Origin of the sequence: Sphingobacterium paucimobilis HER1398 (assembly GCF_000416985.1) — a bacterium.
Lineage (GTDB): Bacteria > Bacteroidota > Bacteroidia > Sphingobacteriales > Sphingobacteriaceae > Sphingobacterium > Sphingobacterium paucimobilis.
Window position 1 is genome coordinate 519043 of the sequence record NZ_ATDL01000015.1, and the last position, 57671, is coordinate 576713.

Genomic DNA, 57671 nt, shown 5'->3' on the forward strand with positions numbered 1-57671 from the left:
TCATGGGTATGGGCGGTATCACTTGGAACCGGATTGACAGGGCTTTGGTTGAGCATACGCTACAAAACGCCCATCATTACCGCATGGTCAACCCCAGGAGCGGCATTCCTTATCACGGCACTGGCTACAGTACCTTATTCCGAAGCCATTGGTGCCTATGTCGTATCAGGTGCTGCTTTTCTTATACTTGGCCTTTCCGGAATGTTCGACCGCGTGATCAAACTAATCCCACAAGGGATTGCTGCAGGATTATTGGCTGGTATCCTCTTCCCTTTCGGGATCAATGCTTTCAAAGAAATATCCGTAGACCCAGTATTGGTCTGTCTTCTGTTTGTCGCATTTATATTTCTAAAACGCCTTACGTCAAGATATGCCATATTAGGGGTTTTGGTCATCGGACTTTCCTACCTCCTGATTACTGATAGTATCACTTTTAGCACACTCGAATGGAGTCTATCCAAACCTGTATTTACTGCGCCTGTATTCTCGGCCAATGCTCTATTGAGTGTTGCTTTACCCCTCTTTATAATCACATTGACAGGGCAATACATGCCCGGTATGCTCGTCCTCCAAAATGATGGTTACAAGGACATGAGTGCCAATCCGATACTGACTGTTACAGGCTTAGGGTCTATGGTATTTGCTGTCTTTGGCTCGTCTCCATTTAACATTGCAGCCATTACAGCAGCAATAGCTACAGGAACAGATACACACGAAAATCCAAAAAAAAGATATATTGCCGGCATAACATGTGGCATCCTGTATTCCTTGGTAGGCATTTTCGGGGTGACCTTTGTAGCACTATTCATGGCATTTCCCTCTTCCTTCATCGCGATGTTGGCGGGCTTGGCATTATTAGGTACCATTGCAGGCAGTATATCCAGTGCCATGGCAGATGTAAAGACTAGAGAAGTAGCACTGATCACATTTTTAGTCTCTGCTGCAAATATTAGTCTATTTGATATCGGTGGAGCTTTTTGGGGGCTAGTAGCCGGCCTCCTGGCTTATATGGTGATCAATGGTAAGTTCAAATGGTTCAATAAAAACAAAAAAAATAGCATTAAAAATAAAGAATTCGTCAATCTTTCCTAAAGATAAATATCCACCTTATTAAATTGGAGTACCAGCTTCGGTGATCGCCTGAATACTACGCTCAAGAATAACAGATAACTTCATATCAGGAGATCCCGGAGTCTTTTTACCCAACCCTAAATCGTAAAATGAAAACAAAATATATTGATCTAATCGACCAGACATTTGTATTCCCGCAGCCGGAATTTACACTCGACTCAAGTAATCAGCTACTTTTTCACGGTGTCGACCTCATGCAACTCGTTGCAGCGCATGGTACCCCGCTTAAATTCACCTACCTACCACGCATATCACAGAATATCCAACGTTCGAAGTCTTGGTTCCAAAAAGCAATGAAAAAAATCAGCTATCAGGGCGAATATCACTATTGCTACTGTACAAAAAGCTCGCATTTTAGTTTTGTATTAGAAGAAGTGCTCAAGAATAATGTTCATATCGAAACCTCATCTGCTTTTGATATAAACATAGTAGAAAAACTAATCAGTGAAAATAAAATAAGTAACAGTACCTCCATATTATGTAATGGCTTTAAGAACGCAGCATATCTAGATAATATAATAAGGTTGAACAAGGCTAGAGAAAACAATGTAATTGTCATCCTGGATAATTATGAAGAGCTGAACTTACTATTGGCCAAATGTGACAAAAAAATCAACGTAGGCATCAGGATCGCCTCAGAGGAAAGTCCCAAATTTGAATTCTATACCTCGCGGCTAGGTATTGGCTATAAGAACATTCTTACCTACTACCGCAACGAGATAAAAAACAATGATCAGGTCGAACTGAAAATGCTTCATTTTTTTATTAATTCAGGCATTCGTGACACCTCTTATTATTGGAACGAACTATTGAAGTGTATAAAGATATACGTAGAGCTGAAAAAAGAATGTCCCAGTCTTGACAGTTTGGATATAGGAGGTGGTTTCCCCATTAAAAACTCCTTGGCATTCGAATATGACTATGAATATATGGTGGAGGAAATTCTCAGCCAGATCAAGAATGCATGTAGCGAAGCTCATATCCCGGACCCTAAGATTTTCACGGAGTTCGGATCATTTACAGTAGGAGAAAGTGCCGGCGCAATTTATAAAGTAGCTTATCAGAAGAAACAGAATGATCGCGAACGGTGGAATATGATCGATTCCTCTTTTATCACTACCCTCCCCGATTCTTGGGCTATCAATAGTCGTTTTATTCTTCTTGCATTAAATCGTTGGAACGAGAACTATGAACGCGTACTCTTAGGGGGTGTCACCTGCGACAGTGAAGACTACTACAACTCCGAACAGCATCTTAATGCCATATATCTTCCAAAATTCAACAAAGACAAACCTCTTTACATTGGCTTCTTCAATACAGGAGCCTATCAGGAAAGTATAGGGGGATTTGGTGGAATTCACCACTGTCTTATTCCACATCCAAAACATATACTGATTGACCGCGATGAGCAAGGTGAAATCAAGGTAGATGTTTTTTCAGAGCAACAAAATGAAGATCAGGTATTGGATATCCTTGGATACAATAGAAAAGATAAATAACAGAAATATGTGGAGAATACCCCTAATTTCAAAAATTGGCTAAACGCCACTCACAAGTAAAATATACTAATATCCGATAACGAATGTTAACCAGTTACCAGATGTTATGAACCTTCTATTTTATTTCCTTTAAATACCCCAGTTTTACATCGGTCAAATACCAAAACAAATATGGAAACACACTTGATATACTACCACAGTCCTGAGACTGCTCTAAACGAAACACAGATTCTTGATTATGGCACGGATGATAATGGATTCTTTATCATACCTCAGGAATCCTGCTATTTTCCAGGTGGAGGGGGACAAGAAAGCGACACTGCAGAAATAACCATTGGCAATACTACCAGCCCAATAATAAAAGGGACTTTTAATGCTAATAGTCTAAAAATCTACATCGATAGACAGGAAATAGAAGACAATGCAATTATTACCCTTAGAATTGATCCCATCAAGAGAGCGGTAAACTCCCAACTACACACCGCTGGACATCTTATCACCTCTATAATATATGAAGAGCTTAAACTCAATCTTACCCCTATAAACGGTTCACACTATCCTAGTAATAGCGCAATAGAGTTTGACACAGCGAATACAGTCCAAAACATTACTATAGAAGCCATCAACAGCATCTTAGATACCCTTATCCTCCAAAAGCTCCCAATTCATTCCAAGGTAGTTTCAACAAGTTCTTCCGATTACAAAGACTCATTTAGAATTTCTCACTTCACCCCAAAAGCCGATACAAGCATTAGACTTGTAAAAATAGGCAAGTACCTGAATTATGCATGCGGGGGCACTCACGTTGCTGATACAGCAGAGCTTCAGGGGATAAGAGTTTTAAAAGTAAACACAAAGAAGAATATCCTTAAAGTAAAGTACGGCTTCTAAAATCCAAGCCAACAAAGATAGGACAGAATTAAAAAACAACGGTAGACCAGGGACGAATAGAGCAATGCCTCTTGATATAGTTAGGAATCCTAACTACTTTTGAATAAGGCAATATTGCCTCAGGAACAGATTAAAATTTTAGTGAACATGTCAAAATCAGTTTTTTACCATGCTGGATGTCCCGTATGCATTAGCGCAGAACACGACATCGTCAACCTTGTAGGAACCGACAACGTAGAAGTCGTACATATCGGTGAAGTCAGAGAACGGATAGAAGAAGCAGAGAAAGCTGGCGTAAAGTCCGTACCCGCTTTAGTAACACCACAAGGCAATGTGCTACACATCAACTTTGGTGCATCGATTGCAGATGTAAAAGGTTAAATGTTTGCCCCACTTGGATAGGATAGCTATCTTTGTGGGGCATTTTTCGTATTAAAATAGAATCAAACAATCATTAAAATCAATAAAAATGCAAGTAGCTGTTTGGGATACCTACGTAACAAAAAAAGATGGGACGATTATGCACTTTGACATTATTGTCCCCGCAGAAATAACAGATGCCACTATAATTTACGATTATGGAAGAGACTATCTGAAAAGTAAGAATCAAGAAGGGCAGCCACTGACTGCCCACGAGTGCCAATTCTGCCATGTAGAACAGGTCAGAACCGAATGGCAAAATGAAATAAAAGAAAAAGGAGTTTTCATCTATGAAATGGAAAACTGTAAGTAAGCAGCATATACCATGAACAGATCCGATTTTGATCTGGAACAACAGAACAGCAATATAGAAAGCAAAATTGTAGCTTCATTGGAAAGAATAACTCAGTCTTTTCGTGTGCTACTATGGCGTCAGAGTAAAGAATTTCCTCTGACGCCTACTCAAATACAACTCTTGATTTTTCTACTTCACCACGATGCCGAAAATCGGAAGGTAAGTTACCTCGCTCAAGAATTCAACATGACCAAGGCCACGATCAGTGAGACTGTCAAAACATTGGAACAAAAAGAATTTATTGTCAAGGAATATGAGGAACAGGATACAAGAAGCTACACCATCCACCTAACAGACAAAGGAAGAGAAATTGCTCGACAGACCTCCTTATTTACAGAAGAAATAAGAACACCTATCGATAAATTAAACGATACGAGCAAAGAAACACTATTATCCAGTCTTCTAGAAATCGTCACCCATCTCAATCAATCCGGAATAATAAGTGTTCAGAGAATGTGTATCAACTGTTCCTATTATCAATCTTCGGATAATGGAACACTTCATTATTGCCGATTGCTAAATCAAACTTTAGCCAGCACAGATCTTCGGATAGACTGCCCGGAACATCAAACAAAATCGCTCTAGATGAAAAGATAGTTAACACCTTTTTTTGCTAGCGACTATCTTAAATCTGATATCCGACATCTAACTTCTAAATACTATCTTTGCAACTTATTTTAACATAGGCGTATCGTGATCAACGTAAATAATGTCTCCGTATCATTTGGAGGGACAACTCTTTTTAGCGATGTATCTTTTTCTATCAATGAAAATGATAAAATAGCCCTTATGGGCAAGAATGGTGCTGGCAAGTCCACTCTATTAAAAATCATTGCCGGTGCTGGCAAACCCACAAACGGCAACGTATCAGGACCGAAAGATGCTGTCATCGCCTACTTGCCACAACATTTATTAACGCAGGACAATATGACCGTCTTCGAAGAGACCTCAAAAGCCTTTGAAGAAGTCTATCAGATGCGTGATGAATTAGAAGCACTGAATGAACAGCTAAACGTACGCACGGATTATGAAACGGACGATTACATGAAGCTAATCGAACGTGTGTCCGAACTCAGTGAAAAGTTCTACTCTATTGAAGAGACCAATTACGACGCTGAAGTTGAAAAAGTACTCAAAGGATTAGGCTTCGAGCGTACAGATTTTACACGTCAGACCTCAGAGTTCTCTGGAGGATGGCGCATGCGAATCGAACTGGCCAAAATTTTGTTAAAAAAACCAGACTTAATCCTTCTCGATGAACCGACCAACCATATGGATATCGAGAGTATTCAATGGTTAGAGGATTTTTTAATCAATTCGGCCAAAGCTGTCATTGTAATCTCCCACGATAGAGCGTTCGTCGACAACATCACCAACCGTACCATCGAAGTAACAATGGGACGTATCTACGATTACAAAGCAAAATACAGTCATTACCTAGAGCTTCGTAAAGATCGTCGTTTGCATCAGTTGAAAGCATACGAAGAACAGCAAAGGTTCATAGCGGACAACCAAGAATTTATCGACCGTTTTAGAGGGACTTATTCCAAAACCTTACAAGTACAGTCCCGGGTTAAAATGTTGGAAAAACTAGAAATAATCGAGATAGACGAAGTCGATACGTCAGCCTTACGTTTAAAATTTCCACCTTCGCCCCGTTCGGGTCAATACCCTGTAATGGTAGAAGAACTCACTAAAAAGTATGGCGACCATGTGGTATTTGAAAAAGCAGCCATGGTCATAGAACGTGGAGAGAAAGTTGCCTTTGTCGGTAAGAATGGTGAAGGTAAATCAACCATGATTAAAGCCATCATGGGAGAAATAGACTTCGAAGGGAGCCTAAAAGTAGGTCATAACGCCAAAATAGGTTATTTCGCACAAAACCAAGCAGCCCTACTCGATGAGGAATTAACCGTATTTGAAACCATTGATCAGATTGCTGTAGGTGATGTACGTGTCAAGATCAAAGATATGTTGGGTGCTTTTATGTTTAGTGGAGACGACACCACTAAAAAAGTGAAAGTCTTATCAGGCGGTGAAAAAACCAGATTAGCGATGATTAAACTCCTTTTGGAACCCGTCAACGTATTGATTCTCGATGAGCCTACCAACCATTTGGATATGAAGACCAAAGACATTATCAAAGACGCACTTCAGGATTTTGATGGTACTCTTATTTTAGTGTCCCACGATAGGGATTTCCTCGACGGACTGGCAACCAAAGTATTTGAATTTGGAAATAAACGTGTCCGTGAGCACTTTGAAGATATAAAAGGATTCTTAGAATATAAAAAAATGAACAGTTTAAAGGATATCGAACGTTAAGCCTATTTCCGTTCATCCTTCATATTTGACCACTTATCAATACGTTTGATACAGTGGTCAAGTTTTTTTTGGCGATATACGACCCCATTAAACGTCTCTTTCACCCAATTTACGCTCTAATTTTTCAACCTTATGGTACAACTGTTTGATTAGCTTATACTGTTCCTGTTGGGTATCGTACAGGCCCTTAATTTGCTCTTCAAGTAAAATATCGATCTTTTGATGAAGACTACGTATTTCCAGTTCAGCTTTTAGATTCACCAAGTAGTCATTTTCACCTCGCATTCGATCCTTTTCCTCTTGCCTATTCTGGCTCATCATAATAATTGGTGCTTGCAAAGCCGCGACACAGGAAAGTACAAGATTCATCAGAATAAAGGGATAAGGATCAAACTGTTCACCTTTCAGGGCCAGCGTATTAAAAGCGATCCACACCAGTAGAATAACGATAAAAATAATTATAAAACGCCAACTTCCACCAAACTGCGCAACCCTATCTGATATACGTTGTCCCCTACTCAAAATCTCTTTAGGTGGATGGACCAATCGATCTACAATAAGCTCTTCTTCCTCCATAGTCCGCCTGACGATCTCATGGAGCTTACGTATATTATCATTATTCTTCTCAACGATTTCATCAATTTGCCTACGATTACTCATGGATAGCTTTAAATAGTTTTGAATTAAAGTTAGGGATTTAGCCTCAACTAACATAATAAAAAAATCGGGTAGCGCTTCAATTACACTACCCGATTTTTTAACCTATACTATGCAGTTAAGCAAATGCCTTATCCCCCTTTTTGTATGGGAACTCGCCATCATATCGACCAGGGACTTTCACATAACGGAGTGCTTTCGTACAGCCCAGTTCCGAATTAAAGAATCCAGTAAGCGTCAATTGCTTGAACATCGTAAACCAATGTGAAGGATCGTTCTCTTCCGAATGATAAAGCTCATTTTGTTTCACTTTATTTTTCTCACGGATTTCTTTTTGCTCTTCAGCCTGTTTCTTATTGAACTCTCTAGCTTCTTTATCGAGTACTGCAGCTATTGCCGTACGGTCTTCAATAGAAAGCTCACCAAAAGGTTTACCTTTTACCTCTTTCGCTTTTGCATCCAGGGAGGCAAAACCTTCCAAAAATACCTTCTGCTGTTTCTCTGTGTAGCAATCTCTTACCATCACTGGAATAAAACTGCCCACACCAGCCTCTTTAGCCCCGGGTGTTGCTGTAGGAGGCAAAATAGCATCAGCCAGATCACCTAATCGTTCAATGATATCTTTCTCAAATAACCCTGCAACGTCTTTAGACGCAGGTCGTGTACAACCTTCCAAAAATAAGTTAGCACCAATTACGGAACCACCCAAAATCATGGCCACACGTTGTATTGCTTCTCTTCTATTCATCTTTATCTATTTAAAATGTATAGTTTACTTCCCAACCTGGTCTGTAAGTACGTTTGACAAACTGATTTGCTTCATCAAAGTTTGTTACACGCATATTATCGTTATCCCAAAGTAATTTTAGGCTCCGACCAGGATATTTATTATCAATTTTTAAATCAGCTCCACGAATGGCCAAGTTTGCCATCAATAGCGCTTCTGTTAGAGGTCCTGCGATTTCAAACGGCGAAGACATTTCCATATTACCATAGCCAGCCAAACAACCTTCCACCCACTGCGCCCAATGTCCATTAGCGCCACCCGGTACTCTTTGATATTTCTCTGCAACCTTCTTATACTGCTTAGTAGTTGGAAGCAGACGAGGATTTGCAGCATAGGTATCCGCTAATACCTTTCCCTTTGAACCTATAATAAGAATACCATTTCCACCGTCACCAAATTTCTCATTCGCTCCTAATTCATCTGGACGAGGTGGCTGTATACCGCCATCCATCCAATGTACTTTAACATCACCTTTTGTCTTTGCTGTTTTTGGGAAAGTCATTGTTACTGAACTTGATGGAGGACAAGATTCCGGAAAATATCCGCGTTTGAACTCGTCCACATACACAGAGCCTACACTGGCCTGCACATCTTTCACATATTGCAATCCATAGATACTAAAGGGAGCTTCTAAGTTATGACAGCCCATGTCTCCTAGCGCACCTGTACCGTAAGGCCACCAGCCTCGCCAATTGAAGGGTACCAGTTTATCAAAATATTCCGTATAAGGAGCCGTACCTAACCATTTGTCCCAATCCAAAGTCGATGGTATCGTAGCTTTCTGAGCAGGCCAAGCAATGCCTTGAGGCCATACGGGTCTATCCGTCCAAGCATAAACCTCTACTAAATCACCAATCAGCCCTGCATCAATCCATTCCCGCATCTGACGTACCCCATCACCTGAAGCACCTTGATTTCCCATTTGGGTCACAACTTTATACTTCTTAGCTGCATGCGTCAACGCCCGTGCTTCCCATACATCGTGAGCCAATGGTTTTTGTACATAGACATGTTTACCTAATTCCATTGCTGCCAATGTCTGTATAGCATGATTATGATCTGGTGTAGATATAGACACCGCATCAATATGTTGTGCCTCTTTATCTAGCATTTCTCTAAAATCAGTATAAAACTTAGCCTTAGGAAATTTCTCTACCGAATTCTTAGCTCTCGCCTTATCCACATCACAGAGATAAGCGATATTCGCTTTATTACTCTGAAAAATCTTGTTTACATCCGAACCTCCCATACCACCTACACCGATAGAAGCAACTTGCAACATATCACTAGGAGCACGAAATCCAGGTCCGCCAAGCACATGTCGGGGCACAATAGTAACGCCGGCAGCTGCTATTGCTGCCTTTTTAATAAAATCTCTTCTACTTTCGTTGTTCATAACAGAGTCCTATTAATATTATAAATTTCCTTTCTTAAGTTCGCTCACAGCAAAATCTACTGCACGTGCTGTCAAAGCCATATAAGTCAAAGATGGATTCACACAACCTGCAGATGTCATAGCCGCACCATCTGTAACAAATACATTCTGCGCATCCCACACTTGATTATTTCCGTTCAATACCGATGTCTTAGGATCTCTCCCCATACGGGCAGTCCCCATTTCATGAATCCCCTGACCTAGACCATATACATTATCATAGGTTTTCACATCTTTAACACCAATGCTCTCCAACATTTCCTTCATCTCGTTCTGCATATCTCCTCGCATCTTGATTTCATTGTCTTTGATCTCCGCATCAATCGCCAGTACAGGTAATCCCCACTTATCTTTCTTATCCTTATCCAGTTTAATATGATTTTCGTGATAAGGAAGCATCTCACCGAAAGCACCAAAACCTACAGACCAATTTCCAGGTTCACAGATAGCGTCTTTCCATGCCCCTCCTACACTCATCTCTGCAATCTCTCCAGACCAACGTCCACGGCTAGCTGCACCTTGATAACCGAAGCCACGGACATATTCCCGTTGCTTATTGTCCCCATCCACGTTAACAAACCGAGGTACATAAAGACCTGTAGGGCGTCTTCCAAAAATATATTTATCTTCATAACCTTCTACTTTTCCTCCAGCACCACAACGGAAATGGTGATCCATCAAATTGTGTCCCAATTCACCACTACTGCTACCAAGACCACCTTCCCACACATCTGTCGCAGAGTTCATCAATACCCAAGTCGAATTCATTGCAGAAGCACATACAAAAACAATTTTCGCATAGTATTCATACGTTTGATTGGTCTCCGCATCTAATATTTCGACCCCTTTAGCTTTTTTCGTGTCCTTATCGTATATGATCTTAGTAACAATCGAAAAAGGTCTTAACGTGAGATTCCCGGTTTTAACAGCTGCAGGTAAAGTAGCCGATTGTGTACTAAAATAAGCGCCAAAGTTACATCCCAACCAACATTGGTTTTGATATTGACAGTTGACACGCCCTTCATGTGGGACAGTAATATTTGCAGTACGTCCCATCAGAAAATGACGCTTACCACCATATTCCTTTTGCAAACGAGCTGCTAAATCTTTTTCAACAATATTGAAAGGCATTGCGGGCATATAATCACCATCAGGAAGAGAGGCCACCCCATCCCGATTTCCAGATATACCAGCAAACTTCTCTGCATAACTATACCAAGGAGCAATATCCTTATAACGGATCGGCCAATCTACACCATGTCCATCCTTCAAATTCGCCTCAAAATCCAAATCACCAAGACGGTAAGACTGTCTACCCCACATCAACGAACGTCCGCCCACATGATAACCTCTATACCAATCAAAACGCTTGATCTCAGTGTAAGGACTCTCCTTTTCATTAACCCAATAATCAAGATTCTTCTCATTCAAAGGATAATCACGCTTTAACACCGGATAATCAGCAATCATTTCTTGCGTTCTACCACCTGCATGCGGAAACTCCCAAGGGTGTTTATTAGGTGAGGTATAATCCTTGATGTGTTCGATATTACGACCACGTTCCAGCATAATTGTCTTCAATCCTTTCTCTGTCAATTCCTTTGCAGCCCAACCTCCACTTATGCCTGAACCTATTACAATTGCATCATATGTATTGTTTTCTACCATGACTTTAAATATTTTTTATTTAACAAACTCTCTCTTTTATTTAACTAAACTTTAGCTGCTGTTCCGACTTTCTCATCTTTAAAGAGCAGCATAAAAATAACCATCACCACCAATGCGATTCCCGCAGGAATAATCCAGGTTTGCTGCCAAAATGCAGCAACATTTGACTCTTGTAGGTCTTTATACATTTCGCCAACATATCCAGCGACCCAAAAACCGATCAGCTGTCCTACACCATAAGTAGCCAAGGTAATCAAACCTTGCGCAGCACTTTTATATTTTTCTCCAGCCTTACTATCCGTATAGATCTGTCCTGAAACAAAAAAGAAATCATAACAGATACCGTGCAATGCAATACCTAGAATCAACATAAACGAAAGATCTCCGGCATTTCCATAGGCAAAAAGCAAGTAGCGAACCGCCCACGCCAACATCCCCACCAAAATGGTTTTCTTAAAGCCAAAACGAGTAAAGAACAACGGTAAAAGCAAAAGAAATCCCACTTCCGAGATTTGACCAATGGTCATTTTCCCTGTTGGATTTTCCAAACCGATTTGATCTAAAAAGGGATTTGCATTTTGATAATAAAAAGCAAGAGGAATACAAATCAAGATCGAGGAGATAAAGAAAATCAAGAAATTCTTATCTTTCAACAACTTAATCGCGTCTAATCCGATAATTGAAGCAAATGAAGGCTTTTCCTCTGCAGACGCTTTAACTGGAGGTGTTTTAGGCAGAACAAACGAAAACAATCCGAGCACCAAAGAAGCAACACCAGCCATCAAAAATGTATTTTTCAAAGCACCTTGTGCAGAAGCCTCAGCACCATCCCACTTAAACAAATAACTTATTGATAATCCAGCAACAATCCAACCAATAGTACCCCAGATCCGAATTCCAGAAAACTCCTTCTCCGGATTAACCAGCTGCCGGAAAGACACCGAATTCACCAACGACAAAGTAGGCATATACAGAATCATATAGGACAATACATAAGGGTAAAATACCGTCACATCAGGTGCTTGATACATTTGATACATCAAAATAGCACCTACTAAATGTAAAACACCCAATATACGTTCTGCGTTAAAATAACGATCCGCGATCATTCCGATAATAAATGGAGCAATAATAGCCCCAAGCGATTGCGTTGAAAACACATTGGCAATCTCAAATTGACCTGCACTTAAGTTTTTGATAAGGAATGTACCCAAGGTAACAAACCAAGACCCCCAAATAAAAAATTCGAGGAACATCATAAACGATAGTTTAACTTTCGTAGTTGAATTCATAAGTTTAAATTGATTAGAAATTATCGACTTCTCTATAAGCCTTTACTAAAGCCTCTTCCCCCTCCTTACCTCCTTTGGACATACCATGCTCCATTCCCACTACTCCCTTATACCCTTTATTATAAAGCCATTTAAATATGTTCTTAAAATTGACCTCACCAGTTGTAGGTTCTTTACGACCAGGGTTATCACCAACTTGGACATAAGCAATCTCACTCCAACATTGATTCATAAAATTGATCAGATTACCCTCATTTTTCTGCTGATGATAGGCATCGTACAAAATCTTACACGATGGACTATTCACCGCTTTACAGATTTCATAAGCCTGATCCGTAAATCGCAAAAATAAATCGGGCGTATCACTTAGCGGTTCCAAAACCATAGTGATATCATGAGGCTCTAACAACTCCGCACCGCGCTTCAATGCCTCAATTACATTTGCCGTCTGTACACCGATTGGAAGACGTCGTTCATAATCTCCTGGAACCACCGTAATCCACTTGGCATTCACTCGTTTTGCGACTTCGATCGAGTCTCGACAACCTTTTAAAAAGATATCTACATGATCTGGCTTACCAGCAGCCAGCGTATTCGCTCCGTTGCCGCCTTTAGGAACCACAAACACGCCCATACGCATTCCCAACTTCGCAAGAAGTTCGCCTACCTTCGTTTGCTCTTCTATTGTTCTTCCCGGCATACCGTTGTCCTCTATACTGCGAAAGCCCAAATCATACATATATTTTATTTCATCAAGAAAATTTTTACCTGCACTAGTGCTAAACATTCCCTGATGAGGTGCATAATCAAGTTGAAAAGTAGGACCAGTCCCGAGAATCCCACCACCACTAACCGAAGCTTGCGATAGTCCGGGAGCAAATAAACTACCACCAAATAGCAATCCCGAGTTTCTTATAAAATCAGATCTTTTCATTACATTATCAAATAGGTTTACACGTTGATTACATTAATAAATATAGTTATTAAATCCCGAGCTTTGCAATTCTTTAAAAGTATTCCCCTCAGAACAAACAAGGTATACCTCCACATCCTTGCGTTTATTAGCAAACTGAATAGCCTCTTCGGGAGTTAAACTCATAAAATAATTATCTAAAGCATCTGCTTCCATCGCTGTTTTAGCAATTACTGTAACACTCACAATCGTACTCTCTAGCGGTTGGCCCGTCAACGGATTCATATGGTGAGATACAATCCGACCACCTACGTTACGCTGTTGCTCATAGACACCCGAACTGGTAATAGCGTTGTTTACCATCCGAACTCGGAGCAACCGTCCCTGAGCGATATACTCAGGTCTATAGAGTTCCACTAAAAATGGTCCCTCCGGTTTACTGCCGAGTGAACGAATCTCCCCACCTAACTCAACCAAGTAATCCTCAACCCCTTTGCTCTTCAGATAATCAGCTAACACATCCACAGAATACCCCTGTGCAATACCATTCAAATCGATAGAAACATGGTTAACACGCTTGATCAGGCGGTTTCCCTTGACACGCAACTTCTCCATTCCTATAATACGCCGCACACTGTCCACTTCATCCTTTCGTGGCAATGATCTAGGGCCTTCTGCTCCAAATCCCCACAATTTCACCAAAGGATACACCGTAATATCAAAATATCCTCGTGTATCTTTATAAGCCTTTTGACTAGCTTTAACAACACGAGTCATATGCGCGTCCATAAGCACCTCGGACACCAATGGATCGTTGAACTTACAGATAATAGATCCTTTATCGTACAGAGACATAGACCGATCAAGAACCTTTAATACACTGTCAATTTGACACTTAGAGACCCGTTCCTCCCCATAATACTTAATTTGGTAAGTCGTCCCCTGCGCCCTTCCCGACAGCAAATGAGATCCCTGTCCATAGACATAGCCGCATACCGCGAAGACACACCACAATAGAAAAAAAACATATCTACCCACTCCCATTGACAGCAAAGGGTGAAAATTCATTCGATGGATAGCGCTGGTAAACATATTTTAAAATTAGATATATAAGTCCGTATTCATACCAGGTACCGCTACAGGATAAAGCCCATCTTCTCCAGGCAAAGGACGAGGCAAAGCATCCCAGGCATAGCGCTCAGGCATGAGACTAATATTCGACTGAATCGCCTTTTCCCATTTGACGACATTACCAGTATAGCACGCTATCCGACCTATGATTCCCGTCAATGTACTATAGGCGCCATATTCCGCATTGTCAAATTTGTATTCGCCCTTAGCAATAGCCGCAAATAGCTCTACATGCTCTTGACGATAAGGATTGGGATTGCCTTTGGCATCGTGTCGATAGATTTCCTTACCATTTGCATCCCACAATACTGCTTGATTACCGGCAGACAAATAAACCCTACCCTTTGTAGCCTGAAAAGTTTCCTCTACGCGATTATGTGTTCCTTCAAAATGACGACACTGACTATAGACCACAGAACCATCATCATAAGTCATTTCTATCGCAAAATTATCATAGATTTCACCATAGTCCTTCCCCGTACGATGTGCACGCGACCCCGTACCTTCAATAGAGACTGGATATTTACCTTTTACCCAGTTAGCTAAATCAATGTTATGCACATGTTGCTCGACAATATGGTCACCACACAGCCAATTAAAGTAATACCAATTGCGCATCTGATACTCCATCTCTGTCTGTCCAGGCTTGCGTGGACGCACCCATACCCCACCGCTATTCCAATAGACCTGTCCAGACACCACATCACCAATAGCACCATCCTGTATACGGGAGATAGCCTCCCGATAATTCGTCTGATAACGTCGCTGAAGCCCCACAACAACATTCAGCTTTTTTCGCTTCGCTTCTGCAGCGACTTCCAGCACTTTGCGAATCCCCGGAATATCTACCGCAACCGGCTTCTCCATAAATACATGTTTGCCGGCACGGATTGCCTCTTCAAAATGTATAGGACGAAATCCTGGGGGTGTCGTCAGAATAACGACATCGGCATCCTTAATAGCAGCCTTATAAGCATCAAAACCGACATAACGCCGGCTATCCGGAATATCCAACTTATCCGAATATTTTTTAGAAAGATTGGTGTACGCCTTATCCAGGTTATCCGCAAACGCATCCGCTAAAGCTACAATCTTGATATTTTGTCCAGATTCCAAGGCATCAACAGCTGCCCCCGTTCCACGGCCTCCACAGCCAATTACTGCTACTCGAATAGCATCGGTTCCCGCTGCAAAGACAGCCGACAAAGGCGAGCCCGCAACTAAAGCACTGCCAGCTATAATTGAAGTAGATTTCAGGAAGTCTCTCCTATTAAAAAGGTTCATAATTCGGTCGTTATAGTGGGTAATAAGGTTTAAAAATCTTCTATAGGGGCCTTATCATAATAAGCCATAGCTTCTTGAGGAGATGGCGCTTTCAGAGGACGTACTAATCGCATTCCGACAAAAGGAGCCTCCGGAAACCACCAATTCGATTTAGGCATCTGTGGATCCAATTGCTTCCAGACCGGATCCGATCCAGATCTCGCCGACGAGCGCAACATCTTGGCAGCGCTGTCAAACGAACCGCCACGTATCACATGCGCGTACAACTCCGTCGGTTCTGCTACAGGATTTTCCGCAACTTTACCTTCAAATTGACTATAAAAATCAGGTATATACTGATCAAAAGTCCATTCAGAGACATTACCCAGCATATCATATAAACCATAAGCATTCGGCTTCTTCTCACCCACTTTATGTGTATGTTTATCACTATTGGCGCCATACCAAGCATAATCGCCCAATGCATCCGCATTCTCTCCGAAAAAATAAGCAGTTTTCGATCCTGCTCGACAAGCATATTCCCATTCTGCCTCAGTGGGCAACCTATAAAAAACACCTGTCCGAACATACAACCACTTACAGAACTGAATAGCATTATAATGCGTCATCGCTAATGCGGGATGCCCCTCCTTGCCCATGCCAAAAGTCATATCCAAATAAGGCTTCGTAGGTCGTGTTACCGCATCAACCTCCGCAGGCAATGCACCTTCCTTTTGCTTCGAAAGTTCATAATCTTTATACAAAAAAGGCTCATAAAGATCCCAGGTAACTTCATAGGTCCCCATCCAGAACGGATCTACTTTCACCTCATGCACAGGAGACTCGTCGGCTTCACCAGACTTACTTCCCATACTGAACTGGCCTCCCGGAATAGCTTCCATAGAGAATGACAGTGAAGTGCCTTTAATCTCCTGAATATATTTTTTAAATGTCTTATCCTGAGCCTTTATAGAACTAATGCCCAATACCAATAACGAAAAAAAAAGTCTCTTCATGTATCTCACAACGGGTTTATAAGCTATATTGCCTTTAATGTTTTAATAAAGGTAAAAGTAAAATCAAATTATAGCCCCAATTCTCTATAACATTTATGTTACAGAAGTGTAATAATTACACTATGCCACAGAAACGACAGTGCTAACCCCAGCAGGATACTCAAACCGATAATCGTATTTGCTAATTTAGAATTGAGACCAAACTTTTGAATAACAATACCAGATGCTACCAAACTAGGCATTGCCATCTCAAAAACCGATACCTGAAAAAAAACACCTTTCCATCCCATGGCAGCCGTAATCAATAGGGCACAGAAAGGAGCCAACAGTAACTTATATAAGAGAGACACACTTATTGCCTTAATTTCCTTCCTAACATGGTGAAAATGCAATTGTAAACCAATGGAAAACAAGGCCAACGGACTCACTGTAGCCGCTAGAGCTACAAAAAAATCATCCAACCGAATCGTCCGGAGAACATCTTGAAAACACAAAGCCAACACTGCTGCTATAAAAGGAGGAAAAGTTAATATTCGCCTAAGCATCAGTTTAAACTTCTGCATCGCACTGAGATATTGCGGCCTAAAACCAGTAGCCAAAAGAACGCCGAAAGAAGAAAGCACAAAAAACGTAGCCTGATCACTAACGACGCCTACTTTCAGCAGGTCCGAACCGAAAAAACTAATAATAAGCGGAAACCCCACGAAAGATGTATTGCTGAGGCCTGATACAATGATCAATGTCACGAGCGTCCTTGAAGAAAAACCAAGGACTGGTTGAAGCAATCGAAAGAAAACATAAGAAAGACCAAAGATAAAAAACGGCAAAAAAGCAGTAAAGAGATAGGTTAAGCTCCAATCGATCCGTGGAATATACAAAAAAGCGATTGACGGTAAACCTACATAAATAATCCAATCATTAACTATTTTATAACTGTCTTTACCCCCTATTTTAAAAAAACGGAACAAATATCCGATCAACAAACACACAACGATAATGAAAAAGTTAACCATCCAGCTCGGTATTACTTATATTTTAATATTTTTGTCCAAATTTATAACTTGGTATTTAATAATCTATCATCTTGAAGACTAAATTCCTCATACTACTGTTTGGAACATTCCTAAACGCGGGTTTCACCTGGGCATCAACCGATACGTTGACAAACACTACTCACAAAAACTCATTAATAATTGAAGCGGAGGTCGAAAACGGAGGAATTTTAGCAACAGGAGAGTTGAAAAACACGACATTCAAAGACGCTTATTACAACGGGTTCAACCTCAAAGTGGGATGGAAGATAAATTCCAAAAGCGACCAATATTTCAAACTATACAACAACCCCATTTATGGGATTGGATTCTACACCAGCACATTCAACAACGACATTGTCGGAAGTCCTTACGCAGTATACGGTTTTGTCCAGACCCCATTTGGCAACATCGACAATGAAAAATGGTCCTTCGACTACCGTATAGGATTGGGTCTATCTGGTAATTTCAAACCTTATGATGAGGATACCAACCCCCTTAACCTGGCTATTGCTACCAAAAACAATGTTTACATCGACTTCGGCATCCGTAGTCAATATAAACTATCATCAAAATTTAAGGCAGGTGTAGGCTTGGCCTTTCACCACTTTTCTAACGGAGCACTCAAATTACCAAACAAAGGTGTAAATCTTTTTCCTCTAACAGCGTCCATTACCTACCAACCGAACGGCTGGACATATAAAAAAGACACGACATCACTAGAGCCCTATCCCAAGAAAATCCTTTATCATATAAATGTCGGGGCAGGACTAAAACAGGTAGCACACGACAAAGAACGTCGTTACTTTAAATCCACGTTCAGTCTCTATGCCAGTCGACATGTCAGCTATAAATGGCGAATAGGGGGCGGCATGGATCTCTTCTACTCCGATTCGGGGAATGACGAAGAAATAGCTGAAGATAAAACAGGAAAGCTAAGCGCTAAGCTATCCGGGGGACCAGCATTCTACCTGGTACACGTGCTCAATAAAGACCTTGTACTGAATGGCAACGTTGGATACTATATCCATAACCAATACTTTAACGGAGAAATAAGAAGAGTATTTTTAAGAGCAGGATTCCGCTATTATGTCTACAAGAACATCAATGCCGGAATATCCATAAAAGCACATATGGGAAAAGCTGACTTTATAGAATCAACACTAGGCTATACATTCAATCGGTAATGTATAGCCTAATGTCTATTAGATTTTACAATTGCCCTAATCCTTTTTCAACGGCTTTAGAGACACTTTTTCCAAAATCTTTATCGACTGTGATATATCCTGGGTAAAAGAAATTCTTACCGCCAATCTTTACAGAAGGCTTTATTTTCAAAGCAAAGAATCCATTACTCTTTCTGGTAAAGATATCGTTGAGAACTTTGTCAAACCCCTGCTCTTTAGCCACACCAAAAATATTAGCGGAGAAAGTCAACGGCACCACCATACTTTGTCCATTGGACAGATTGATGTTCTCTGCAACAGCACCTTCAAAAAGTGGCTTACCTGCCATTTCAATAATGTACTTAAACTCATTGATCTTAGTTAATGTCGATGTAGGGTTCGTAATTTTCAAATTTACTCTCGCTTCCAAAGGAAGATCCTGCCGCAATAAAGCCATGGCAATACCTGGTATGCTCGCCAATGAAGCTGCCCCCCCCGATTGGTAAGAATCGATATCCCTACCTGCTAATCGGATTTGATCTACAGATTCTACATCATAATTAAATTTACTCAATGCCTCCACCTGAGCTTTTTGATTGATAGCACAGCTAGACATAAACCAAGTACAAAGCAGTAATACTGCAACTTTTAATCTATTCATTTTGTTCGTTTTATTTTTTCTTCTTACCTGTTGCCTTACCAAAATTGTAAGCAACTCCCAGTGTAAAAATAGAATTTCCTGCCTTGAGATACGAATTATTTACTACACCAATATTAAATCCTGTTGTATACTGCAACTGAAGCCCTTTCAACAACTCCATTCGGGTAAAGAAAACAGGTTCAATAAAAAGATTTTCTTCCTTATCTGCCTGAACATCATCCAACCAAAAATCAGTCATAGCCACCCGACTCACGCGTATCGCAGTCCCATAATTTAAGACCCGCTTACCGCCGAACAGGTTTAACCGCCCCTTCGTAGTAGATGAATAATTCACCTGCAGGAATATTTTATCAAAATCCATTTTACGGCTTCCCACCACCTCATAGTCCCGTATAGAAGCACGCTGGTCTAATTCACGAGAATTACCTAAACCATAGCCTCCGTAGATTTCCAGGACCTGCCTCTTGGACTTACCTATTTCGGTAAAATAACCCACCGCACCTTCGGCTAGCCATTGCCTAAAATGGGTATTGGATTCCCGTCCATGGTTTACAGTTGAGGCATTGGCCAATAGAGCAAAATGATCCGTCAGTGATACCGCCACAGTTCCAGAGGCATTACCTTTCAGATTGATATGTCCAGAAAGGTATCCTTCCCCTTGATGCCTAAACATGGGGGTCGCAGGCACATTAGGCATATATATTGAACTACAACTCCCCAAAATAAAACTAACCGATAAAGCTACAAGCGCTATGACATAATTATTCTTTAACATACCTGCTTATCCCAAACAATCATGCCAATCTATAAAACTCAATCATCATCACACAAAAAAATCCCTGAATTAAAAACTCAGGGACTCCATTTATGCTATAGACGAAAACTACATCGAAGTAGATTCCGTATCAGGCGCCTTATCAATCAACTCCATGAATTGATCTAATTTTGGTGTAATAATAATCTGCGTACGTCTGTTTCTAGCCTTACCATTTGCAGATGTATTATCAGCGATAGGATTATATTCACCACGTCCACCCGCTGTCAAGCGCTTAGGATCCACACCATACATCGTCTGCAACGCCTGTACCACAGAGGAAGCACGTAATGTACTCAAATCCCAGTTATTACGGATATTTGGTTTAGAAATAGGATCCGTATCTGTGTTACCTTCGATCAATACATCGTAGTCTCTATAATCCTGAATAATTTTCGCAATCTTACTTAAGGTTTCTCCCGCTTTATCAGATACTTCATAACTACCAGACTTGTAAAGCATATTATCAGATAAAGAGATGTAAACAACACCTTTCAATACCTGTACATCTACATCTTTAAGCTCTTCACGACTCAAAGAACGGGTCAGGTTATTGGTCAACACCATATTAAGTGAATCACTTTTATTCTTCGTATTCACTAAGTGTTGTATATACTTATTAGATGCATTAATTTCATCAACCAATTTGGAAATATTCACATTCCCTTGGGAATTTTGTGCTATACTATTATCCAAAGTAGACTGTAACTTAGCATATGCCTCTTTCAATGAAGCATTATTCTTGCGCTCGTATTCGAGCTGATCTTCCAAACTTTTGATTTTTGCACGGCTTTCTGTAAGATCCATCTGTCCTTTTTGGTACAGCTCAGCCAAATCTTTATGTTGGGTTTCTAAGGCTACATATTTTTTATTACTCACACAGCTACTCATTACAATTCCACCTAGTAAAATCGTAATTGGCAAAAGGCGTTTTTTATACATCATATCATTATAAATTTGATGGATACAAGATAGCAAATAAAATCTTTGAATTTTTACCCTAAATAGTTAAAAAACATAAAATTACTTTCCTGTATTCAGTAGATGTTTACAAATAGCACTGACCAACCCTGGACCTTCATAAATAAAACCTGTATACACTTGTACCAGCGCGGCCCCAGCTTCGAGCTTGTCTACAGCATCCTGTCCGGAATGTATACCGCCTACACCTATAATAGGGAAAGCCTTATTCGATTTCTGAGAAAGATAACGTATCACTTCGGTAGAGCGTTCTGTAAGAGGCTTACCACTTACCCCTCCTGCCTCATTAAGCAATTCAGGAGCGCTACTAAGTCCTTCTCTAGAAATGGTCGTATTCGTTGCTATTACACCTGCAATCTTAGTTTCTGTAACAATCTCTACAATATCATCCAGTTGGCTATCCGTCAGATCCGGGGCAATCTTTAATAAAATAGGCTTCGCTTTTGGTTTTTCCAGATTGAGCTGTTGCAATGTATCTAAAATCCGCATCAACGGCTCTTTCTCCTGCAGATCTCGTAATCCCGGAGTATTGGGTGAACTCACATTCACCACAAAATAATCCACGTATTCGTACAGAGCGTGAAAACAATAGATATAATCATTTACAGCCTCTTCATTTGGAGTAACCTTATTTTTCCCAATATTACCACCAATGATCACTCCTTCTCTATCCTTAAGGTGTTTCAATCGTCCCGCAGCTACATCCGCTCCTTGGTTGTTAAAGCCCATCCTATTAATGAGGGCAGCATCATTCACCAAGCGAAACATACGCGGTTTATCGTTCCCAGGCTGAGGCCTTGGCGTTACCGTACCGATCTCGATAAAACCAAATCCAAATTTGGCCATATCCGCAATATATTCCGCATTTTTATCAAAACCAGCTGCTAGTCCTACCGGATTTTTAAACTTAAGTCCAAAAACCTCCCGTTCCAAACGTGGATCGGATACACTATAAATAGATTTGAGCAAGGCCTTTGCACCCCAGATCTTTGAGAAATTTTTCAACCCTCCCGTCACCGTATGATGTGCCTTTTCAGGGTTCATTGAAAAGAAAATTGGCTTTACTAATTTATACATAATATAACATAAAAAGTCATTGAAGAAATTGCCATAAAAAAGCTTATATCACTTTTGGCATATCTGCACAAAGGTAGAAAAGAAGCAGAAATAATCACTACTTTTGCTTTTTAAATCCCGATAAAGACGTAAAACATTTTATCGAGGGCAATCGACACATATTGAGGACGATGAAAAGTCAAACCGATCCGCTAGCTAGCAGATCAAAAAGTAAAAGCATACATCTGAAATGATATCAATAAATAATTTAACATTTGAAATAGGCGCAAGAGCCCTATATGACGAAGCAAACTGGCACATCAAACCGGGAGACAAAGCGGGATTGATCGGTGCTAATGGAGCGGGAAAATCCACCTTACTAAAGTTGATCGTTGGAGATTATGCCCCTACTTCCGGCTCTATTTCAATGGCAAAGGATTTAAAAATAGGGTACCTCAATCAGGATCTCTTATCCTATCATTCCGAAAAAAGCATCCTTTATGTAGCGATGGAAGCATTTACACGCCAAAACGAACTACATGCAGAGATAGAAGTGCTGTTAAAAAAGTTAGAAACAGATTATTCCGACGATATTTTAAACAAACTCAGCGATAAGCAAATGGAGTTTGAAGCCCTAGATGGCTATAATATCGAATTCAGGGCTAATGAAATCCTAGCAGGGCTTGGCTTCTCACAGGATGAACAGCAGCGTCCCTTGGCCACCTTCTCCGGAGGATGGCGTATGCGCGTCATGCTGGCACGAATACTACTCCAAGCACCAGACATCCTATTACTCGATGAGCCAACCAACCACTTGGACCTTCCCTCCATCAAATGGCTTGAAAACTATTTACAGGGATTTGAAGGAGCAATCGTAATTGTATCCCACGACCGTTATTTCTTGGACCGTATCATCAATAAAACGGTAGAGTCTAAACGTGGGAAACTAACCCTATATGCAGGGAATTATTCATTCTACCTTGAAGAAAAGTCATTGCGTGAAGAAATTCAAGGCAATCAGTTTAAAAATCAGCAAGCAAAAATAAAGCAGGAAGAAAAATTAATTGAACGCTTTCGCGCTAAAGCCTCCAAAGCGAAGATGGTACAATCACGTATCAAAGCATTGGATAAAATGGATAAGATATCCGATGTTGATGATGACAACCCAGAAGTAAATTTCAGCTTCAAATTTTCGAAACCTTCAGGACGGCATGTCGTCACCCTAGAAAACATTTCGAAGTCCTATCCCAATCTAGAGATTTTACGGGATACCGATGGACTTATCGAAAAAGGGGATAAAATTGCTTTGATCGGAGCCAATGGTAAGGGTAAATCCACACTGTTACGGATAGTAGCTGATGCCGACTCGGACTACAAAGGAACGAGTGTAAAAGGCCATAACGTATTGCAAACCTTCTTTGCACAGCACCAGCTAGAAGCATTGCATCTCGAAAACTCCATCCTTCAAGAGCTACAAAACTTTGCCCCCAAACATACCGAAACAGAACTTCGGTCTATTCTAGGCTCCTTTCTATTTACAGGAGATGATGTATTTAAGAAAATAAAAGTATTATCCGGTGGTGAAAAATCCCGTGTAGCACTAGCAAAAGCGTTAACAGCCGATGCAAACTTCCTTGTACTGGATGAGCCGACCAACCACTTGGATATGGCTTCTGTCAATATCCTGATTCAAGCATTACAGCAATATGAAGGAACATTAATTGTGGTATCTCACGACCGTTACTTCTTAGAGCATGTAGCCAATAAAATCTGGTTCATCGAAGACAAAGAAATAAAAGAATACCCTGGCACCTATGAAGAATACGAAACCTGGAATTCAAAGCGTGTCCAAAAGCCAGTTGTAGAGAAAAAAGTCGTAAAGGAAGAGCCTAAAAAAGAGAAGAAGGTGGCACCTACAGAAGATAACAAAAGGCTAATCCTGAAAAAGAATAAAGAACTAGCCCAATTAGAGCAACAAATTGCACTCAAGGAGGCAGATGTTAAAGAATTGGAAATACAGCTTGCTAATGAAGAAATATATTCTGATGCGACCAAATTACAGGACATCACCCGTAAGTACAATTCAGCAAAAGCAGAATACCAACAGTTGCAAAACGATTGGGAGAGAATCGCAGAGGAAATCATCGAATTAGAAGGCTAATCAGCACAACAACCTCTCCGATTAATTCCGCTATGCGCTATATCATATATCAATAGAGAGCATAGCGGAATTAATCGGTTCCCTGCCCATCAAGTACTTCTCTCTTAATAATCGGAATACCGAAATAAAACTCCAGTATCTTTGTGCGAAACAGATAATCGTACTTTGTTCTTAGCAAATCGGATTGAATGTTTACCAAGAGGGTCTGCGACTGATTATAATCAAAACCTGTCGCCATGCCATTTTCATAGCGTTCTTTCGTATAGCGGAACGCTTCTTCCCGAGCTTTCAACATTTCCTTAGTTGCCATATAAGTTTCCAAAGCCCCTTTAGCATCTGAATATGCCGTATAAATATTCCGTTCCAAATCAAGTTCAGTCTGTTCTAAAGTCAACTTACTTTTGTCTAAATTCACTTTAGACCTTGAAACATTGTTACGGGTCGAAAAGCCATTAAAAATCGGAACACTCAACTGAAATCCAAAATTATGTCCTTTATAGAGGTTAAACTGTTCGAAGAATGGTGGAGGATTCTTAAGACCTCCTTGTCCATCTGGAATCTTAGCGTACGAAACACGCGAACTGAATCCATAAAAACCACTAAGCGTAGGTAAATAAGCCCCTTTGGCTATTTCGATTTCCTTTTCCGCAATTCTCACATTGTTTTCAGCAATTTTCAGCTCGGTACGCTCATTCTTAGCTTTGCCAAAAATAGATTCTGGCCCCTCCAATAGAATACTATTCACTTGAAATTCGTACGCCACATCCGCAATATCAAAATCTTTAAATTCCTTCATCTGTAGCAGTTGCGCTAAGCTCATTTTAGATATAATCAATGCATACTGAGCCTCAATAATCCGCTGTTTGTCTGTAGCAATAGTAGCCTTTATATCAAACAAATCCCCTCTAGGGATCATCCCCGCATCGACCAGAACCTCCGAGCGCACCAATTGTAGACTATCCGTCTCAAACTGTTGTTTCTGAACTTTTACGGCCTCTTTATTAAACAGGACCTGCAAATAAGCATTAACCACGTTCAACGCGACATCCTCCTCCATTTTCAGATGCTGATATTGAGAAGATATCAACGCCAGCTTGGCTTTTCTGAAACGGTTCTGATTCTGCATACCTTTAAAAATATCGACACCCAAAGATGCCCCCATCGAAGTAAACTGTGTCGTTTGATTTTCCAAGATACCTGTAGTAATATTGGTATTCAGCCCCCTGTTCCAAGAGTGCGAAGCATTGGCATTCACATTGGGCAAAAAACTTCCGAAAGCATCTTTTTTATCGATCTCAGCGAGCTTATTATCCAGTTCGGTCTGCCCAATAGAAACATTGTTATCGATAGCGTAAGCTACACACTCCTCCAACGTCCATTTCTTTTGAGAGAAAGCATCATTTGCCAAAAGAAGGCAAATAACAGCAATTATTTTTGACACAATATTCATGTTTGTTTCTTCAGTATGCGCTAGTTATAACTCTTATTTGTCAGCTCCATGGAGCCCCCACTTCTATAAGAAGACAATACGCCATTAATCGAATGAATTACTTCTTGACTTGATTCCAAATCTTAATCTTACTATCCTTCGTAATTCCACTCTTTATTTCCACGTAAATTCCATCACTCACACCCAGTTCCACATCTCTACGCTCAAATTTTTGAGGCGCCACCTCCACTTCAACAAAAGATTTCTTCGTTTTTTCATCATACTGAACTACCCCCTCTTTCAGCGCCAATACATTCTCCGCATTTTCCAACACAATAGAAGCATTCGCACTCAATCCCGAGCGAATAAATGTCGTATCCTTATTGATGAGATTTCCTTTTATCGGAAACTGCATAGCCCCATTTTCATTCACTCCTTTAGGCGCGATATAATCTAGCACAGCATGAAACTTTTTGTTTTCAATAGCTCCAACGGTGATTTCCAACGGAAGCCCTAATCGGATTTTGCCAACCTCGGATTCATCCAGTTTTCCCTCAAAAATCATATTGCTGACATCTGCCAAACTTGCAATCGTGGTTCCTTCATTAAAGTTATTCGCCTCAATGACTTGATTTCCTTTTTTTACCGGCACATCCAGCACCATTCCCGACACCGTCGAACGAATCCGTGTCTGTGCCATATTCGCCAATCCAGTTGTTGTTCCTGTTCTGATAATTTCAGCATTCTGCACCGTAGAACTATAAGTCTGTTGCGCCTGTCTATACGTCGTTTGAGCGGCATCAAAATCATTTGCTGAAATTACACCTTTATCAAAGAGCATCTTTTGTCGCTCAAATATCCGCTTCTGGTTCTCTAAATCTATTTTAGCCGATTCGATTTGGTTATTCGCCTGATTTAAGCTAGAGACATTGGGTACCACTTTAATCTCAGCAATCAGATCACCCGACTTAATATAATCCCCGGCCTCAACATAGACCACATCGATAATACCCGAGATGTTCGGCTTAATCAACACCTCCTCCTTCGGATTAATATTTCCGGTAGCAACCGTACTTTTGGAAATAGAGCGAATTTCAGCTTGTACTGTCTCGTAGACTACCGTGGGTTGTTTGTTCTTCTGATACAGCCACACCAAAGCACCTACAAAAGCAATTGCTAAAAAAACTAAAATTGAAATCGTACAGCCTTTTTTCATCTTATATTTTTAGTTTAAAGTTCAATGTTTAAATCTTAATCAATATGGCACACTTCCCACCTTTACTCTACTCGCAAAGCATCAATAGGCTTCACTTTCACCGCCGTAATTGCCGGAATTAATCCCGCCAACAATCCTGCAAAAACCAATATGATCAATGCAGCGGCCACAACTCCCAAATTCACACTTGGATTTACAATCGGAATCTCATTCGCATTAGGAGCTTGATCGAGTCCCCAATTAATGAGACTCAAAACCAATGAAGCAAAAATAATCCCAGCCATCCCTGAGATAAGTGATAATACAACGGATTCCGAGAGTATCTGCTTTATTATTATCCATGGCGTTGCCCCCAAAGCTCTACGGATTCCGATTTCCTGTGTACGTTCTTTAACGATAATCAGCATGATATTTACAATTCCGATAATTCCAGAAACTAAGATAAAAATACCTACGAAATAAGAAACTGCAGTCAAAATCGAAAACAAACCATTTATTTTTTTAAACTCCTGATACAGATCAAAGTGCCCAATCGCCCGATCGTCATCGGGATTAATACTGTGCCTATGTTTTAGCAGATCAAAAATCCCCTGTTTCAAATCCGTAATCGGCATATCATCCTTTGCAGTTATTGCCATCCACCCCACTACATCACCATAATTAAAAGCCTGTTGAAATGTCGTAAACGGCACAAAAACCTGCTTTTGACTTTCCTCTGCGTTCCCGCCCAAATTAGAAATACTTTTATAGACACCCACCACCATAAAGTTGACCCCCTGCACTTTTATATACGAGCCCAAGACCTCTTCGCCTGGCATATACAGCTCCCGAATCACTCCTTCCCCAATAACAGCGACTTTCCGTTTACTGTCAATATCACCATAATTCACAAAGCGCCCCTTCACAATATCCATCGGTTGCTGCAAAATAAATTCAGGATAATCCCCATACACATTGTACGCACCGGTTTTTGTTCCTCTCACTACGTTATTATTACCACCAAATCCGCCCAACTGATTTCTCGGAGAGACATACAGCAGTCCATCTATACGCTGTTTGATTGCTTCTACATCGCCATTTTTATAGTTAAAACTTCGCCCCTGAGGAAGTCCCTGATAAGGTTTAGATGTGGAATTGGCCCACATAAACATAGTATTCGTGGACAAGCCCCCCATCTGTCTCTTAATACCATTCTGTAAGCCCTGACTCGCGGACAACAGTATTATTAAAATAAATATCCCCCAGAACACACCAAAAGCGGTGATCAACGTTCTGAACGGATTAGCAGAAAGTGCTGCTATTATTTCACTCCAGTTATCTCTATTGAACATATCAATCCCCCCTTAGTGCAATAATAGGTCTGATTTTAGCCGCTCTATAAGCAGGTACAAAACCGGCAAAAGCACCAGCCACAACCAAAATAGCCAAAGTCGTAATAGCAACATTAAAATCAACTTCTGGATGCGTAAAAAAATCGGTTTCAATCGAAGGTCCCACAAACTCCCAGACGAGCAAACCAGCAACAAGCCCCGAAAAACCAGCTACTACGGTAATAAAAACCGCTTCCTGCAATATCATCGATATAATAGAAAAGGGAGATGCGCCCAACGCTTTCCTGATTCCAATCTCTTTTGTTCTTTCCTTTACGATAATGAGCATGATATTTCCAACTCCGACCACACCAGCGATAATCGTACATATCCCTACAAACCAAAAGAAGCCTTTTACGCCGCCAGTTATAATGTAAATATTCTTTGCTTGATCCAACGAATTATTGATATGCAAAGCCCCTTGATCATCAGGCGCTATGGTATGACGTGCTCTAAGAAAGGTTTCCAGCTTTTGCGTAAAATCATGGGATTCCGCAACCGCATTATCAAAATCCACATTCTTCTTCAACGTAAAAACAAGACTACGAATCTTATCTCCCGCACTATATGCACGTTGAGCCGTCGAAATAGGAATATATACTCTGCTTTCTTCTCTTTCCCCTCCTGGATCCGTAAAAACCCCAATGACTTTATAAATCGTACCCGAAATATTCAACTCCTGTCCCAACAACTCCTCTTCCCCCTTGAACAGATCGTCCGCCACCTTCTGACCAATAACAACATGTTTTTCGTAATTCGTAATATCAGCTTGATTCAGAAATCTCCCTTTCGCAACAGATGCATTTTCGATAAATTGATAGTCGGGATGTACACCTTCTACCCTATAGGTGCCCGTTTCATTTTTGAAAACCATATTACCACTCCAGACAGAATAAACAGCAGATTTATACTCTATATAATCTGACAGCAGCCTGATTGTGGTATTATAATCCGAATTGTGAAGTTGGATTTCGCGACCAATTCCCAATCCGTTATATTCTTTTTGTGTAATACCAGGCCAAACCGAAATCCTATTGACAGCATCTTGTTCAAACTGCTTTTGAATACCGTTCTGAATACCATTCCCCGCGCCAAGGAGAATCACCAAGATAAAAATCCCAGAAGCCACAGAAACTCCCGTCAAAACTGTTCGAAGTTTGTTCTTAAACAAACCCTCAAATATCTCCTGCCATCTCTCTATACTAAACATACGACGATGCTCTGACTTGGTTAACGGGGTTATCCGATTCAATCTGCCCGTCTTTCAGAAACACAATCCGCTTAGTCATCTCCGCGATATCAGACTCATGCGTTACAATAAGAACAGTTTTTCCTTCATCATTAATTTGCTGTATCAGCTCCATCACCTCGTATGATGTCTTCGTATCCAACGCTCCGGTCGGCTCGTCAGCCAATAGTACTTTCGGATCTGCAGCTAAAGCTCTAGCTATCGCCACACGTTGCTTTTGTCCACCACTCATTTCGCTGGGTAAGTGCTTCGCCCAATTGGCCAGTCCGACTTTTTCAAGGTAATACATAGATCTTTCCATACGTTCCTTTCTACCCATACCTTGATAATATAAAGGCAATGCCACATTATCCAGTGCACTTTTATAATTGATAAGATTGAACGATTGAAAAACAAATCCCAAAAATTTATTTCGATAACGAGAAGCAATAGTCTCGTTAAGATTTTTTATAGGAACATTATCCAATGTATACGTGCCGCTGTCCGCCTCATCCAGAATACCGATAATATTCAGCAGAGTCGACTTACCCGACCCCGAACTCCCCATGATAGAAACAAACTCGCCCTCTTTAACCGCAAAATCAATACCCTTAAGAACATGTAAGGAGTTTTTCCCCATTTGATACGACTTGTGAAGATCTCTAATTTCTATCATGCACCATTCTTTTAAAATTACTTAAAGTAGTTGTTTGGGTTTCAAGGACTCCACACGAGGATATACATTGGAACATTTCTTTAATAATTGGAAATGAAAATACTTATTTTCGCTCCCTTTTGCAAAAAATCATACCTAAATTTAGAATAATATACTGCAGCATATTACTTTTTTAACTCCAGATTAACAAAAAAGAGGAATTGAAACAACCTGTAGAAGAATAATCTATAATAAAAAAACTCAGACTACTTTCGTAGCTGAGTTTTCTGAGAGCCTCCTATCGGAATCGAACCAATGACCTACTGATTACAAGTCAGTTGCTCTACCAGCTGAGCTAAGGAGGCGTTCATCCCTTGGGATTCAACGCTGCAAATATGAGAAGTTTAATTCTATTTTGCAATACCTAAAAAGCTTCCTCTTCTCTTAACGACATAATACTTTGAATCTCAAGACAAAAAAATAAATTTTATCGATAATCGGAAAAATTGACAGTCAAAAACAAATAAATAAGACAAAAATTCAGGTTTTCGAATTAAAAAACCCTAAGGCATCTAATTTGTTTAGTAACTACATATACATTAAAAAATCTTATTTCAACATAGCAACAATGAACTTCAATAACTACACAATCAAAGCACAAGAAGTCATACAAAAGGCTTCTGAGATTGCGGTGGGCAATCAGCAACAAGCTATAGAACCCGCACATCTACTAAAAGCCTTGCTTACCGTAGATGAAAACGTCGTAAGCCATCTTCTAAAAAAACTAAACGTAAATATAGGATACGTAACATCCGAAGTAGACAAGCTTATCGAATCTTTACCCAAAGTAAGTGGGACCAATGTCTACCTTAGCAACCCAACCTCTGCTGTATTACAGAAAGCCCAGAGCTACCTAAAAGAATTCAATGATGAGTATATATCCATTGAACATCTTTTACTTGCCCTACTGTCGGCTAACGACAAAACCTCGTCTTTGCTAAAGGACCAAGGAGTCAATGAAAAAGACTTAAAACTTGCAGTTAAAGAATTACGGGGCAATAACAGAGTGACCGATCAAAATGCAGAAGCCACCTACAATGCACTTGGAAAATACGCACGCAACTTAAATGAGTTTGCGGAATCCGGGAAATTAGACCCAGTCATTGGCCGGGACGAAGAAATCAGAAGAGTAATGCAGATACTTTCCCGCAGAACGAAGAATAATCCAATTCTAGTGGGCGAACCAGGGGTTGGTAAGACCGCTATTGCCGAAGGAATCGCACATCGTATCATTAAAGGCGATGCGCCCGAAAACTTAAAAAACAAAACTGTATTCTCTTTAGATATGGGAGCATTGATCGCGGGCGCAAAATACAAAGGTGAATTTGAGGAACGCTTAAAAGCTGTCGTCAAAGAAGTATCCGATAGCGATGGTGAAATCATTCTATTCATCGATGAGATCCACACCCTAGTCGGTGCAGGTGGAGGTGAAGGCGCTATGGATGCCGCCAACATCTTAAAGCCAGCACTAGCACGAGGTGAACTCCGCGCTATAGGAGCGACCACCCTCAACGAATACCAAAAGTATTTCGAGAAAGACAAAGCCCTCGAACGCCGTTTCCAAAAAGTAATGGTTGAGGAACCTGACACTCAGGATGCGATTTCTATCTTAAGGGGACTTAAAGAAAGGTATGAAACACACCACAAAGTACGGATACTCGATGAGTCCATCATCGCTGCTGTAGAATTGTCACAGCGCTATATAACAGACCGCTTTCTACCGGACAAGGCAATCGATTTAATTGATGAGGCTGCTTCCAAATTACGCTTGGAGATGGATTCCGTCCCAGAAGCAGTCGATGAATTGGAACGCCGCATCATGCAGCTCGAAATCGAGCGCGAGGCTATAAAACGCGAAAATGATGATAAGAAAGTAGCTGAACTATCAGAGACAATCGCAAATCTATCCAGCGAACGCGATTCATTAAAAGCAGCTTGGCAATCCGAAAAAACACTGGTAGACCGCGTCAACCAAGAGGTGCAAAACATTGAGGACTACAAACTCGAAGCTGACCAGGCCGAACGGGCAGGTGATTACGGAAAGGTAGCCGAACTGCGTTACGGAAAAATCAAAGAAGCACAGGACAATGTCGAAAAGCTGAAAGCCGAACTCAACGAAAAGCAACAGAGCAGCCGTATGCTGAAAGAAGAAGTGACTTCGGAAGACATCGCAGACGTCGTATCGAGATGGACGGGCATACCTGTAAACAAAATGGTGCAGTCGGAGCGTCAAAAACTACTGAATCTAGAAGAAGAACTTCACAAACGGGTAGCTGGTCAAGAAGAAGCAATCGAAGCTATCTCTGATGCCATACGCCGTTCGAGAGCAGGCTTAAGCGATGCGAAGAAGCCGATAGGCTCATTTATATTCTTAGGAACTACTGGTGTCGGTAAGACAGAACTCGCAAAAGCGTTAGCAGAGTTTCTTTTTGACGACGAACATGCACTGGTTAGAATCGACATGTCCGAATATCAGGAACGTCATGCCGTATCCCGATTAATAGGGGCGCCTCCAGGATATGTTGGTTATGATGAAGGCGGACAGCTTACAGAGGCGGTAAGACGTCGCCCGTACTCGGTGGTTCTTCTTGATGAAATAGAGAAGGCCCATCCGGATGTATTCAACATCCTGCTACAGGTATTAGATGATGGTCACCTTACTGATAATAAAGGAAGGGTAGTAAACTTCAAAAACACCATTATCATCATGACCTCCAATACGGGCTCACATTTGATACAGGAGAATTTCGCAACATTGACCGATACCAACAGAGATGAAGTTGTCGCAAAAACAAAGGATGATGTATTCGAGTTACTTCAAAAAACAATACGTCCAGAGTTTTTGAACCGCATTGATGAGATTATCATGTTCACTCCGCTCAGCAGAAACGAAATCGGAAGTATCGTGCGTATGCAGTTTGAGCGAGTCCAGCGACAGCTAGCAGAACAGAACATTTTCCTTTCTGCATCAGAAGAAGCATTGGATTGGTTAGCACAATTGGGTTACGATCCTATTTATGGAGCTCGCCCTCTAAAACGTGTTATTCAGAAACGAATACTCAACGAACTCTCTAAAGAAATCTTAGCAGGCAATGTGACGAGTGACTCCGTCATCCAACTGGATGTATTTGATGGTAAATTTGTATTCATTAACAAGAATTCGGAAAATCCATCTTAACAGAGACAACAAGAATATAGAAAACAGGGTCTTTTACAAATAAAAGACCCTGTTTTTATTATATCTCATCATTTACTATATTTACTACCAAACAACTACACTATGGAAATCAAACACATCCCTAGTCAACAAGGACAAATTGCTGAAGTAATTGGAGACAATATCTTTATCCAAAACCAGGAAGATGCCTTAAACCTAATGATGAGCTGTCTATACAATGATGCAGACAAATTAATCTTATATCAAGAAAACATTACCCCAAACTTCTTTAATCTGAAGACCAAACTCGCAGGTGATATTCTGCAAAAATTCTCCACCTATAGAGCACGTCTAGCTATAGTAGGAGATTTTACCATTTACGAAAGCAAGAGTCTACAGGACTTTATACGAGAAAGCAACCGCACAAGGCACATCAACTTTGTAGCCTCTAGAGAAGAAGCACTCGAACTCTTTGGTGGACTACATTAGAAATAAAAAAAGGGATTCTCGAAAAGAAAATCCCTTTTTTTATTCTATTCAAAAATGTTATTCGCCGTCTTCTTTAGCAGCCAAATAACGCTCAGCCTCTAAAGCTGCCATACATCCCGTACCCGCAGCAGTAATCGCTTGACGGTATACATTATCCTGTACATCGCCACAAGCAAATACACCTGGAATATTGGTCGCTGTCACATTAGGCTTCGTTATCAAATATCCCGTCTCATCCATATCCAACACACCTGTAAACAGATCTGTATTAGGTTTATGTCCGATAGCAACGAAGAAACCCGTCACTTCCAAATCCTTCGTCTCTTTCGTTTGGTTATTGACCACACGTACGCCTGTTACAACCTGTCCATCACCCAATACCTCCTCTGCTTCACTGTTATAATGCACCTCGATATTCTTCGTATTCATCACGCGGTGTACCATAGCTTTCGATGCACGGAATTCATCCCGACGCACCAACATATGTACCTTATTACATAATTTAGCCAAATAAGTAGCCTCCTCAGCTGCTGTATCTCCAGCTCCTACAATAGCCACATCCTGCCCTTTATAGAAGAAACCGTCACATACCGCACATGCCGAAACACCGAATCCGTTATATTTTTCTTCAGAAGGCAATCCTAAATATTTAGCAGTTGCGCCCGTAGCAATAATCACAGTTTCCGCTGTAACCGTTTTAATGTTGTCGATTTCTACTTTATGTATTCCTCCGTCTTTAGAAAACTCAACCTTAGTCGCATAACCAAAACGCACATCCGTACCAAAACGTTCTGCTTGTGCACGTAAATCCTCCATCATTACCGGACCTGTAATACCATTAGGGTATCCAGGAAAGTTATCAACCTCAGTAGTCTGTGTCAACTGTCCTCCAGGTACTATACCCGTATAGACCACAGGTTTCAAATCGGCACGAGCCGCATAAATGGCAGCAGTATATCCAGCCGGACCTGAGCCAATGATTAGACACTTTACGTGCTCAATCTCTTGTTGTGTATTCATCTATTTTATATTCTATATTACTTCCCAAATTTATTCTGTAGTCCCTTCAACATATCATTTGTGATAGGCTTGCCAGGTTCATCCACCTTTTTCTTAAACTCACGCTTACCAGATTCACCGCCCACAGCATCCTTCACCTTAACATCCTTCTTTTGACTTCTATGTGTATTCCAGATGTTTTCCAAAACCTTTTTTGTATAACGCGGAAAATCCCCGTTTTGCATCCAAGCATAATAACTCGGCTCCACATCGAACACATCTGTGATATTTTTACCCTTATGCTTGCCAAAGTTGATGGTCACTTCCCCTTCTTCATTATATACAAGACGGCCAGCAAAATCTACTGGCTTAGAAAGATTCGTAAACGTATGCAATGCCTCCACATCATTGACCACAGGATACGACACCTCGCCATGTTTATCCTCGAAAGCGACACCATTATATTTATCCAACTGCGCTTTCAAAACCTCATATGTAGCACGTACATCCGCTTCAGCCTGATGTGCATTGTCTAAGTTCTTATCGCAATAAAAGCGGTAGGCAGCCTTTAACGTACGCTGTTCCATCTGATGGAAAATATTCTGTACATCAATAAAAGCACGTCCCTCTAAAGAAAAATCAACTCCCGCAGCCAAGAATTCTTCCATGAGCATAGGAACATCGAACTTATTGGAATTATATCCTGCCAGATCAGCATCTCCTATAAAATCTGCTATCTCCTGGGCAAGCTCTTTAAAATATGGCATATCCTTAACATCCTCATCATAAATACCATGAAACAAGGAGGAAGCCGGCGGAATTGGAATACCGGGATTAACCTTCTTAGTATACACCTCTTCCTCCCCTCCTGGCAATATTTTCACGATAGCAATCTCAACAATTTTGTCCGTAGCAATATTAACACCTGTTGTCTCTAAGTCAAAAAAGGCTAACGGTCTTCTCAAATTTAATTCCATGGGCTAAAGATAATTCTAAATATGTACATACAAAAATACTGAATCCAAATCGTTACAATATCACTCTCCTGTCAACAAAAATGATCCAAAACCAAAAATTTTACGACAATTCCTACCAAATCTTCCTAGATTTTAAAAAATAAAAAAAGGGCAGAAAAAATTCCACCCTCTTTTTTATTTCATTTTAGATAAACTCATTATCCCAACGTCTCTTTCAATCGTTGAACCTGATGATCAACCAATTTCTGCAAAGGTCCTGAAGCCATCATTTTCATCATCATATTGAGCTGCGCTTCGATGACAAATGTAGCTCTTGTTTCTGCTCCCTGCTCTTCCAATCTCCAAGCCAACTTGATCTCAAAAGGAGCTTCTTCTGAAGGCACACAAATGATTTCCTTATTCTCCGTACGCAAACTTATCCTCAACGCCAGTTTTGCCATATTTTTAATAGTAAAACGAGCCTCATCAGCTGTCGATGTCCAATTATAGATATTCTCGGGCATCAGTTGTTCATGATTGTTCAAGTCAGCCAAGAAAGAATAAACATCAGCCACCGCTCTGTTTATAACGACATTGTTTTGAATAATAGTCATCTTTGAAAGTTTTATATTTTAAGGTGAGATAAAAGATGAAAACACTTTTTAATACGAATCATACTTCTTGTCACCTTCTTATAACGCTACATTTAAACTTCTGGAGTCCAATTTGCAGGATCGACACGCCATTTCTCCAGAATGGCTATATCAGCTTCCAGTACATAGCTTTTGTCCACGGCCACATGAATAAGCGCATTGTAGTCACATAAACTGAATAATGGACATTTTGCTTCCGCAAAATTTGTAGTTGCAACGTCCAAGCCATAGGTAAAGATAGAAACTAATCCGACAACATTACATCCTGCATCACGCAAAGCTTTTACCGCCTGCAATGAGCTTTTTCCAGTAGAGACAAGATCTTCGATAACAACCACACGCTGTCCCGAAACGACCTCTCCTTCGATCAAATTCTGACGGCCATGCTCTTTGGCACTACTACGTACGTACGAAAAAGGCAAACCTAGATCTTGCGCCACCAATACCCCTTGAGGAATACCTGCAGTTGCCACACCAGATATCATATCGACCGATCCAAACTCCTCTTGGATTAACTGAGAAAGCTTTTGACGTATGTACGTACGGATAGCTGGATGTGATAATGCGACACGATTATCACAGTAAATTGGAGACTTCCACCCAGATGCCCAAGTAAAAGGACTTTTAGGTTGTAATTTTATTGCTTTAATTTGCAATAAGGATTCAGCAATTTTTTGTTCAACCTCATTAAAATTATTCATGGCGCAAATTTATAAAATTTATATGAACCAAAGCCTGCTAATTTTAGCAGATTTTGCCCCCTCTATTAAAGGAAACGTACAAACTATTGGTTTACAAGATATTGATATGGAAAAACTTTTCAACAGTATCACGAAAAATAACGACATAACCTACCTGTATGTACACCCAAACATTAACCAAGTGTTAAAAAATATACTTGCCACCACAAAAATAATTCATGCAGCAGGTGGATTGGTGAAAAATGGAGAGGGCGACTACCTCTTCATTTACAGGCTCGACAAATGGGATTTACCGAAAGGAAAAGTCGAAGAGTCCGAAAAAATGAAAGATGCAGCTCTTCGCGAAGTGGAAGAAGAGTGCGGCATCAAAGTAAATTACCTCGGACCCAAGATTGCCACAACCTACCATACCTACTATATGCGTGGCAAATTTGTCCTAAAGCAAACCAAGTGGTATGAAATGGGAGTAAACAAAGTCCCTAAATTAATCCCCCAAACCGAAGAAGATATCACACAGGCAATCTGGCTTGATCCGAGAGAATTAGATAAAGTAGAAGACAACACCTACCCGCTAATTACTGAAATTATAGAAAAAATAAAGAAGAAGAAAAAGAAAAAAACTGTAGACTAAATTAGGTCTACAGCTCCTCCGCTAGCGCTAATTGACTACCGGAGGAGCATACAGTCTACCTAGGTCTTCGGTAGACAATGCATGGCGCTTCTGCTTTTCCCAAGCAACAACAAGCTTAGCCATCATATCATAGCGCGCCAACCCCTCAGGTTGATTATTACGCTGTAAATATTGGTTGTAGAACAGACCTGAAAGCTGCTCTACCCAACCACGTTTGGATTGCCAAAAGGCATACTCCTCTTTAAAGTCTGCACGCACTTTCTCTGACAGCAGATCTCGAACACGTTCCAGTTGCTCCTTATCTCCATACAAAGGCCTCAAAAGGCTCTGTATCGCAGCATAATACGCCGCATATCTATACCAGCCATTTTCATGATCCACCAACAAACGAAAAGCGATAAAATTACACTCATCCTCAAATCCAATTCCCATCTGATGAGATAACTCGTGTACATATACAAAAGGATAGGAAGAATTAGGAATCTCCTGATTAACATGGGCCTCCATACTAAACGGATTGAAATATCCAGACACCGTAAAGTAAGAAACCAACGCACTCGACAAAGGACTTTTTGCGTGCACCTGAGTCTTGGACAGCAAAGGAGTAAATACCGTATCCTGCCGGATATACTCCTGCAGATCCGCCCTCACCCCCAATCGGGACTGACCTTTTAGATCTAGCTGATCCCGCAATGTATTAGCCATCAAAATATACTTCCCCAGCACATCCCTATAATCATCCGCATGCGTCTCATCAACATCCAGCCCCAGATGCTTTGTAATAGGTAGTCTATAATAATTAAGCCCCCAATTCACATAAAAAAAAGTATACAGCACACAAAGGAAAGTCAAAAGACGCAATACATATCGTCCTCCTTTCTGCCAGTTCTTTTTTACCAAGGATCGCATCATCCCTATAAACAATCCTGCAATAACGAGGACAAATAGGAAATAAAGTAAATCGCCCACACTAAACGGAAGCCAAGAAAAGAGAATAACAGACAAATAAGAAAACAGCGGATAGAACCCTCGCGAATAATACCGTTCTATCCATTCCGGTTGGTCTTTCAAAAAGAACAGCCCAAATTGGAAAAGTACAGTCCCCCCCAAAAGCACATAATACTTAATATTACGATGATTATTACCCCTCGCTCTCATTTTCGTAATACAACTTATAGTAGTTCATCCCTTTCTCCTCATCATACCCATGTTCCAAATATTCCCGTTTCCCATGTACATAAACATGGAAATTCTTATCCAGCTTAATAACCGACTTATAGGAAGACTGCATTTTCTTTACCGCTGGAGTTGCAATCTCAAAGTTAGCCTGAAAAGGCAAATCAAACTCATCTTCAAAATTCTGCTTATATTCATTAAACAAGCCCGCGGCCTGAGGATTACCAATAACCTCCTCTTCAAACTCAGCACTATCAAATGTCTCCTTCGTCTTAAAATAATTCATAGACCGATTTAACAAATCTATTTTGTCTGCAGTCTCCAACACAAAGACTTCATCCAACTTCTCATTGACAAAGTTTTTATACACCTTCATCAGATTTCCCGTCTGTTGATAATTGTCATTCCGGGATTTAAGCTGCAGAAAATTATCTTTCCAATATACCGCTTCCGACTGATTCGTCTGATCGACGACAAGCACCTTAAACCCCTCCTCAGCTTCCGTATTGATAATAACGACCCCTTTATCCAGTTTATTGATATTGATAGCCTCTTGCTCATAGTTCAACTGAAAGCCCCCTTGTTCCGGATATACTTTCAGATAAGCTTCTTTATTCTCTGACTTAAAGATCCCCACAGCACTCCAATCCTCTCCTTCCATCTGCACATTCTTTAGCGATACCACATACACCTCCCCTGGCTTAATCTTAGGATGTTCGGACACCTCGTACAGATGCTTAGTGACCTGTTGCGAAAACTCATGAAAATCAATCTCCCGATCGAAAAACTTCTTACTGAAGTGATAGACTTCGTTAAGTTGCAATTCCTCATTCGGATGAAAAAAACGATACACCTCATTGGCCTTAACAAAAGGCTTCATAAAGTACTGCATCAATAAATCCGGCAATACCTCATCCCCCACTAAATCCACAGGAGCTTCGGATAAGATATAGAACTCATCATTGGCTTTATTACCGACATGGTGTATGGATAAATTTTCAAAAGAGGCATCTTGATAAAAAAACATAGTATAAAATTAAAAGTCAGAAGTTAAAAATTAGAAATCAAAAATAGCAATTGCCGCACGATAAGTCTCGACATGCGCATTGACAATATCACGAATCTGCGTTGAATACCCACCACCCATACTGACCTGTACCGGAACCTTTCGTACATTACAGCTTTCGAACACCATCCTATCCCGCTCTCGGCATCCGGTAGCAGACACCTTCAATTTTCCAAGCTTGTCCGAACTTAAGATATCGACTCCTGCTTGATAAAAAACAAAATCAGGATTGACCGTTTCAAAAAGGAAGGCCAGATTTTCTTTCAACAGCCTCAAATACAGCTCGTCTTGGATTCCATCCTCCAGAGCAACATCCCTATCGGAGCGCTCTTTGATAAAAGGAAAATTCTTGTCCCCATGCATCGAAAAAGTATACACCTCAGGGATACCACTAAAGATATGTGCCGTACCATTACCTTGATGCACATCCAGATCAATAATCAAAACACGTGTTGCCAATCCCTGCTCCAACAGATAAGCAGCCGCTATAGCCTGATCGTTCATCAGACAGAACCCCTCCCCAAAATCGCGACCTGCATGATGCGTACCTCCAGCCACATTAAAGGAGATACCATAGTCCAACGCAAACAAAGCAGACTTCAGGGTTCCATCTACTAGATAACGTTCTCGATCGACCAATTCCTGTGTCAACGGAAAACCTATACGCCGCACCATTTTTACATCCAACGTCAAATCAAACAACCGACGCAAATACCCTACATCATGAGCTAGCGCAGCTGTTTCAAAATCAACCATTTCGGGCTCAAAAAAATTAACAGCAGAGACCAGCCCCTCGTAGCAAAGCTGTTCAGGAATCAGTTCATACTTCAACATCGGAAAGCGATGTCCTTCACGTACAGGGTGAACATATTGGGTATGATAAGCGATTTTCAGCAATTCGTTATATTTTCAACCCACGAAAATACGAAGAAGTAAATAATTCGGGGAATTATTTACTTCTTACAACCCGAACATAGCAACTAGCTATCACCATTACAAGAACTTGCTTCGATTTGTCGGACAGGAACGACGAAATCATCTATTCAACTTAACTCCTCGTCATTACGAGGAGGAACAACGAAGTAATCTAATAAACATCTAAATACAATAAGCTTTAGTATATTTAACTCACTATAAACCAAACATTATGGAAAGAGGAGGTTGCGTCTATATCATAACCAACTATAATAACACCACATTCTACACAGGAGTTACGTCCGACATTCAATCGAGGATTTATGAACATATAAACCACACCCATGAGCACGCATTCTCTAAACGTTATAAACTAAGTAAACTCGTCTACTATAAATTTTACCCTAGCATAGAAGAAGCGATTAATGAAGAAAAGAGGATTAAAGGCGGAAGTAGATTAAAGAAAATCACATTAATCGAAACCCTAAATCCGCGTTGGGAAGATTTATACCAAAAAGAAGTCAAGCATTGGTAAAAGATTACTTCGTCTCCGCCAACCTGCGGATCCTCGTAATGACGAAATAGTAATTAATAATCCACCACCATTACAAGAACTTGCTTCGATTTGTCGGACAGGAACGACGACCGCCGAAGGCAGATGCGTAGCAAACCAATCTATCCAAAAGCACAGCCGCCCAATCCTAATAATACCGAAATAACAACAAACACAGCCCCTGCACTTTGCCAAACACGAATATTTCTTATCTTAGAAAACAATTATACTTTACAGACAACAATGGAAGAAATAAAAACGTTACCTCAATTAAGCCAAGAAGAAGTCCGTGTCTTAGGATGCCTGTTAGAAAAGTCGAAAACTACACCCGAATACTACCCCATGACCATCAACAGTCTGCAAGCAGCCTGTAACCAAAAAACATCGCGCAAACCCGTGGTGAATTATGATGAAAGCACCATCATCAGCACTTTAGATGGTTTAAAACGCCGCGGGTTAGTCTCTACTGTAGTAGGGGGAGGTTCACGCGTCACCAAATACAAGCACAATATTGCCATTCAATACCCTCTAGTACCTGCCGAATTAGCAGCTCTATGTCTATTATTCTTAAGAGGCCCCCTTACGGCTGGAGAGATCAACTCCAACTCAGGGCGGCTTTACGAATTCGAAACATTAGATGAAGTACAGGAATTATTAAATAAACTCGCAGAAGACGAAACACCCTATGTCAGGCTATTAGCCAAACGTCCTGGACAGAAAGAAGCCCGATACATCCATCTTTTTGGCGAATTCAACGAAGAAGACTACGAAACAAGTGCTACAACAGTCTCCACAGGATCAAGCGCTCAGGTACAAGCTTTAGAAGAACGGGTAACAACATTAGAAACAGAACTAGCAACCTTACGCGAAGAATTCAATAAGCTTATGGCAGAATTAAGCTAAAAACAAACAATGAAAAGAACAATTTCCCTGATTGTCGGAGTATTCGGCATGCTAACCATAAGTTTTGCCCAGACCTTTGTACCCCTAGTAGAAAACAAGCCTTCCAGTTTCAGAGGGTTGGCAACTTATGGAAAAGAGACCGTATGGGTATCCGGAAGCAAAGGAACCGTGGGCTACTCTAACGACAAAGGCAAGAGCTGGAAATGGGTAAATCCCATGGGGTATGAAAACAATGATTTCAGAGATATTGCGATCATCAACAAAAAGGAAGCCCTAATCATGGGAGTCGGCTCTCCTGCCATTGTACTAAAAACGAAAGATGCGGGAAAAACATGGACCAAAGTCTATGAAGATAACCGGCCTGATATTTTCTTGGACGACCTGACCTTAGATGGAAAAACAGGTTATATTTTAGGCGACCCTATCGATGGATCCTTCCAGCTTTTAAAAACCACCGACAAGGGAGACTCCTGGAAAGATGTAAGCAACGAGTTCATACTCTTTGCCGATTCAGGAGAAGCCGCATTTGCAGCTTCTGGTTCCTCTATGAAACAATGGAAAGAAAGACTGTATATCGGAACAGGAGGAAGATATGCCAGCTTTTTTGACCTGAACCCCAAAGCCCTCCGCGTTGACAAATACGATTGCCCTATTGTAGCGGGCAAAGCCTCTGCAGGGATATTTGCGATTGACTTCATTAATCCCAACACCGGAATCGCAGTAGGCGGCGACTACCTATCCGATCAGGACAATAGTAACAGCATACTTTTGACAAACGATGCCGGTAAAAACTGGTTCAGACCAGACACACCTGTGCTAGGATACCGTTCGGATGTATGCTATATCACCGAAAAAATCGTACTGGCCACCGGAACATCTGGCACAGACATTTCCTACGATGGAGGGATGAACTGGAAGAACATATCCCAAGATAGTTTTAACACAATCAGCAAAAGCCCTGATAATAAAACCATATACTTAACAGGTTCCAATGGCAATATTTTCAAGCTCATCTTATAACCCTTTTAGCATAAAATTTACCAGCTATTACATTTTAAAACAACAGCTGGTAAATTATTCCTTATATTCGACAAGTAGCCTCCTACAAGGCAACAACGAGAGTTACCCAAAGGCAGCTGAATCCGTGTTGAGTCCATGTTGAGTCCGTGTTCACTCCATGTATTCCTTGGTGCCAAGTCACTAGGACTTTACAAGCAATTCGTACACAGTTACTGTCTTAGTACATTCTTAATACTATCTAAAGACTATCTACATACAAGTATCTTATCTTCCAACCGTTTACTTAAGAGACAAGTAAGCTCATTTATGCCCTAAAATGTTAAAACGAATCAATATCACATACACTTTCCGACAAAAACAGCGAAGCCCTATACTATTGTATAGTATAGGGCTTTTGCAAAATTAAAAACAGAAAATCTTTAAACTTATAACCTATCCGATAGGCTCCAGATATTGCGCATAACAGTATCCCTCTTCCCCATCTTTCGTACGTACTAACCACCATTGGCTGTTCGCTCTGCTGATCAAGGTAATAATCTCATCCTTTGCAGCTTTCCCTACAATAGGCTGATCTGTCCCTGGTCCTTTACGTACATTGAGATTTGAGCTTTCAGTAATGACTCGAGCTTGTGTACCCGCTACCGCTGTAGACACATCTACATTCATAACTACATCACCAGACAAAAAATTAGGGTCTATCTGATTATAGATATCCCATAGTTTATTCTTGACATCGGCATTCGGAGCTGTACCTCTTATTTGTAAAACGCCATCCTGTTCTGCCATCTGCAGATCACTGATACCTGATGCATTAGCGGTATCAATCAAAACTTTATATTTATTTAGTAAAGACATATTTCTTTTTTTTAAAAATCACTATTTAACAACTAACGCCGACATATCCACTTTCTTCGGATTCAAGGCATCCAACGATTGCTTCAAAACCATAACCCGCGCCTGCTCCAATGTACCTGTAACCGTAATCACACCACCTGCTACTGTAGCTTTTACCGTTGGAAAATCTTTTGTTGCATCCACAATCTTAGCAGTCAGGTCTGCGTCATTGGTATTGATTTCTATAGGAGCCTGTACGGTGATATTATTGATAACAGATTTTACGCCTTTAGTGTCCGCAGCTTTGGCCGAACTCTCCAAAGCCATTCGCTCATCTTCTGAACCTACTGTACCTGTCAAGGTAACTACACCATCCTTAACGTCCACCATCACAGCTGGACTTGCATTAACAGCTGTTTCTACCTTCGCTTTTAAATCAGCATCCGACACCTTGGACTTACAAGAAATTGTTCCAAAGGCAACTACCCCAGCCACCAGGAACATGGATAATACTTTTCTTAAACTCATAATTCTATTGTTTTAAAATTTCAATAAAAAAACAGTTAAGCACTGCATTTGTTTTGGGGAGAGATTTATTTTTTTCGACAGGATTAAGAACACCAAACATATTGTATCTTAGCAAAACAGTTGCCACTATAGCCAAAACAACAAAAAAATGGTCTTTAAATCAAAAATCAGCACAGGACTGCTAATCTTACTTCTAGTTGCCATTTTACTTGCGCCTGCCATTATGTTATACCATCGCACGCATGTATGGGAAGCTATAATTCTTTTATTACTGACCTCCGCAATATGCCTCCCTACGTTGCTTAACACGCACTATACCATCGAAGAGAAGGTATTAAAAATCAGGAGCGGTCTACTTTATAAAAAAAATATCCCTATAGACAGCGTCCGAAAAATCGTAGAGACCAACAATATGGTCAGTTCACCAGCTGCATCCCTTGATCGATTAGAAATTTTCTTTAACAGCTTTGATTCTGTCCTGATATCGCCAAAGGACAAAGCCGACTTTATCAGCACCATTCAAGAGATCAATCCAAAGATCGAGGTTGTGTACAAGACCTAACATGTCTTTCCAGATCTTTTATTGCAGCCATAACCATCGATAAGTCCGATTGTCCATCTGGAAAAACACGCGTACTATAAGCATGAAATTTCCATACCTCCAATACCTCCTCCACAGCTACTGTATAGGGACGATATGCAGGATTAAGCGACGACAGCAAAAACTGCCCCTCAGGAAGCCAGCTCACCAACTTGAATACAAAATCCTGTTGCCCCTTTAGTAGCACAATACAAGGTGTACCGGCAGGAAGAGCTGTCCAATCTTCCACATAACTTCCCGTAACATCACTTCCATCTGGAATCGGCAACATCGAATCACCTACAATAGGAAAAATACGGTAAGTCCCCCCTTGTAGATGAGGCAATGAATATTTAGGCAAACTGGCTATAAACTCAGGATCTGCATAACTGGCCGCATACCCTGCCTTAGCCTTGATCGGTACATATTCCACATGCTCATTATTACTTTTATCTACACTGATGGCCAATACCCGAAGATTCCCCCCTTTTATAAAAACATCATTGCCCGACTCCAACTCTCTCAGTTTTAATTCGCCCAATAGCGGAAGGTTAACCTTGAGCAGGGTATCTATACTTACAGCAAAAAAATTAGAGAAATTCAGATAATCCTCTGGCTGAGGCGCCTTGGTATTCCCCGCTTCAATAGAAGCTAACTTGGCTCTTGTCAATCCCAATTTTTCTGCTGCGGCTTCCTGACTCAATCCCTGTCGTATCCGAAGGAATTTAATATTAGACGCAAAAAATATTTTTTGATTTACCGACTTCATTTGTTATTATAGATAACACTATATTGTTATTATTAATAACAAAAGTAACTAAACAATGCGATAGATACAAAAATGAATTAAATACGGAGGGTGTAGTATATGGAAGGGACAGCAAAACAAGAGATAATAAGACAGCTTCAGGAAAAGATTCTAAAATTAGAAGGTTTCAAACCCCATACGGGGATATTAAACCGTATTGACTTTGGTTTGGCCGACATAGAATCCGCCTTTCCATTCGGGACATTCCCTACAGCCGCAGTACACGAGTTCATCAGTCCTACTGCAGTTCATGCCACCGCAACCAATGGCTTTATTGCCAGTATAGTTGCCAAGCTCATGCACGCCGGCAATTTCTGTCTCTGGATCAGCACCAAACGCAGCCTGTCTCCTATTGGCTTAACCCATTTCGGAATAGCCCCACACCAAATCATCTTTATAGACATCACACAGGACAAAGACGCCTTATGGGTTATGGAGCAAGCCCTCAAATGTAACGCATTAGCAGCCGTAGTCGCAGAAATGGAAGAAGTAAGCTTTTCCGAATCCCAACGATTACAGCTCGCCGTAGAGAAAAGCAATGTTACAGGTTTCTTACACCGAAGACGCCCTCGTCATGAAAATACCTTGGCCTGCGTATCCCGGTGGAAAATACGCTCCATGGCCAGCCGTGTTCCAGACGGTTTACCTGGCGTAGGCTACCCGACCTGGGAGGTCTCTCTAGAAAAAGTCCGCAACGGCCGCCCTGGAAAATGGCAGGTAAGTTGGCAAAACAATCGACTGGTACATCTATCCAAAGAGACAATTCCAACGACAGCACGACCAAACCACGAACAATATGCCTAGACGTTACATGTGTATCTGGCTTCCGTTCTTCGGAACCGATCGAGCAGAGAAAGAACAGCCCGAACGAAGGAAAGCTCCATTTGTACTCACCCTTGCCCAAAATGGCCGTGTAAAAATACAAGCTGCCAATAGACCTGCACTACAGGAAGGAATATCCTGCGGCATGGTGCTGGCCGATGCCCAAGCCATATTGCCCCAGCTGGAATCTGCGATCTATGACGCCAACAGTCTCAACCAAACACTACAGGCTCTCGGGGAATGGTGCATCCGTTTTGCCCCCATAGTAGACCTACAAGCTCCTGATGGCATTGTCCTCGATATATCGGGCTGTGCACACCTCTGGGGAGGAGAAGAAAAATACGGCAATCACATTATCGACAGGATCGCTCAAGGAGGTTATCAGGCTCAGGCAGCAATTGCCGATACCATAGGCACAGCCTGGGCGGTAGCCCGGCATACCCAAAGGCTCACTATCGTTTCTACAGCACAACAGGCACAGGCCCTATCCGGACTGCCTCCCGCTGCACTCCGAATCTCCCTACAGACACAGCAACGTCTTCATAAATTAGGCTTTCGTTATATCGAAGAGTTTATGCATATCCCCAAAAGCACATTAAGACGGCGTTTTGGAGACGAACTTATCTGCCGATTAGGACAAGCATTAGGAACAGAACAGGAACACATCAGCCCTATAGAGCCCATACCGAGCTATCAGGAGCGATTATCCTGCTTAGACCCCATATCCACCAGCACAGGTATTCAAATAGCCTTAGAGCGTCTCTTAACCACCTTGTGTGATAGACTGAGGAAAGAAGAAAAGGGACTTCGTCAAGCGGTATTCAGGGGATACCGGATCGATGGCAATGTACAAACAATCCACATAGGCACAGGAAGAGCTTCCTCCAACCCCACCCACCTTTTCAAATTGTTTGACCTCAAAGTCCCCAACATAGAACCGGCTCTGGGCATAGAGCTGTTTGTTTTGGAAGCTACGTTGATAGAAAACAGCATCCTTCCACAGGAAGGTCTTTGGCAGACCAAAGGCGGGCAATCGGAAATTGCCGAATTGCTGGACAATATTGCAGCCAAGATAGGTTCTGGATCTATCCATCGCTTTCTACCTTCCGCCCACCATTGGCCCGAACGGACAATCGAGCCCACCTCATCCTTAGACACACAGCCCCAATCCGACTGGCCCAGGCATGCATTACGCCCCTTACACCTACTGGCACATCCCGAACCTATCGAGGTCATGGTTCCCCTTCCCGATTACCCACCGGCACTCTTTAGGCACCGTAAAAAGATATACAAGCTTGTCAAAGCGGATGGGCCCGAGCGCATCGAGCAGGAATGGTGGATCAGCGACGAACAACCGAGGGATTACTACCGTGTGGAAGATGAAAAAGGAGCCAGATACTGGCTATTCCGTTCCGGATATTACGGGCAGGGGGATCCTGAATGGTTTCTTCATGGTTATTTTACATAAACACAATGGAATATGCAGAACTACAAACTACCAGCAACTTTTCTTTTTTACGGGGAGGTTCACATCCCGAAGAGTTGGTAGAACAAGCGGTACAGCTCGGTTACAAAGCGATTGCCATAACCGATCGCAATACCCTTGCCGGAATCGTACGTGCGCATCGCGCAGCACGGGAAAAGGATATACATTTTATCCCGGCCTGCAGGCTCGATCTACTCGATGGCCCCACCTTACTAGCTTACCCCACCGACATAAAAGCCTACAGCAACCTTTCGACGCTACTCACAACAGGCAATCTTCGTGCTGAAAAAGGAGAATGTCACCTGTATAGCGCAGATGTGTTCCGCTATGCTGCAGGTACACAATTCATCATCCTACCACCAAAAACGCTAAACGAGGCCTTTGACTTTGAACCTGAATTCAGCCTGATACTAAAGCAATACCAAGAGCACCTGCGTGGCATGATCTACCTAGGCGCGTCTTTTCTGTACAATGGGGACGACCACAAAAAACTATTTCGGCTAAACCAGCTATCGGAAGAACTTGATATCCCCATCATCGCCCTCAATGACGTACACTACCACAATCCAGAGCGCCGTGAGCTCCAGGACGTACTGACCTGCGTGAGGGAAAAATGCACCATCCACACAGCAGGCTACCGTCTACACGCTCATGCCGAACGCTACCTCAAACCGATAGACGAAATGCACCGCCTGTTTCGCAACTACCCACAGGCCATCCACAATGCGTTAAAAATTGTACAAGCATGCCGATTTTCATTGGACGAACTGAAATATGTCTATCCGCAAGAGATTACCACCGAAGGGAGAACACCACAGGAAGAACTGGTGTATCAAACCTGGAAAGGTGCTGACCAACAATTCGACGGGGATATACCCGAAAAGATCAAAGCAACGATAGAGATGGAACTCGAGTTCATAGCCCGAAAGAATTACGCCTCATACTTCCTGACCGTATACGATCTGGTACGCTTTGCACGCGAACGGGAGATCCTATGCCAAGGACGCGGATCCGCAGCCAACTCGACCGTATGTTACTGCCTGGGTATCACTTCGGTGAATCCCAAAAACATTAATCTCTTATTTGCCCGATTTATGTCGGACGCACGGGACGAACCACCTGATATTGATGTCGATTTTGAACACGAACGTCGGGAAGAAGTCATGCAATACATCTACAACAAATACGGACGCCACCGCTCGGGTATCGTAGCCACAGTAACCCAAGTGCATTGGAAGGGGGCCATCCGGGATATCGGTAAGGCCATGGGGCTCTCCGTGGATGCTGTAGACCATCTGGCCAAGTCCAAGTACGAACTGACGGAAGAATGGCTCAACGGACAGGAACTGACCTCACAAGGATTCAGCGCAAAGGATCCATTCCTGCGAAAGGTGCTCGAACTCACCGAAACCTACATCGGATTCCCCCGGCAACTCGGGCAGCACACAGGCGGTTTTGTCATCACCCAAAACAACCTGGCCGAACTCTGCCCTATCCTGAATGCTCGGATGGAAGACCGAACCAACATCGAGTGGAACAAGGACGACATCGAAGCCCTAGGATTCCTCAAAGTAGATGTACTCGCCTTGGGCATGCTCACCTGCATCCGTAAAGGATTTGATCTGGTCAAACAGCATTACGGTCGAGAGATGACCTTAGCCAACATACCCCAAGGAGATAAAGACGTGTATGAAATGATCAGCCACGCTGACACATTGGGAGTCTTCCAGATTGAAAGCCGTGCGCAGATGTCCATGTTGCCCCGACTGAAACCTGAAAACTTTTATGACCTGGTTATCGAAGTCGCCATTGTACGCCCAGGACCGATCCAAGGTGACATGGTACATCCCTACCTGAGAAGAAGAAATAAAGAAGAAGCAGAAGACTATCCTTCGCCCGAACTAGAAGCTATTCTGAAACGAACCTTAGGCGTTCCCCTATTCCAAGAGCAGGCTATGGAGATCGCCATCGTCGCCGCAGGCTTCACACCTGCCCAAGCCGACGGGCTCCGTCGCAGTATGGCCACCTTCAAATCCAAAGGCAAGGTCGCCGAGTACGAACGCATGCTCGTGGAGGGAATGGTCAATAATGGCTATGAAGAAGAATTTGCCAGACGCGTCTTCCGACAACTGGAAGGGTTTGGAAGTTATGGCTTCCCTGAAAGCCATGCCGCCAGTTTTGCACTGCTCGTATATGTTTCCTCCTACATCAAGTATCACTACCCTGATGTGTTCGCCGCCTCTTTGCTCAATAGCCAACCCATGGGCTTCTATTCTCCGGCTCAGATTATCATCGATGCACGTAAGCATGGGGTGCAGGTCAGACCTGTAGATATCAACCATTCCGAATGGGACAACACACTGGAAGAGCTATCGGGGTCGTATCACGCATTAAGGCTCGGTCTAAGACAAGTAAAAGGTTTAGATGAGGCAGATGCTCATCTTTTAATAAAAGGCCGTCAGAAGGCTTATAAATCGGTCAATTCGGTATTCGAAGCCGGCGTCACTTTAAGTGCGCTGGAAAAGCTCAGCGATGCCGATGCTTTTCGTTCCATAGGTCTAGACCGAAGGCAAGCACTTTGGGAGGTCGCAGCTTTGGCAGACCATCCGACGGGTGCGTTTACCGGACAAGCCTCGAACAGCACTTTCGAAACCGAAGTAACACTACCACCCCTGTCACCGATCGAACATGTCATGGCCGACTATGCGAGCACCACACTTTCGCTCAAGGCACACCCGGTCAGCTTTGCCCGAAAAAATCTGGACGCTCTCCATGTCACCCCTTCTGCCAAACTCAGCGACATGCGTGATGGCATGTGGATAAAAGTCTGCGGACTGATTACGGTTCGCCAAAGACCGGGCACCTCCAAAGGCGTCCTCTTCATAACGATCGAGGACGAGACCGGTTTTTCAAACCTCGTGGTATGGGCAAAGATTTTTGAGACCTATCGCAAAGTCATCTTACAATCCCAACTGCTACTCGTCACCGGCAAACTTCAGATCGAAGGCGAGGTCATCCATGTCGTCGTAGAATCCTGTCACAACATGAATCATCTCTTAGCGATAAAAACCCGAAGCCGCGACATAGGCTCCATACAGAAATCAACTTCGACCTACGAAAAAAAAGCTACAGACAAAATTAGCACAAGTGGAATCCAAGGAGAGCTATTCCCATCAAGAGATTTTAAGTGATCCGTAAAAACATATTATTAAAAAAAATTAAAAAAGACTTGCAAATGTGTAATACATACACTATCTTTGTGGTATCATAATTTAGGTTTATAATTGGTTACAAAAGGTTTTCATTCTCCCCGTTTGAAAACCTTTTTTCTTTTCCCCATATCAGACGCAACCTTGTACTTCCACCCTCAGCTTTTCCGTTTTCATTTTTGAAAAACCAACGCTTGACAATTTTCCGTATTTCTAAAAATCCGTACTCCATACAAGGGTACATGACAAAAAAACAGTTTCTGTTTATTTGATAATTTTGCCGTCATCTCGCTGCGTCCCGATATATCGGGGATCATAGTGGAGACATCTAACGACCTGCTTGCATCTAGGCAGTCCATATACCTTTCCACGAATCGGAATGATGTACTGCCTAGAAAGAAAATCTACTATGTATCCCCCTATAATCTCTTCGGAAAAAGTCAAAAAAAAGCATTAAAATTACACTCGATTTCTAACTATCCAAGAACTGCATTTCTTGTCGAAACACAGTTCATAAAGTCAAAAAGAGAGTAAGCACTCACCTGGAGTGTTTTTCGTAAAACCGCATCTCAAAATAAGCTCAAAATACAATTACGAATTTCATAATTGAAAAATACTAACCTTTAATATATAATACTTTAAACAAAAACAAAAGAAGTAAAACTTTACATATAAAACAAAGTCAATACAGAAAAACACAGCGTAAATGGCTTAAAACGCTCCTAATGCATTGAAAATTTGTTAATAAAACAATAAATAAAAATTTAAAAATATTATAATCAAGTATATATCATAAACTACATAAACAAAAAAGTAAATATAGTTTTCACCACTTAGCGATAGGTGTAACTCCTCCCTTAGGTTTATCTCCAAGCTTCACCAACACCTCTGTACCCAATGGTAACAATACATCCATTCGAGACCCAAATTTGATAAACCCCAGCTCTTCATTTTGCTTCACTTCCATCCCTTCTTCGCTGTAATTCACGATGCGCTTTGCTAAAGCTCCTGCAATCTGTTTGGCCAAAATAAGCTGCCCATTTTTATGTTGTAGAACCGTCGAATAGCGTTCATTTTCGGTAGACGATTTGGGGTGCCAAGCGAAGAGATATTTACCCGGATGATACTTTCTATAAATCACTTTCCCTCCTATGGGGTACCGGTTGACATGCACATTCAGCACACTCATAAAGATAGAAACCTGGACTCTCCTACCTTCAAAATACTCATCACACTCCACCTCTTCGATCGCTACCACCCTGCCATCGCAAGGTGCAATTACCCATTCATCACTACCTGTGTGGTCCCGAAAAGGGATCCTAAAAAAGTAAATAACGAGCCCTAGTGGAACGGTGATCAACAGCAAAATCGACCAACTGATAAGAGGTGAAATCCCATAAAAAAAATAAAATGACAGTAGATTTAACAGTACATAAATACCTATCGCTATCCCTATGGAAGCGCTTCCTTCCTTATGAATTTTCATCTATTTTTCCTCCTTTATAAATTTGTAAAACATTCATTTTCTCCTTTGCATACAGCAGATCTTCCGCTCTTATTTCGGTCGAATCACGCGCATTTACCCGACTCAAAACTGCCGAAATAAACTCCGTCGTATAGTTTATAGACTCCGATATTGACCGTCCATTTTTCAATTCTACGGTCACCAACGCGGTAAAAAGATCACCTGTTCCCACCGCTTCTATAGGTATACGGGCGGCCATAAACCGTTCAATATGCCCATCAATAACCAACAAATTCTCCAAATATCCCTCCGGTGTATCCCGTAAATGGGCTCCTGTAATGATGATTTTCTTGTCTTTTAGCAGCGGAAAATGCGTCAATAATTCACTTAATTCTTCTTGAGTTTCAAATTTACCCCTTAATATATACTCCATTTCGAAGTGGTTTGGGGTCATAATATCGCATAGAGGAAGCAGCATTTTTAGGGAGTGAGCAACCGCATCTTCGGACAGGTACAGCCCTGAAGTACGGAAATCACCAAAGACCGGATCATAGATATAATAGGCTACACACCCGCTATCCTTGCAGGAAGAAATCCATACAGCAGTAGTATCAACAAGGGCTACAGCAGAGATATAACCGGTTATAAAATAATGGGATATGGTCTTATCCAACCCCAAATCCATCCCTATTACGAGCTCCGAAAAGAGTTCAGCTGCGATCACATCCCCCCTGTAATCGGGGTTATCGGTAGCCGAGGACAACAGGACAGTAGGAAGCATACAGACATCCGATGCGTGCAATTGTGCAGCAAACATAGCCATATTATTTCCCACATAACCCGTAGAAACCAGGCTCTGTACACTCACTATTTTAGCGTCTTTATCCTTCATTTTTTAATGCTCTTTTTAGTTTTTCTAGAAATACCTGCGCCTGTTCCAGGCTAAAAGTCAGGGCTGGCAACAACCGTAGCGTATAGTTTCCGGCATACCCTGTAAACACGCCCTCTTGATACAAGAGGCTCTTTCTCAACGCTGTTATATCTTTTTCAAACTCCACCCCAATCATCAATCCCCGACCGCGGACATCCTCCACTCCAGGTATTTTTTTCAGTGCCTCCTGCAGAAAATCCCCTACCACAGCCGTATTATGGAGCAACTCCTCGTCTTTCATGACCTCCAATACGGCCATAGCTGCTGCACAAGCCAGATGATTACCACCAAAAGTCGTCCCCAATTGCCCCATAACGGGTTTAAAAGAAGGAGATATCAAGGTTGCGGCCATAGGAAATCCATTCGCAATTCCTTTTGCCACCGTAATCAAATCAGGTTTTATACCCGCATATTGATGACTAAAAAAACGGCCTGAACGCCCATATCCAGACTGTATTTCATCCAATATAAGTAGCGTCCCCGTGTCATCGCAAGCTGACCGTACTTGATTTAAAAATAGATCATCTGCCACATGTATACCACCTACACCCTGTATTCCTTCGATAATAACAGCACAAAAAACCTCCGTCTCCAATTGCTTTCTAAGGCTCGAAATATCGTTGAAGGGCGTAAAAACAAAGTTGAAATTTTCATTGATCGGAGCACGCATGGAGCCAATATCAGTCGCTGCAACTGTCGCAGATGTACGTCCATGAAAGGCATTGGACATCGCCAGGACCTTACTGCGTCCAGTATGAAAGGAAGCCAGCTTAATGGCATTTTCATTGGCCTCAGCCCCCGAATTGGAAAAGAACACGCTGTACTCCGGGTAGCCGGACTGCTTCCCCAACTCCAGCGCCAACTGGTCCTGCAATTTATTCTCGACAGCATTGGAATAGAAAGCGATACGATCCAATTGCTGTCGCACAGCGTTGACATAGCGTGGATGACCGTGACCAATAGAAATAACGGCATGTCCACCATACATATCCAAATAAGCTCGTCCTTCTTCATCATACACATAGCTACCTTGAGCGCTTACAATATGAATATTGGACTTCTGAAATACGGCAAATGGGTTCATACAATGCTAAAATTTAAAACTATAACTAGAGATCTGACGATCATCTTTTGGAAAGACGAAATTCCGTCTAAATTCGATAATCCAACCAGTCCAGTTTTACTTTAAAGCCACAGACCAAAAACAACTCAAAAATGATAAGATGCTATGTACAAGCGCATTACAAAAACAAGAAGACCAACAGCGGACCATCTGGTATAGAAAACATCTGTAAACAATCGTATCTTTGGACCAGCAAACAATTTAAATCTGACACGACATGTTAAGACCCTGGACACTTGATATAGAAATAGACAAATCCGCTACAAAACCAATCTATTTGCAGATAGCGGATATTATAATCGAAAGTATCAAATCAGGTCGCCTCCCTAAAGGCACCGCCCTTCCGGGAAGCCGAACACTGGCTAACAGCCTACAAGTCAACAGAAACACGGTTATTGAGGCTATTCAGGTATTGCTCAATGAGGAATGGCTAACCAGCCAGGAAAGAAGGGGAACCTTTGTCTCGCACAATCTCCCAATTTCTTCAAAATCAAAATCCCTACAAGCGGAAAGCGGCATTGCACCTGAACCACAGCTCCCTGTGCACATTCCTTTTGATGATGGCCATCCGGACAGCAAAATCGCGCCTGTAGATCAACTTGGACGGGCCTACCGACAGATTTTCAAACGAAACGCCCGTTGGAAGATGATGGGATATTCAGAAACTAACGGTAACCTGGACTTTAGAAAAGCCATCGCAAGCATGTTAAACCAAGAGCGAAACATGCAATTGCATGAAAATCAGCTCTGCATCACGCGAGGAAGCCAAATGGCCATGTACCTGGTGTCACAGTGTCTTTTACGACCGGGAGATTATGTAATCGTCGAATCACCAGGCTATAGTTCAGCCTGGAAAACATTTGAAAAAGCGGGAGCGAATCTAATTTATATTCCTGTCGATTCGGATGGAATTGTCGTTGAAGATATCCTACCGCATCTCGCTTCAAACCCCAAAATAAAGGCAATATACCTCACTCCACATCGGCAATACCCGACTACAGTGACACTGAGTTTACAACGCAGGTTGGAACTGGTCAGCCTCTCCAATCAATATCAATTTACCATTATCGAGGATGATTATGACTATGAATTTCATTTTGGTTATCGTCCACTACAACCCATTTCGGCATTCTCCGAATTGGAAAATGTAGTCTATATAGGCACCTTAAGTAAGGTCGTTGCACCTGCCCTTCGGATAGGTTATCTCGCCACCAAAAACCAAAAACTGCTGGACAGCATTATTGATCTACGTCGTATCATAGATATTCAAGGCGATAGTATCATGGAACAGGCTGTGCTCGAGCTCATAAAAGACGGAACCATAAAACGCCATATACGAAAAGCGACTCTTCATTACCAATCCAGACAAAGCTTTATGGTGAAAATGTTGGATGAGCACCTCGCCACACAGGTCAGTTACCATATACCTCAGGGCGGACTTGCGTTTTGGATATGTCCCCAATACCCCGTCAACTGGACTATGGTGTTTGACAGATTAACAGAAAAATCAATATCCATCTTACATCCTTCTAACTATTACGAACATACGGGATATGAAGGACTTCGATTAGGCTATGGTTCTGTATCCGAAGAACAGATAAAAGAGGGAATCATAGCACTTGCGGATATATTGGCAAAGGCAAGATTGGCCAAGTAAGACAGATTTCTTTAGATTGCGTCATTGCGAGAGGTAAGTTTTTCAACAAATACATGGGAGTTTTAATGACAGTCAACGTCACCCTGAGCGGAATGCAGTGGAGTCGAATGGGTCTATCAACTGCATATGGTTAATTATATGGCTTCTAGATACCTCGACTACGCTCGGTATGACGAGATAGTTTACAAACCGAGCTTGCGAGTTCACCGTAGGTAATCTGTCTTTGCGAGCGAAATAACATGAAGCGAAGCAATCCCTTATCAACAATGAGATTGCTTCATTTCATTCGTAATGACGATAAACGCTATAATTAATACAAAGGATAGTCCATCATCCAGCTACTCACCTTCTCTTTGATCCCCTTCAGCTTGTTTGCATCGTCTTTGCTACGCAATGCA

Annotated in this window: 53 protein-coding genes and 1 tRNA gene (2 of these 54 only partly in view); 20 read left to right on the forward strand and 34 right to left on the reverse strand. The window is 41.6% G+C overall.

What is annotated here, in order from left to right:
- The 7 genes from M472_RS35040 to M472_RS35070 all read left to right on the forward strand — a co-directional run.
- Positions 1-1092 carry the 3' portion of a benzoate/H(+) symporter BenE family transporter gene (locus M472_RS35040; RefSeq protein ID WP_021070618.1) on the forward strand. It extends 153 nt beyond the left edge of the window, so 1092 of the gene's 1245 nt are visible here — the last part of the coding sequence; its start codon lies beyond the left edge, outside the window; it ends in the stop codon at positions 1090-1092.
- A gap of 128 nt (positions 1093-1220) precedes the next feature.
- Entirely contained in the window at positions 1221-2630 is a 1410-nt protein-coding gene (locus M472_RS35045; RefSeq protein WP_021070619.1) for a type III PLP-dependent enzyme domain-containing protein, read from the forward strand.
- 171 nt (positions 2631-2801) lie between these two features.
- Positions 2802-3521, forward strand: coding sequence for an alanyl-tRNA editing protein (locus M472_RS35050; RefSeq protein WP_021070620.1), 720 nt, complete (start codon positions 2802-2804; stop codon positions 3519-3521).
- A gap of 147 nt (positions 3522-3668) precedes the next feature.
- A complete protein-coding gene (locus tag M472_RS35055; RefSeq protein WP_021070621.1) occupies positions 3669-3902 on the forward strand; it encodes a hypothetical protein in 234 nt (77 codons plus the stop codon).
- 88 nt (positions 3903-3990) lie between these two features.
- On the forward strand, positions 3991-4254 hold the full coding sequence (locus M472_RS35060; RefSeq protein WP_021070622.1) for a DUF2024 family protein: 264 nt from the start codon (positions 3991-3993) through the stop codon (positions 4252-4254).
- Between the two features lie 12 nt (positions 4255-4266).
- Positions 4267-4881, forward strand: a complete 615-nt coding sequence (locus M472_RS35065; RefSeq protein WP_021070623.1) for a MarR family winged helix-turn-helix transcriptional regulator — start codon at positions 4267-4269, stop codon at positions 4879-4881.
- Between the two features lie 108 nt (positions 4882-4989).
- Complete coding sequence (locus tag M472_RS35070) at positions 4990-6621, forward strand: ABC-F family ATP-binding cassette domain-containing protein (RefSeq protein ID WP_021070624.1); 1632 nt, start codon at positions 4990-4992, stop codon at positions 6619-6621.
- An 87-nt stretch (positions 6622-6708) separates the two neighbouring features.
- Here M472_RS35070 and M472_RS35075 read toward each other — a convergent pair whose 3' ends face one another.
- The 10 genes from M472_RS35075 to M472_RS35120 all read right to left on the reverse strand — a co-directional run bounded on the left by M472_RS35075 (position 6709) and on the right by M472_RS35120 (position 17796).
- Positions 6709-7281 (reverse strand): DUF1003 domain-containing protein, encoded by a 573-nt coding sequence (locus M472_RS35075; RefSeq protein WP_037458620.1) that lies wholly within the window; start codon positions 7279-7281, stop codon positions 6709-6711.
- A 115-nt stretch (positions 7282-7396) separates the two neighbouring features.
- On the reverse strand, positions 7397-8026 hold the full coding sequence (locus M472_RS35080; RefSeq protein WP_021070626.1) for a gluconate 2-dehydrogenase subunit 3 family protein: 630 nt from the start codon (positions 8024-8026) through the stop codon (positions 7397-7399).
- Between the two features lie 10 nt (positions 8027-8036).
- Positions 8037-9461 carry a Gfo/Idh/MocA family protein gene (locus tag M472_RS35085; RefSeq protein ID WP_021070627.1) on the reverse strand — a complete coding sequence of 475 codons (1425 nt, stop codon included), beginning with the start codon at positions 9459-9461 and terminating at the stop codon, positions 8037-8039.
- Positions 9462-9479: 18 nt separating this feature from the next.
- Positions 9480-11168, reverse strand: coding sequence for a GMC oxidoreductase (locus tag M472_RS35090; protein ID WP_021070628.1), 1689 nt, complete (start codon positions 11166-11168; stop codon positions 9480-9482).
- 44 nt (positions 11169-11212) lie between these two features.
- Positions 11213-12460, reverse strand: coding sequence for a nucleoside permease (locus M472_RS35095; protein ID WP_031301760.1), 1248 nt, complete (start codon positions 12458-12460; stop codon positions 11213-11215).
- A 13-nt stretch (positions 12461-12473) separates the two neighbouring features.
- Positions 12474-13394 carry a hydroxypyruvate isomerase family protein gene (locus tag M472_RS35100; RefSeq protein WP_021070630.1) on the reverse strand — a complete coding sequence of 307 codons (921 nt, stop codon included), beginning with the start codon at positions 13392-13394 and terminating at the stop codon, positions 12474-12476.
- Positions 13395-13427: 33 nt separating this feature from the next.
- Positions 13428-14465 (reverse strand): FAD:protein FMN transferase, encoded by a 1038-nt coding sequence (locus M472_RS35105; protein WP_081643178.1) that lies wholly within the window; start codon positions 14463-14465, stop codon positions 13428-13430.
- Between the two features lie 9 nt (positions 14466-14474).
- Positions 14475-15788, reverse strand: coding sequence for a Gfo/Idh/MocA family protein (locus tag M472_RS35110; RefSeq protein ID WP_021070632.1), 1314 nt, complete (start codon positions 15786-15788; stop codon positions 14475-14477).
- Between the two features lie 29 nt (positions 15789-15817).
- Positions 15818-16783: a formylglycine-generating enzyme family protein gene (locus tag M472_RS35115; RefSeq protein ID WP_021070633.1), complete on the reverse strand. Its 966-nt coding sequence runs from the start codon at positions 16781-16783 to the stop codon at positions 15818-15820.
- Positions 16784-16881: 98 nt separating this feature from the next.
- Positions 16882-17796, reverse strand: coding sequence for an AEC family transporter (locus tag M472_RS35120; protein ID WP_021070634.1), 915 nt, complete (start codon positions 17794-17796; stop codon positions 16882-16884).
- A gap of 71 nt (positions 17797-17867) precedes the next feature.
- Between M472_RS35120 and M472_RS35125 the strand changes: the two genes are divergently transcribed.
- A complete protein-coding gene (locus tag M472_RS35125; RefSeq protein WP_021070635.1) occupies positions 17868-19001 on the forward strand; it encodes an acyloxyacyl hydrolase in 1134 nt (377 codons plus the stop codon).
- Positions 19002-19026: 25 nt separating this feature from the next.
- On the opposite strand, the gene M472_RS35130 is transcribed toward M472_RS35125, so the two are convergent.
- From M472_RS35130 to M472_RS35145, 4 genes are all read right to left on the reverse strand, one after another.
- Positions 19027-19641, reverse strand: a complete 615-nt coding sequence (locus M472_RS35130; RefSeq protein ID WP_144062720.1) for a hypothetical protein — start codon at positions 19639-19641, stop codon at positions 19027-19029.
- A gap of 10 nt (positions 19642-19651) precedes the next feature.
- A complete protein-coding gene (locus M472_RS35135) occupies positions 19652-20416 on the reverse strand; it encodes a hypothetical protein (RefSeq protein WP_021070637.1) in 765 nt (254 codons plus the stop codon).
- A 108-nt stretch (positions 20417-20524) separates the two neighbouring features.
- Complete coding sequence (locus tag M472_RS35140) at positions 20525-21397, reverse strand: OmpA family protein (RefSeq protein ID WP_021070638.1); 873 nt, start codon at positions 21395-21397, stop codon at positions 20525-20527.
- A gap of 81 nt (positions 21398-21478) precedes the next feature.
- Positions 21479-22513 (reverse strand): quinone-dependent dihydroorotate dehydrogenase, encoded by a 1035-nt coding sequence (locus M472_RS35145; protein WP_022829361.1) that lies wholly within the window; start codon positions 22511-22513, stop codon positions 21479-21481.
- Positions 22514-22742: 229 nt separating this feature from the next.
- Between M472_RS35145 and M472_RS35150 the strand changes: the two genes are divergently transcribed.
- On the forward strand, positions 22743-24653 hold the full coding sequence (locus tag M472_RS35150) for an ABC-F family ATP-binding cassette domain-containing protein (RefSeq protein WP_021070640.1): 1911 nt from the start codon (positions 22743-22745) through the stop codon (positions 24651-24653).
- Between the two features lie 70 nt (positions 24654-24723).
- Here M472_RS35150 and M472_RS35155 read toward each other — a convergent pair whose 3' ends face one another.
- From M472_RS35155 to M472_RS35180, 6 genes are all read right to left on the reverse strand, one after another.
- Positions 24724-26094 carry a TolC family protein gene (locus M472_RS35155; RefSeq protein WP_200859622.1) on the reverse strand — a complete coding sequence of 457 codons (1371 nt, stop codon included), beginning with the start codon at positions 26092-26094 and terminating at the stop codon, positions 24724-24726.
- 106 nt (positions 26095-26200) lie between these two features.
- Complete coding sequence (locus M472_RS35160; RefSeq protein ID WP_021070642.1) at positions 26201-27298, reverse strand: efflux RND transporter periplasmic adaptor subunit; 1098 nt, start codon at positions 27296-27298, stop codon at positions 26201-26203.
- Positions 27299-27360: 62 nt separating this feature from the next.
- A complete protein-coding gene (locus M472_RS35165) occupies positions 27361-28629 on the reverse strand; it encodes an ABC transporter permease (RefSeq protein ID WP_021070643.1) in 1269 nt (422 codons plus the stop codon).
- 1 nt (position 28630) lies between these two features.
- Positions 28631-29878, reverse strand: coding sequence for an ABC transporter permease (locus tag M472_RS35170; RefSeq protein WP_021070644.1), 1248 nt, complete (start codon positions 29876-29878; stop codon positions 28631-28633).
- Positions 29871-30572, reverse strand: coding sequence for an ABC transporter ATP-binding protein (locus M472_RS35175; protein ID WP_021070645.1), 702 nt, complete (start codon positions 30570-30572; stop codon positions 29871-29873). Before M472_RS35175 ends, M472_RS35170 begins: the two co-directional genes overlap by 8 nt.
- 271 nt (positions 30573-30843) lie before the next feature.
- Positions 30844-30916, reverse strand: a tRNA-Thr gene (locus tag M472_RS35180).
- A gap of 263 nt (positions 30917-31179) precedes the next feature.
- Between M472_RS35180 and clpB the strand changes: the two genes are divergently transcribed.
- Both clpB and M472_RS35190 read left to right on the forward strand, forming a co-directional pair.
- The gene (gene clpB / locus M472_RS35185) at positions 31180-33789 is read left to right on the forward strand and encodes an ATP-dependent chaperone ClpB (protein WP_021070646.1); all 2610 of its coding nucleotides are present in this window, start codon (positions 31180-31182) and stop codon (positions 33787-33789) included.
- 102 nt (positions 33790-33891) lie between these two features.
- Positions 33892-34257: a DUF4180 domain-containing protein gene (locus M472_RS35190; RefSeq protein ID WP_021070647.1), complete on the forward strand. Its 366-nt coding sequence runs from the start codon at positions 33892-33894 to the stop codon at positions 34255-34257.
- Positions 34258-34314: 57 nt separating this feature from the next.
- Here M472_RS35190 and trxB read toward each other — a convergent pair whose 3' ends face one another.
- The 4 genes from trxB to pyrE form a co-directional block, all read right to left on the reverse strand.
- Complete coding sequence (gene trxB, locus M472_RS35195) at positions 34315-35277, reverse strand: thioredoxin-disulfide reductase (protein ID WP_021070648.1); 963 nt, start codon at positions 35275-35277, stop codon at positions 34315-34317.
- A gap of 17 nt (positions 35278-35294) precedes the next feature.
- Positions 35295-36233, reverse strand: coding sequence for a 3'-5' exonuclease (locus M472_RS35200; protein WP_021070649.1), 939 nt, complete (start codon positions 36231-36233; stop codon positions 35295-35297).
- Between the two features lie 197 nt (positions 36234-36430).
- Entirely contained in the window at positions 36431-36826 is a 396-nt protein-coding gene (locus tag M472_RS35205; RefSeq protein WP_021070650.1) for an SRPBCC family protein, read from the reverse strand.
- A 92-nt stretch (positions 36827-36918) separates the two neighbouring features.
- Entirely contained in the window at positions 36919-37566 is a 648-nt protein-coding gene (pyrE, locus tag M472_RS35210; protein WP_021070651.1) for an orotate phosphoribosyltransferase, read from the reverse strand.
- On the opposite strand from pyrE, the gene M472_RS35215 reads away from it, so the two are divergent.
- Positions 37565-38197 (forward strand): NUDIX hydrolase, encoded by a 633-nt coding sequence (locus tag M472_RS35215; RefSeq protein ID WP_021070652.1) that lies wholly within the window; start codon positions 37565-37567, stop codon positions 38195-38197. The genes pyrE and M472_RS35215 overlap by 2 nt on opposite strands.
- A gap of 27 nt (positions 38198-38224) precedes the next feature.
- Here the strand turns inward: M472_RS35215 and M472_RS35220 are convergent, their stop codons facing one another.
- Genes M472_RS35220 through M472_RS35230 form a run of 3 tightly spaced genes read right to left on the reverse strand, consistent with a single transcriptional unit; the run spans position 38225 to position 41336 of the window.
- Complete coding sequence (locus M472_RS35220; protein WP_021070653.1) at positions 38225-39355, reverse strand: DUF3810 domain-containing protein; 1131 nt, start codon at positions 39353-39355, stop codon at positions 38225-38227.
- Positions 39339-40400, reverse strand: a complete 1062-nt coding sequence (locus M472_RS35225) for a nucleoid-associated protein (protein WP_021070654.1) — start codon at positions 40398-40400, stop codon at positions 39339-39341. Before M472_RS35225 ends, M472_RS35220 begins: the two co-directional genes overlap by 17 nt.
- A gap of 30 nt (positions 40401-40430) precedes the next feature.
- The gene (locus M472_RS35230) at positions 40431-41336 is read right to left on the reverse strand and encodes a histone deacetylase family protein (protein WP_021070655.1); all 906 of its coding nucleotides are present in this window, start codon (positions 41334-41336) and stop codon (positions 40431-40433) included.
- 250 nt (positions 41337-41586) lie between these two features.
- On the opposite strand from M472_RS35230, the gene M472_RS35235 reads away from it, so the two are divergent.
- The 3 genes from M472_RS35235 (at position 41587) to M472_RS35245 (ending at position 43830) form a co-directional block, all read left to right on the forward strand.
- The gene (locus M472_RS35235; protein ID WP_021070656.1) at positions 41587-41889 is read left to right on the forward strand and encodes a GIY-YIG nuclease family protein; all 303 of its coding nucleotides are present in this window, start codon (positions 41587-41589) and stop codon (positions 41887-41889) included.
- A gap of 261 nt (positions 41890-42150) precedes the next feature.
- Entirely contained in the window at positions 42151-42810 is a 660-nt protein-coding gene (locus tag M472_RS35240) for a YceH family protein (RefSeq protein WP_031301768.1), read from the forward strand.
- Between the two features lie 9 nt (positions 42811-42819).
- Positions 42820-43830 (forward strand): YCF48-related protein, encoded by a 1011-nt coding sequence (locus M472_RS35245; RefSeq protein ID WP_021070658.1) that lies wholly within the window; start codon positions 42820-42822, stop codon positions 43828-43830.
- A 432-nt stretch (positions 43831-44262) separates the two neighbouring features.
- On the opposite strand, the gene M472_RS35250 is transcribed toward M472_RS35245, so the two are convergent.
- Positions 44263-44685 carry an SH3 domain-containing protein gene (locus M472_RS35250; protein ID WP_021070659.1) on the reverse strand — a complete coding sequence of 141 codons (423 nt, stop codon included), beginning with the start codon at positions 44683-44685 and terminating at the stop codon, positions 44263-44265.
- 21 nt (positions 44686-44706) lie between these two features.
- Positions 44707-45192 carry a BON domain-containing protein gene (locus M472_RS35255; RefSeq protein WP_021070660.1) on the reverse strand — a complete coding sequence of 162 codons (486 nt, stop codon included), beginning with the start codon at positions 45190-45192 and terminating at the stop codon, positions 44707-44709.
- A gap of 148 nt (positions 45193-45340) precedes the next feature.
- On the opposite strand from M472_RS35255, the gene M472_RS0122850 reads away from it, so the two are divergent.
- Positions 45341-45754: a PH domain-containing protein gene (locus M472_RS0122850; protein WP_022829362.1), complete on the forward strand. Its 414-nt coding sequence runs from the start codon at positions 45341-45343 to the stop codon at positions 45752-45754.
- On the opposite strand, the gene M472_RS35260 is transcribed toward M472_RS0122850, so the two are convergent.
- On the reverse strand, positions 45720-46541 hold the full coding sequence (locus M472_RS35260; RefSeq protein WP_021070662.1) for an XRE family transcriptional regulator: 822 nt from the start codon (positions 46539-46541) through the stop codon (positions 45720-45722). The two genes, M472_RS0122850 and M472_RS35260, sit on opposite strands and share 35 nt — an antisense overlap.
- 99 nt (positions 46542-46640) lie before the next feature.
- Here M472_RS35260 and M472_RS35265 point away from each other — a divergent pair, with 99 nt between their 5' ends.
- From M472_RS35265 to M472_RS35275, 3 genes are read left to right on the forward strand one after another with little or no spacing between them, the layout of a single operon-like run.
- On the forward strand, positions 46641-47384 hold the full coding sequence (locus M472_RS35265; RefSeq protein WP_021070663.1) for an ImuA family protein: 744 nt from the start codon (positions 46641-46643) through the stop codon (positions 47382-47384).
- Positions 47377-48870: a Y-family DNA polymerase gene (locus M472_RS35270; protein ID WP_022829363.1), complete on the forward strand. Its 1494-nt coding sequence runs from the start codon at positions 47377-47379 to the stop codon at positions 48868-48870. The genes M472_RS35265 and M472_RS35270 overlap by 8 nt, the downstream gene beginning before the upstream one ends.
- A 5-nt stretch (positions 48871-48875) precedes the next feature.
- Positions 48876-52079, forward strand: a complete 3204-nt coding sequence (locus M472_RS35275; protein WP_021070665.1) for an error-prone DNA polymerase — start codon at positions 48876-48878, stop codon at positions 52077-52079.
- A gap of 844 nt (positions 52080-52923) precedes the next feature.
- Here the strand turns inward: M472_RS35275 and M472_RS35280 are convergent.
- The 3 genes from M472_RS35280 to M472_RS35290 are packed head-to-tail and all read right to left on the reverse strand — an operon-like array spanning position 52924 to position 55577.
- Positions 52924-53583: a phosphatidylserine decarboxylase family protein gene (locus M472_RS35280; RefSeq protein WP_021070667.1), complete on the reverse strand. Its 660-nt coding sequence runs from the start codon at positions 53581-53583 to the stop codon at positions 52924-52926.
- Positions 53570-54454, reverse strand: a complete 885-nt coding sequence (locus M472_RS35285) for a PfkB family carbohydrate kinase (protein WP_021070668.1) — start codon at positions 54452-54454, stop codon at positions 53570-53572. Before M472_RS35285 ends, M472_RS35280 begins: the two co-directional genes overlap by 14 nt.
- Positions 54444-55577: an aspartate aminotransferase family protein gene (locus M472_RS35290; protein ID WP_021070669.1), complete on the reverse strand. Its 1134-nt coding sequence runs from the start codon at positions 55575-55577 to the stop codon at positions 54444-54446. The genes M472_RS35285 and M472_RS35290 overlap by 11 nt, the downstream gene beginning before the upstream one ends.
- Before the next feature lie 256 nt (positions 55578-55833).
- Between M472_RS35290 and pdxR the strand changes: the two genes are divergently transcribed.
- Positions 55834-57273, forward strand: coding sequence for a MocR-like pyridoxine biosynthesis transcription factor PdxR (gene pdxR, locus M472_RS35295; RefSeq protein WP_021070670.1), 1440 nt, complete (start codon positions 55834-55836; stop codon positions 57271-57273).
- Positions 57274-57583: 310 nt separating this feature from the next.
- Here the strand turns inward: pdxR and M472_RS35300 are convergent, their stop codons facing one another.
- Positions 57584-57671: the final stretch of a serine hydroxymethyltransferase gene (locus tag M472_RS35300; RefSeq protein WP_031301773.1), read on the reverse strand. 1181 nt of this gene lie beyond the right edge of the window; only the last 88 of its 1269 coding nucleotides appear in the window; its start codon lies beyond the right edge, outside the window; the stop codon is at positions 57584-57586.

Coding starts and splice junctions, on each gene's coding strand:
- M472_RS35215 (WP_021070652.1), top strand. CDS start 37,565: ATGGCGCAAATTTATAAAATTTATATGAACCAAAGCCTGCTAATTTTA.
- M472_RS35050 (WP_021070620.1), top strand. CDS start 2,802: ATGGAAACACACTTGATATACTACCACAGTCCTGAGACTGCTCTAAAC.
- M472_RS35205 (WP_021070650.1), bottom strand. CDS start 36,826: ATGACTATTATTCAAAACAATGTCGTTATAAACAGAGCGGTGGCTGAT.
- M472_RS35135 (WP_021070637.1), bottom strand. CDS start 20,416: ATGTTAAAGAATAATTATGTCATAGCGCTTGTAGCTTTATCGGTTAGT.
- M472_RS35235 (WP_021070656.1), top strand. CDS start 41,587: ATGGAAAGAGGAGGTTGCGTCTATATCATAACCAACTATAATAACACC.
- M472_RS35255 (WP_021070660.1), bottom strand. CDS start 45,192: ATGAGTTTAAGAAAAGTATTATCCATGTTCCTGGTGGCTGGGGTAGTT.
- M472_RS35055 (WP_021070621.1), top strand. CDS start 3,669: ATGTCAAAATCAGTTTTTTACCATGCTGGATGTCCCGTATGCATTAGC.
- M472_RS35290 (WP_021070669.1), bottom strand. CDS start 55,577: ATGAACCCATTTGCCGTATTTCAGAAGTCCAATATTCATATTGTAAGC.
- M472_RS35095 (WP_031301760.1), bottom strand. CDS start 12,460: ATGAATTCAACTACGAAAGTTAAACTATCGTTTATGATGTTCCTCGAA.
- M472_RS35100 (WP_021070630.1), bottom strand. CDS start 13,394: ATGAAAAGATCTGATTTTATAAGAAACTCGGGATTGCTATTTGGTGGT.
- M472_RS35260 (WP_021070662.1), bottom strand. CDS start 46,541: ATGAAGTCGGTAAATCAAAAAATATTTTTTGCGTCTAATATTAAATTC.
- M472_RS35075 (WP_037458620.1), bottom strand. CDS start 7,281: ATGAGTAATCGTAGGCAAATTGATGAAATCGTTGAGAAGAATAATGAT.
- M472_RS35080 (WP_021070626.1), bottom strand. CDS start 8,026: ATGAATAGAAGAGAAGCAATACAACGTGTGGCCATGATTTTGGGTGGT.
- M472_RS35265 (WP_021070663.1), top strand. CDS start 46,641: ATGGAAGGGACAGCAAAACAAGAGATAATAAGACAGCTTCAGGAAAAG.
- M472_RS35240 (WP_031301768.1), top strand. CDS start 42,151: ATGGAAGAAATAAAAACGTTACCTCAATTAAGCCAAGAAGAAGTCCGT.
- M472_RS35160 (WP_021070642.1), bottom strand. CDS start 27,298: ATGAAAAAAGGCTGTACGATTTCAATTTTAGTTTTTTTAGCAATTGCT.
- M472_RS35045 (WP_021070619.1), top strand. CDS start 1,221: ATGAAAACAAAATATATTGATCTAATCGACCAGACATTTGTATTCCCG.
- M472_RS35090 (WP_021070628.1), bottom strand. CDS start 11,168: ATGGTAGAAAACAATACATATGATGCAATTGTAATAGGTTCAGGCATA.
- clpB (WP_021070646.1), top strand. CDS start 31,180: ATGAACTTCAATAACTACACAATCAAAGCACAAGAAGTCATACAAAAG.
- M472_RS35170 (WP_021070644.1), bottom strand. CDS start 29,878: ATGTTTAGTATAGAGAGATGGCAGGAGATATTTGAGGGTTTGTTTAAG.
- M472_RS35285 (WP_021070668.1), bottom strand. CDS start 54,454: ATGAAGGATAAAGACGCTAAAATAGTGAGTGTACAGAGCCTGGTTTCT.
- M472_RS35145 (WP_022829361.1), bottom strand. CDS start 22,513: ATGTATAAATTAGTAAAGCCAATTTTCTTTTCAATGAACCCTGAAAAG.
- M472_RS35140 (WP_021070638.1), bottom strand. CDS start 21,397: ATGTATAAAAAACGCCTTTTGCCAATTACGATTTTACTAGGTGGAATT.
- M472_RS35110 (WP_021070632.1), bottom strand. CDS start 15,788: ATGAACCTTTTTAATAGGAGAGACTTCCTGAAATCTACTTCAATTATA.
- M472_RS35120 (WP_021070634.1), bottom strand. CDS start 17,796: ATGGTTAACTTTTTCATTATCGTTGTGTGTTTGTTGATCGGATATTTG.
- pdxR (WP_021070670.1), top strand. CDS start 55,834: ATGTTAAGACCCTGGACACTTGATATAGAAATAGACAAATCCGCTACA.
- M472_RS35280 (WP_021070667.1), bottom strand. CDS start 53,583: ATGAAAATTCATAAGGAAGGAAGCGCTTCCATAGGGATAGCGATAGGT.
- M472_RS35085 (WP_021070627.1), bottom strand. CDS start 9,461: ATGAACAACGAAAGTAGAAGAGATTTTATTAAAAAGGCAGCAATAGCA.
- M472_RS35270 (WP_022829363.1), top strand. CDS start 47,377: ATGCCTAGACGTTACATGTGTATCTGGCTTCCGTTCTTCGGAACCGAT.
- M472_RS35275 (WP_021070665.1), top strand. CDS start 48,876: ATGGAATATGCAGAACTACAAACTACCAGCAACTTTTCTTTTTTACGG.
- M472_RS35250 (WP_021070659.1), bottom strand. CDS start 44,685: ATGTCTTTACTAAATAAATATAAAGTTTTGATTGATACCGCTAATGCA.
- M472_RS35175 (WP_021070645.1), bottom strand. CDS start 30,572: ATGATAGAAATTAGAGATCTTCACAAGTCGTATCAAATGGGGAAAAAC.
- trxB (WP_021070648.1), bottom strand. CDS start 35,277: ATGAATACACAACAAGAGATTGAGCACGTAAAGTGTCTAATCATTGGC.
- M472_RS35065 (WP_021070623.1), top strand. CDS start 4,267: ATGAACAGATCCGATTTTGATCTGGAACAACAGAACAGCAATATAGAA.
- M472_RS35225 (WP_021070654.1), bottom strand. CDS start 40,400: ATGTTTTTTTATCAAGATGCCTCTTTTGAAAATTTATCCATACACCAT.
- M472_RS35150 (WP_021070640.1), top strand. CDS start 22,743: ATGATATCAATAAATAATTTAACATTTGAAATAGGCGCAAGAGCCCTA.
- M472_RS35165 (WP_021070643.1), bottom strand. CDS start 28,629: ATGTTCAATAGAGATAACTGGAGTGAAATAATAGCAGCACTTTCTGCT.
- M472_RS35220 (WP_021070653.1), bottom strand. CDS start 39,355: ATGAGAGCGAGGGGTAATAATCATCGTAATATTAAGTATTATGTGCTT.
- M472_RS35115 (WP_021070633.1), bottom strand. CDS start 16,783: ATGAAGAGACTTTTTTTTTCGTTATTGGTATTGGGCATTAGTTCTATA.
- M472_RS0122850 (WP_022829362.1), top strand. CDS start 45,341: ATGGTCTTTAAATCAAAAATCAGCACAGGACTGCTAATCTTACTTCTA.
- M472_RS35105 (WP_081643178.1), bottom strand. CDS start 14,465: ATGTTTACCAGCGCTATCCATCGAATGAATTTTCACCCTTTGCTGTCA.
- M472_RS35200 (WP_021070649.1), bottom strand. CDS start 36,233: ATGGAATTAAATTTGAGAAGACCGTTAGCCTTTTTTGACTTAGAGACA.
- M472_RS35130 (WP_144062720.1), bottom strand. CDS start 19,641: ATGAATAGATTAAAAGTTGCAGTATTACTGCTTTGTACTTGGTTTATG.
- pyrE (WP_021070651.1), bottom strand. CDS start 37,566: ATGAATAATTTTAATGAGGTTGAACAAAAAATTGCTGAATCCTTATTG.
- M472_RS35245 (WP_021070658.1), top strand. CDS start 42,820: ATGAAAAGAACAATTTCCCTGATTGTCGGAGTATTCGGCATGCTAACC.
- M472_RS35190 (WP_021070647.1), top strand. CDS start 33,892: ATGGAAATCAAACACATCCCTAGTCAACAAGGACAAATTGCTGAAGTA.
- M472_RS35060 (WP_021070622.1), top strand. CDS start 3,991: ATGCAAGTAGCTGTTTGGGATACCTACGTAACAAAAAAAGATGGGACG.